At 69.6% G+C, this 55229-nt stretch carries 55 protein-coding genes (2 of these 55 only partly in view); 23 read left to right on the forward strand and 32 right to left on the reverse strand.

Going from position 1 to position 55229, the window contains the following annotated elements:
- On the forward strand, positions 1-812 hold the 3' portion of the coding sequence (locus ACYQZ5_RS10565) for an alkaline phosphatase family protein (RefSeq protein ID WP_379732000.1). It extends 535 nt beyond the left edge of the window; the window shows 812 of its 1347 coding nt (coding positions 536-1347); its start codon lies off the left edge, out of view; the stop codon is at positions 810-812.
- Between the two features lie 662 nt (positions 813-1474).
- Here the strand turns inward: ACYQZ5_RS10565 and ACYQZ5_RS10570 are convergent.
- Together ACYQZ5_RS10570 and ACYQZ5_RS10575 are read right to left on the reverse strand one after the other, a co-directional pair.
- Entirely contained in the window at positions 1475-2137 is a 663-nt protein-coding gene (locus ACYQZ5_RS10570; RefSeq protein ID WP_379732988.1) for an ArsR/SmtB family transcription factor, read from the reverse strand.
- Between the two features lie 105 nt (positions 2138-2242).
- A complete protein-coding gene (locus tag ACYQZ5_RS10575; protein ID WP_459846123.1) occupies positions 2243-4555 on the reverse strand; it encodes a hypothetical protein in 2313 nt (770 codons plus the stop codon).
- A 54-nt stretch (positions 4556-4609) separates the two neighbouring features.
- Here ACYQZ5_RS10575 and gpmI point away from each other — a divergent pair, with 54 nt between their 5' ends.
- Positions 4610-6139 carry a 2,3-bisphosphoglycerate-independent phosphoglycerate mutase gene (gene gpmI / locus ACYQZ5_RS10580; RefSeq protein WP_459846125.1) on the forward strand — a complete coding sequence of 510 codons (1530 nt, stop codon included), beginning with the start codon at positions 4610-4612 and terminating at the stop codon, positions 6137-6139.
- Here gpmI and ACYQZ5_RS10585 read toward each other — a convergent pair whose 3' ends face one another.
- Positions 6140-6778, reverse strand: coding sequence for a TVP38/TMEM64 family protein (locus ACYQZ5_RS10585; RefSeq protein WP_459846127.1), 639 nt, complete (start codon positions 6776-6778; stop codon positions 6140-6142).
- Between the two features lie 102 nt (positions 6779-6880).
- Between ACYQZ5_RS10585 and ACYQZ5_RS10590 the strand changes: the two genes are divergently transcribed.
- Together ACYQZ5_RS10590 and ACYQZ5_RS10595 are read left to right on the forward strand one after the other, a co-directional pair.
- Positions 6881-7774 (forward strand): ABC transporter substrate-binding protein, encoded by an 894-nt coding sequence (locus ACYQZ5_RS10590; protein WP_459846129.1) that lies wholly within the window; start codon positions 6881-6883, stop codon positions 7772-7774.
- Positions 7775-7823: 49 nt separating this feature from the next.
- The gene (locus tag ACYQZ5_RS10595) at positions 7824-8936 is read left to right on the forward strand and encodes an ArsA family ATPase (RefSeq protein ID WP_379732660.1); all 1113 of its coding nucleotides are present in this window, start codon (positions 7824-7826) and stop codon (positions 8934-8936) included.
- Positions 8937-9431: 495 nt separating this feature from the next.
- Here the strand turns inward: ACYQZ5_RS10595 and ACYQZ5_RS10600 are convergent, their stop codons facing one another.
- The 4 genes from ACYQZ5_RS10600 to ACYQZ5_RS10615 form a co-directional block, all read right to left on the reverse strand.
- The gene (locus ACYQZ5_RS10600) at positions 9432-10262 is read right to left on the reverse strand and encodes an SDR family oxidoreductase (RefSeq protein ID WP_379730982.1); all 831 of its coding nucleotides are present in this window, start codon (positions 10260-10262) and stop codon (positions 9432-9434) included.
- Between the two features lie 58 nt (positions 10263-10320).
- Positions 10321-11058 carry an endonuclease V gene (locus ACYQZ5_RS10605; RefSeq protein ID WP_379730991.1) on the reverse strand — a complete coding sequence of 246 codons (738 nt, stop codon included), beginning with the start codon at positions 11056-11058 and terminating at the stop codon, positions 10321-10323.
- A gap of 57 nt (positions 11059-11115) precedes the next feature.
- Complete coding sequence (locus ACYQZ5_RS10610; protein ID WP_379730983.1) at positions 11116-12009, reverse strand: rhomboid family intramembrane serine protease; 894 nt, start codon at positions 12007-12009, stop codon at positions 11116-11118.
- A gap of 139 nt (positions 12010-12148) precedes the next feature.
- Positions 12149-13744 (reverse strand): S8 family peptidase, encoded by a 1596-nt coding sequence (locus ACYQZ5_RS10615; protein ID WP_379730984.1) that lies wholly within the window; start codon positions 13742-13744, stop codon positions 12149-12151.
- A gap of 164 nt (positions 13745-13908) precedes the next feature.
- Here ACYQZ5_RS10615 and ACYQZ5_RS10620 point away from each other — a divergent pair, with 164 nt between their 5' ends.
- The 4 genes from ACYQZ5_RS10620 (at position 13909) to ACYQZ5_RS10635 (ending at position 16981) form a co-directional block, all read left to right on the forward strand.
- Entirely contained in the window at positions 13909-14355 is a 447-nt protein-coding gene (locus ACYQZ5_RS10620) for an NYN domain-containing protein (RefSeq protein WP_379730985.1), read from the forward strand.
- A gap of 372 nt (positions 14356-14727) precedes the next feature.
- Complete coding sequence (locus tag ACYQZ5_RS10625; RefSeq protein ID WP_379730986.1) at positions 14728-15435, forward strand: helix-turn-helix domain-containing protein; 708 nt, start codon at positions 14728-14730, stop codon at positions 15433-15435.
- A 49-nt stretch (positions 15436-15484) separates the two neighbouring features.
- Entirely contained in the window at positions 15485-16144 is a 660-nt protein-coding gene (locus ACYQZ5_RS10630) for an HVO_0476 family zinc finger protein (RefSeq protein WP_379730987.1), read from the forward strand.
- A gap of 39 nt (positions 16145-16183) precedes the next feature.
- The gene (locus ACYQZ5_RS10635) at positions 16184-16981 is read left to right on the forward strand and encodes a class I SAM-dependent methyltransferase (RefSeq protein WP_379730988.1); all 798 of its coding nucleotides are present in this window, start codon (positions 16184-16186) and stop codon (positions 16979-16981) included.
- A gap of 18 nt (positions 16982-16999) precedes the next feature.
- Here the strand turns inward: ACYQZ5_RS10635 and ACYQZ5_RS10640 are convergent, their stop codons facing one another.
- The 3 genes from ACYQZ5_RS10640 to ACYQZ5_RS10650 form a co-directional block, all read right to left on the reverse strand.
- On the reverse strand, positions 17000-17365 hold the full coding sequence (locus tag ACYQZ5_RS10640; protein WP_379730989.1) for a DUF5830 family protein: 366 nt from the start codon (positions 17363-17365) through the stop codon (positions 17000-17002).
- Positions 17366-17519: 154 nt separating this feature from the next.
- Positions 17520-18620 (reverse strand): pyridoxal phosphate-dependent aminotransferase, encoded by a 1101-nt coding sequence (locus ACYQZ5_RS10645; protein ID WP_379818102.1) that lies wholly within the window; start codon positions 18618-18620, stop codon positions 17520-17522.
- A gap of 499 nt (positions 18621-19119) precedes the next feature.
- Positions 19120-19602 (reverse strand): hypothetical protein, encoded by a 483-nt coding sequence (locus ACYQZ5_RS10650; RefSeq protein ID WP_379732385.1) that lies wholly within the window; start codon positions 19600-19602, stop codon positions 19120-19122.
- Positions 19603-19729: 127 nt separating this feature from the next.
- On the opposite strand from ACYQZ5_RS10650, the gene gatD reads away from it, so the two are divergent.
- Positions 19730-21001, forward strand: a complete 1272-nt coding sequence (gatD, locus tag ACYQZ5_RS10655) for a Glu-tRNA(Gln) amidotransferase subunit GatD (protein ID WP_379732386.1) — start codon at positions 19730-19732, stop codon at positions 20999-21001.
- Positions 20992-22017, forward strand: coding sequence for a GNAT family N-acetyltransferase (locus tag ACYQZ5_RS10660; RefSeq protein WP_459846135.1), 1026 nt, complete (start codon positions 20992-20994; stop codon positions 22015-22017). The genes gatD and ACYQZ5_RS10660 overlap by 10 nt, the downstream gene beginning before the upstream one ends.
- A gap of 40 nt (positions 22018-22057) precedes the next feature.
- On the opposite strand, the gene ACYQZ5_RS10665 is transcribed toward ACYQZ5_RS10660, so the two are convergent.
- Both ACYQZ5_RS10665 and ACYQZ5_RS10670 read right to left on the reverse strand, forming a co-directional pair.
- Positions 22058-22483, reverse strand: coding sequence for a DUF7975 family protein (locus tag ACYQZ5_RS10665; protein WP_379733159.1), 426 nt, complete (start codon positions 22481-22483; stop codon positions 22058-22060).
- 27 nt (positions 22484-22510) lie between these two features.
- The gene (locus ACYQZ5_RS10670) at positions 22511-23152 is read right to left on the reverse strand and encodes a class I SAM-dependent methyltransferase (protein WP_459846137.1); all 642 of its coding nucleotides are present in this window, start codon (positions 23150-23152) and stop codon (positions 22511-22513) included.
- A gap of 88 nt (positions 23153-23240) precedes the next feature.
- On the opposite strand from ACYQZ5_RS10670, the gene ACYQZ5_RS10675 reads away from it, so the two are divergent.
- From ACYQZ5_RS10675 to ACYQZ5_RS10695, 5 genes are all read left to right on the forward strand, one after another.
- The gene (locus tag ACYQZ5_RS10675; RefSeq protein ID WP_379731267.1) at positions 23241-23873 is read left to right on the forward strand and encodes an adenylate kinase; all 633 of its coding nucleotides are present in this window, start codon (positions 23241-23243) and stop codon (positions 23871-23873) included.
- A gap of 93 nt (positions 23874-23966) precedes the next feature.
- Positions 23967-24872: a DUF106 domain-containing protein gene (locus ACYQZ5_RS10680; protein WP_379731268.1), complete on the forward strand. Its 906-nt coding sequence runs from the start codon at positions 23967-23969 to the stop codon at positions 24870-24872.
- Between the two features lie 473 nt (positions 24873-25345).
- On the forward strand, positions 25346-25699 hold the full coding sequence (locus ACYQZ5_RS10685; RefSeq protein ID WP_379731269.1) for an Hsp20/alpha crystallin family protein: 354 nt from the start codon (positions 25346-25348) through the stop codon (positions 25697-25699).
- A gap of 56 nt (positions 25700-25755) precedes the next feature.
- Positions 25756-27423, forward strand: coding sequence for an AarF/UbiB family protein (locus tag ACYQZ5_RS10690; protein ID WP_379731275.1), 1668 nt, complete (start codon positions 25756-25758; stop codon positions 27421-27423).
- Positions 27424-27472: 49 nt separating this feature from the next.
- Positions 27473-28549, forward strand: a complete 1077-nt coding sequence (locus ACYQZ5_RS10695) for an aminotransferase class I/II-fold pyridoxal phosphate-dependent enzyme (protein ID WP_379731270.1) — start codon at positions 27473-27475, stop codon at positions 28547-28549.
- 309 nt (positions 28550-28858) lie between these two features.
- Here ACYQZ5_RS10695 and ACYQZ5_RS10700 read toward each other — a convergent pair whose 3' ends face one another.
- Entirely contained in the window at positions 28859-29389 is a 531-nt protein-coding gene (locus ACYQZ5_RS10700) for an inorganic diphosphatase (RefSeq protein ID WP_379731271.1), read from the reverse strand.
- A gap of 205 nt (positions 29390-29594) precedes the next feature.
- On the opposite strand from ACYQZ5_RS10700, the gene ACYQZ5_RS10705 reads away from it, so the two are divergent.
- Positions 29595-29957, forward strand: a complete 363-nt coding sequence (locus tag ACYQZ5_RS10705; RefSeq protein WP_379731272.1) for a PadR family transcriptional regulator — start codon at positions 29595-29597, stop codon at positions 29955-29957.
- A 6-nt stretch (positions 29958-29963) separates the two neighbouring features.
- Here the strand turns inward: ACYQZ5_RS10705 and ACYQZ5_RS10710 are convergent, their stop codons facing one another.
- Both ACYQZ5_RS10710 and rnhA read right to left on the reverse strand, forming a co-directional pair.
- On the reverse strand, positions 29964-30593 hold the full coding sequence (locus ACYQZ5_RS10710; RefSeq protein ID WP_379731273.1) for a DUF7108 family protein: 630 nt from the start codon (positions 30591-30593) through the stop codon (positions 29964-29966).
- Positions 30583-31176 carry a ribonuclease HI gene (rnhA, locus tag ACYQZ5_RS10715; protein WP_459846141.1) on the reverse strand — a complete coding sequence of 198 codons (594 nt, stop codon included), beginning with the start codon at positions 31174-31176 and terminating at the stop codon, positions 30583-30585. Before rnhA ends, ACYQZ5_RS10710 begins: the two co-directional genes overlap by 11 nt.
- 234 nt (positions 31177-31410) lie before the next feature.
- Here rnhA and nreA point away from each other — a divergent pair, with 234 nt between their 5' ends.
- Positions 31411-32670 carry a DNA repair protein NreA gene (gene nreA / locus ACYQZ5_RS10720; protein WP_379731588.1) on the forward strand — a complete coding sequence of 420 codons (1260 nt, stop codon included), beginning with the start codon at positions 31411-31413 and terminating at the stop codon, positions 32668-32670.
- On the opposite strand, the gene ACYQZ5_RS10725 is transcribed toward nreA, so the two are convergent.
- Positions 32671-32964 carry a DUF5789 family protein gene (locus ACYQZ5_RS10725; RefSeq protein WP_379731589.1) on the reverse strand — a complete coding sequence of 98 codons (294 nt, stop codon included), beginning with the start codon at positions 32962-32964 and terminating at the stop codon, positions 32671-32673.
- A gap of 121 nt (positions 32965-33085) precedes the next feature.
- On the opposite strand from ACYQZ5_RS10725, the gene ACYQZ5_RS10730 reads away from it, so the two are divergent.
- Positions 33086-34186, forward strand: coding sequence for a cell division protein CdpA domain-containing protein (locus ACYQZ5_RS10730; RefSeq protein WP_379731590.1), 1101 nt, complete (start codon positions 33086-33088; stop codon positions 34184-34186).
- 1 nt (position 34187) lies between these two features.
- Here the strand turns inward: ACYQZ5_RS10730 and ACYQZ5_RS10735 are convergent, their stop codons facing one another.
- The 5 genes from ACYQZ5_RS10735 to ACYQZ5_RS10755 form a co-directional block, all read right to left on the reverse strand.
- Positions 34188-34655, reverse strand: a complete 468-nt coding sequence (locus tag ACYQZ5_RS10735; protein WP_379731591.1) for a Mut7-C RNAse domain-containing protein — start codon at positions 34653-34655, stop codon at positions 34188-34190.
- Positions 34652-36421, reverse strand: coding sequence for a DNA polymerase/3'-5' exonuclease PolX (gene polX, locus ACYQZ5_RS10740; protein WP_379731592.1), 1770 nt, complete (start codon positions 36419-36421; stop codon positions 34652-34654). The genes ACYQZ5_RS10735 and polX overlap by 4 nt, the downstream gene beginning before the upstream one ends.
- Positions 36422-36476: 55 nt before the next feature.
- On the reverse strand, positions 36477-36920 hold the full coding sequence (locus ACYQZ5_RS10745; RefSeq protein ID WP_379731593.1) for a DUF5788 family protein: 444 nt from the start codon (positions 36918-36920) through the stop codon (positions 36477-36479).
- 592 nt (positions 36921-37512) lie between these two features.
- Entirely contained in the window at positions 37513-39033 is a 1521-nt protein-coding gene (locus tag ACYQZ5_RS10750; RefSeq protein WP_379732253.1) for a carboxypeptidase M32, read from the reverse strand.
- 64 nt (positions 39034-39097) lie between these two features.
- Positions 39098-39808, reverse strand: a complete 711-nt coding sequence (locus ACYQZ5_RS10755; protein WP_379732252.1) for a DUF1028 domain-containing protein — start codon at positions 39806-39808, stop codon at positions 39098-39100.
- Positions 39809-39926: 118 nt separating this feature from the next.
- On the opposite strand from ACYQZ5_RS10755, the gene ACYQZ5_RS10760 reads away from it, so the two are divergent.
- Positions 39927-40283: a cell division protein SepF gene (locus tag ACYQZ5_RS10760; RefSeq protein WP_379732251.1), complete on the forward strand. Its 357-nt coding sequence runs from the start codon at positions 39927-39929 to the stop codon at positions 40281-40283.
- A gap of 122 nt (positions 40284-40405) precedes the next feature.
- Positions 40406-41839, forward strand: a complete 1434-nt coding sequence (locus tag ACYQZ5_RS10765) for a ribonuclease FAU-1 family protein (protein WP_459846145.1) — start codon at positions 40406-40408, stop codon at positions 41837-41839.
- On the opposite strand, the gene ACYQZ5_RS10770 is transcribed toward ACYQZ5_RS10765, so the two are convergent.
- From ACYQZ5_RS10770 to ACYQZ5_RS10780, 3 genes are all read right to left on the reverse strand, one after another.
- Positions 41840-42373, reverse strand: a complete 534-nt coding sequence (locus tag ACYQZ5_RS10770) for a hypothetical protein (RefSeq protein ID WP_379732729.1) — start codon at positions 42371-42373, stop codon at positions 41840-41842.
- 60 nt (positions 42374-42433) lie between these two features.
- The gene (locus tag ACYQZ5_RS10775; RefSeq protein WP_379732728.1) at positions 42434-42760 is read right to left on the reverse strand and encodes a NifU family protein; all 327 of its coding nucleotides are present in this window, start codon (positions 42758-42760) and stop codon (positions 42434-42436) included.
- Positions 42761-42852: 92 nt separating this feature from the next.
- The gene (locus ACYQZ5_RS10780) at positions 42853-44280 is read right to left on the reverse strand and encodes an LVIVD repeat-containing protein (RefSeq protein ID WP_459846148.1); all 1428 of its coding nucleotides are present in this window, start codon (positions 44278-44280) and stop codon (positions 42853-42855) included.
- Between the two features lie 90 nt (positions 44281-44370).
- Here ACYQZ5_RS10780 and ACYQZ5_RS10785 point away from each other — a divergent pair, with 90 nt between their 5' ends.
- A complete protein-coding gene (locus ACYQZ5_RS10785; RefSeq protein WP_379818107.1) occupies positions 44371-45108 on the forward strand; it encodes an SDR family NAD(P)-dependent oxidoreductase in 738 nt (245 codons plus the stop codon).
- Here the strand turns inward: ACYQZ5_RS10785 and ACYQZ5_RS10790 are convergent.
- The gene (locus tag ACYQZ5_RS10790; protein WP_379731512.1) at positions 45105-45485 is read right to left on the reverse strand and encodes a DUF5611 family protein; all 381 of its coding nucleotides are present in this window, start codon (positions 45483-45485) and stop codon (positions 45105-45107) included. The genes ACYQZ5_RS10785 and ACYQZ5_RS10790 overlap by 4 nt on opposite strands.
- A gap of 42 nt (positions 45486-45527) precedes the next feature.
- Complete coding sequence (locus ACYQZ5_RS10795; protein ID WP_379731511.1) at positions 45528-46826, reverse strand: DUF7093 family protein; 1299 nt, start codon at positions 46824-46826, stop codon at positions 45528-45530.
- Positions 46827-46959: 133 nt separating this feature from the next.
- Here ACYQZ5_RS10795 and ACYQZ5_RS10800 point away from each other — a divergent pair, with 133 nt between their 5' ends.
- Positions 46960-47259, forward strand: a complete 300-nt coding sequence (locus ACYQZ5_RS10800) for a DUF6432 family protein (RefSeq protein WP_379731510.1) — start codon at positions 46960-46962, stop codon at positions 47257-47259.
- Positions 47260-47306: 47 nt separating this feature from the next.
- Positions 47307-48350, forward strand: a complete 1044-nt coding sequence (locus ACYQZ5_RS10805) for a glycine cleavage T C-terminal barrel domain-containing protein (protein WP_379731509.1) — start codon at positions 47307-47309, stop codon at positions 48348-48350.
- Positions 48351-48369: 19 nt separating this feature from the next.
- Here the strand turns inward: ACYQZ5_RS10805 and ACYQZ5_RS10810 are convergent, their stop codons facing one another.
- The 6 genes from ACYQZ5_RS10810 to ACYQZ5_RS10835 all read right to left on the reverse strand — a co-directional run.
- Complete coding sequence (locus tag ACYQZ5_RS10810; RefSeq protein ID WP_379731508.1) at positions 48370-49458, reverse strand: geranylgeranyl reductase family protein; 1089 nt, start codon at positions 49456-49458, stop codon at positions 48370-48372.
- Between the two features lie 165 nt (positions 49459-49623).
- Positions 49624-50628 carry a WD40/YVTN/BNR-like repeat-containing protein gene (locus ACYQZ5_RS10815; RefSeq protein WP_379731507.1) on the reverse strand — a complete coding sequence of 335 codons (1005 nt, stop codon included), beginning with the start codon at positions 50626-50628 and terminating at the stop codon, positions 49624-49626.
- Positions 50629-50669: 41 nt separating this feature from the next.
- Positions 50670-51137, reverse strand: coding sequence for a hypothetical protein (locus ACYQZ5_RS10820; protein ID WP_459846152.1), 468 nt, complete (start codon positions 51135-51137; stop codon positions 50670-50672).
- Entirely contained in the window at positions 51137-54130 is a 2994-nt protein-coding gene (gene uvrA / locus ACYQZ5_RS10825) for an excinuclease ABC subunit UvrA (protein WP_379731729.1), read from the reverse strand. Before uvrA ends, ACYQZ5_RS10820 begins: the two co-directional genes overlap by 1 nt.
- 88 nt (positions 54131-54218) lie before the next feature.
- Positions 54219-54422, reverse strand: a complete 204-nt coding sequence (locus ACYQZ5_RS10830; RefSeq protein ID WP_379731730.1) for an HVO_0649 family zinc finger protein — start codon at positions 54420-54422, stop codon at positions 54219-54221.
- 146 nt (positions 54423-54568) lie between these two features.
- Positions 54569-55229 carry the 3' portion of a PINc/VapC family ATPase gene (locus ACYQZ5_RS10835; protein WP_379818109.1) on the reverse strand. It continues 1205 nt past the right edge of the window, so only the last 661 of its 1866 coding nucleotides appear in the window; its start codon lies off the right edge, out of view; the stop codon is at positions 54569-54571.

Below are 55229 nucleotides of genomic sequence, written 5' to 3' on the forward strand. Positions count from 1 at the left end.
ACGCGACGCTCGACAAGCGCTACGAGGCGTTCAAACACTACCTCGATCAGGACGACTGGGACCTCTTCTTCGGCGTGTTCATGACGACCGATCGGGTGAACCACTTCCTGTTCGAGGACTACGAGCGCGACGGTCCCGAGAAGGAGGCGTTCATGAAGTTCTACCGGCAGGTCGACGAGTACATCGGGAAGATCCGCGAGGACCTCCCCGACGACGCCACGCTGATCGTCGCCTCCGACCACGGGTTCACCAGCCTCGACTACGAAGTCCACCTCAACGAGTGGCTGGAGCAGGAGGGCTGGCTCTCCTACCAGGAGGAGGGCCACGAGGAACTCGGGGACATCGCCGACGACACGCGGGCGTACTCGCTGATCCCCGGGCGGTTCTACATCAACCTCGAGAACCGCGAGCCCCGCGGGAGCGTCCCCGAGGGGAAGTACGACGAGGTCCGCGACGAGCTCAAGGCGGAGCTCGAAGCGCTCGAAGGTCCCGACGGGCGGAAGGTCTGCGAGCGCGTCGTCGAGAAGGAGCAGGCGTTCCGCGGCGACCACGACGACATCGCGCCGGACCTGGTGGCGATCCCCAACCACGGGTTCGACCTCAAGGCCGGCTTCACCGGCGGCACCGACGTGTTCGCCGAAGGCCCGCGGAACGGGATGCACAGCTTCGACAACGCCTCGCTGTTCATCGACACCCCCGACGCGAACATCGAGGACAGCGACCTGCTCGACATCGCGCCGACGATCCTCGACATGATGCAGGTCGACTTCAGCCGAACCGAGTTCGACGGCGCGAGCCTCGTTCGGAACTGACTCTCAGGTCGTCGTACTCTGTGTTTTCCCCCTGAATTGAGGGTGTTTCGTATCGACGCCCGGTCGTGAGGGGGAGGGTAGCTCGATTCGGTGACTTCTGGAACGGTGACTGAGACAGCAGCTCGATCGTCGGCTTCAGCAATGGCGACCGCGACAACAGCTCGACCGGCGACTTCTGGAACGGCGACCGCGACAGCAACAGCACCTCGATCGTTGGCACCTTGTGACCGCACCGCCCCGCACAGCCCACAGACCTCCCCAGCCGACTCGCTCCCTACGGTCGCTCGTCCTCCGAGGGAGCAAAGCTCCCTCGTGCCCTCGCTCGTTTCACTCGCGAGGACCTCGCGCGCTCGTTCGCACACAGAGGCGTCGTGCGGGCGACCCACGCGTCGCCCGCACGGCCAGCGAGACCGTCGGTCTCGCCCTGCTCACGTCGCGCGCCGGCAGCGACCGCGGTGCGGCCGCGGTGGACGCCTCGCGGCCGGCAGTCGTCGCCGGCCGCGGGGGGAGGGGTGGGGACTCCGCGCTGTGCCGGACCCTGTGTCCGGCACACTGCGGTCGCAAGTAGTCAAGCATCGAGCTGCTGTTGCTGTCGGTAGCATCCTCTACACAAAACACCTCGAACTACTGTTGCTGTCGGACTCCTCGTCGACGGAAATCCGCTAAGCCAACTCCCACTCGCCCGCTTCGTCGACCTCGCGCAGCAGCCCGCGTTCGGTCAACTGCTCCAGCGCGTCCTCGACGGCGGCCGCGTCGGCGTCGACTGCCTCCGTGATCGCCCGGAGCGAGCCGTCGGTCGTGACGACCGCCGACAGCACCGCGGCGTAGAACCGCGAGTCGGCCTCGGCGCCGATGTGGCCGTTGAGCCGGTCGAGCACCTCGTTCAACCGACCGTCGACCCAGCGCTGAGCCAGCGAGAGCTCGCGTTCGAGGCTCTGAAGCCGGTCGAACTCCTTGGCCAGCCCCTCCAGCCCGTCGCCCTCGGGTCGGTCGTCGATGTCGATGTCCAGATGCGAGCAGCGACCGGTCATGTCGAGGCCGCGGCTGGCGGGGTAGGCGCTCTTGGCGCCGAAGCTGTGCGGCGAGACGCTCACCTCCAGCCGGACCGCGCGGGCGATGTGGAAGTACTTCCGCCGCTGGTCGTCGGTGTGGCTCTCGACCAGCCCGGCCTCCTCCAGCTTCCGCAGGTGGTCGATGACGGCCTTCGGGCTCACGCCGAGGTACTCGCTGATCTCCGTGACGTAACAGGACTTATGCGAGAGTAACCGCAGGATGCGCCGGCGGTTCTCGTTGCCCAGGAGGTTCAGCAGTACCGCCGAGTCCATACTCGGGCTTGGCGGCAGGGAGCAAAAAGGCTGTCTCACTCGGGGACGGGGACGATCCCGGCGACGGCGCCCGTTTTCCGCCCCGACGTGCCCCGAGCCTCCGAGCTACGACGCCGTCTCCACGTCCGCCTCGACCGCCGCGTCGATCCGCGACCGGATCCCCGCCGTTCGGCGCGTCACGAACGACGCCAGTTCGCCGGGGAGTCCCTCCCCCTCGACGGAGTCGTCGACGGTCGAGAGTCGCGTCCGGAGCGACTCCAGCCAACGGTCGGCGTCGTCCGCACGGCCGTCGCGGGCGGCCGCCCGAGCGGCGACGGCGACCAACAGCGCGGCGTCGACGCGCCGAACGACGCCGGCGACGCCACCCCCACCGTTCCCCCTGTTCCCGTCGTCGTCCTCCTCGTCCGCCTCCTCGAGCAGGCTCTCGACCGCGTCGTCCACCCCGTCGACGAGGTCGCCGGCGTTCTCGTACGCGGCCGCGACGACGCTTGCCACCCGCTCGTCGTCGATGTTCTGCCCGGTGGGGACGTCGTCGATATCCTCGTCGTCCCGCAGTGCTGCGGTCTGTAGCCGGGTCTCCACGAGGAACCGGAGCAGGAAGTCAGTCAGCGCGACCTTCCCCGTCTCGATCCCGGCGAGATCGATCGCGTCGTCGTCGGGGTTCGGGTTGACCCGGCGCGCCCCCTGTGCCCCCGACTCGTCGCGGATCGCCGCGGTGTAGGCGCCCTCCCGGTGGACGTAGATCCCGAACCGCCCGTCCTCCCCCGGCGGGCGGCCGTCGTACACCTGTCCGGCGAAGTCGTCCTCGAACGCAACCGACTCGAGCGTCCCCGGCGCCTCCCCGCGAACCTTAACGGCGTCCTCGTTGGCACTCATCGGGATCTCTCCCTCGACCCCGGCGCGGGTCGTGCCGCCCTCGTGGGTCAGTTTCTCGCTGTAGGGCGCCATCCCCGCGCCGTTGACGGTGAGCTGGTGCTCACCCGCCTCGGGGTTCTCGACGGCGAGCACGCCCGAGAACGAGGGGACCGCCTCCGGATCGCTCTCAAGCAGCGCGACGGTCTCGATCGAGGGCGCGAGCAGCGCGACGCCGTTGCTCCCCGGGGCGTCGTCGGCGCCGGTGGCCTCCCGGACGGCCCCGAGGATACGGCTCACGTCGCCGCCGGCCTCGATCGGCTCGTAGCGGTCGGCCAGCGCCGCCCGGTGTTGGGGGTCGCTGATGTCGGTCGCCGGGTTCTCGAACCGGGGCTGGCTCCACGGCACGCCGACGGTGGTGAGGTGGCCCGAGACGGCGTCCTCGACGAACTTCGGGACGGTGAAGCTGAAGCTCAACTGCGGGCCGGTGAACGCGTCGATCTGCCGGAGTTCCTCGGTATCGATCAGCTCGTATCGGGCGTCCGCGTCGGCGGCCGTGTCAGCACGGGCGTCCGGGACGAACGCCACGTCGCCCTCGCGCTTGGGGATGTCCTCGGGCGGGCTCGCCAGTTCGCCGTACGAGTCGACGGTGAGCTCGTCCGGGACCAGATCCCCGGGGCTGACGTTCGGCAGTCGGTCGTGTTCGGGGAGTCGATCGCCGTCGTACTCCGGGATCGCGTAGGGGAGCACCAGTCCCTCGTCCCGCGGGAGCCCGTACGCGAGCGGGAGCGACGCCTCGCCGGAGATCACCTCGACCGGATCGTTGCTGATGTCGGGCGCGAGCCCGTCGACGGCGGTGCGCTGGAACGTCGTCGGCCGGGCGTTCACCCCGAGCGTGCTGGAGTGGGAGCCGACCTCACTGATGATCGACGCCCGCGCCACGTCGGGGTCGAGGTGCTCGTTGTTCGGCACCTTCCGGGAGTGGGCTGAGGCGACGAACAGCACCGGCTCGCCCGTGTCGGACACCGACTGGTCGGTGCCGGAGGTCGTCGACTCGGTTCCCGAGGCTGTCGCCGTGCCGTCCGCCGACCGGTCGACGAACACGTGTAACACCTCCCAGTCGTGCCAGTGGAAGTTCGTCGAGAACTGATCGAACGCGGAGTAGACCCAGAACTGCACGCAGGACAGCGACGAGTCCGGGTAGTCGACGGCGTGGTAGAACACCGTCGGGTTAGGGTAGTCCGTCTCGCGGCCGTCCGCGGTGTAGCCGTCGAGCGCGTCGAACCCGTCGACGATCGTCTCGCCGTCGCGCTCGGTCGTGTACTCACGGGGGTCCGTCGCGGGCCACTGCTCGCGCGCGCCGTAGTACAGCGTCGGCGCGTGAGCCTCGGCCAGCCGGCGGGACTCCTCGGGACCGATCGCGTCGGTGTCGGCTGGCTGGCCGCCGGTGAACAGGTACGCGCCCCCGGCCGCCGCACCGCTGCCGGCGAGGAGGGCGAGCAGGCGGCGTCTGCCGAGGCTGTCGAGATCCACGGTCGTTGGCTCCGGTTCCGCGCGGACGGGCATGTGTCTTTGGCTGCCACCGAAGGCGTGATACGCCGGCCAGCCCACCGCTTCCGCATGGACGCAGCACTCGTGGTTCTCGACGGCTGGGGGCTCGCGCCCGACGATCAGGCCGGCCGGGACGCCGTCGGCGCGGCGGCGACGCCGAACTTCGACGCGCTCCGCGAGGCGGGGGCGTTCGGGACGATGACCGCCCACGGGCGCCGGGTCGGCCTGCCCGAGGGACAGATGGGCAACAGCGAGGTCGGCCACACCCACCTCGGCGCCGGCCGCGTGGTCAAGCAGCCCTACACCCGGATCAACGACGCCATCGCGGCGGACGAACTGGGCGAGATCGACGCGATCAGCGACGCGTTCGAGTACGCTGCCGACCACGACGGCCGAGTCCACTTTGCGGGGCTGGTCAGCGACGGCGGCGTCCACTCGGATCAAGCCCACCTCCACGCGCTGATCGAACTCGCGGCCGAACGCGGCGTCGACGCCGTCACCCACGCGTTCACCGACGGGCGGGACACGCCGCCGAAAAGCGGCGTCGAGTACCTCACCGAACTTCAGCGGGTGATCGACGAGCACGGAACCGGCCACGTCGCCACCGTCACGGGCCGGTACTACGCGATGGACCGTGACCACAACTGGGAGCGGACCCGGGAGACGTACGACGCGATCGTAAATCGGAAAGCGCGATACGAAACTGGGTCCGCGGTCGCCGCAGTCGAGGAAAGCTACGAGCGCGGCGAGACAGACGAGTTCGTCGAGCCGACGCTGGTTTCGGAAGGACCAGCGCTGGAGGACGGCGATTCGGTGATCGCGTTCAACTTCCGGGCCGACCGCACCCGACAGCTCTGTCGGCTTCTCGGCGGCGTGAACACCGACGGCTGGCCGTTCGAGCTCGACCGCCCGGAGACCCGGCTGACGACGATGACGCGCTACGAGGAGACGTACCCGTTCCCCGTGGCGTTCCCGCCGAACGACCCCGATCGGACGCTCGGGGAGCTGTGGGCCGAGAGCGGGCGGACGCAGCTGCGGGTCGCCGAGAGCGAGAAGGAGCCTCACGTCACCTACTTCTTCAACGGCGGGCGGGAGTCGCCGTTCGACGGGGAGCGGCGCCGCATCGTCGCCTCGCCGGACGTGGCGACGTACGATCTCCAGCCCGAGATGTCCGCGGCGGAGGTGACCGACGCGGCGGTCGCGGCGATCGCCGACGACGAGCGCCACCCCGACGCGCTGGTGCTCAACTACGCCAACCCGGACATGGTGGGCCACACTGGCGACTTCGACGCCGCTGTCGAGGCCGTCGAGGCGGTGGACCGGGAACTCGGTCGGCTCGCCGACGCGGTCGCCGAGGCGGGCGCGCACCTGCTCGTGACCGCCGACCACGGCAACGCCGACGACATGGGGACGCCGGAGTCGCCCCACACCGCCCACACGTTCAACCCCGTCCCGCTGATCTACGTCTCGCCCGACGGCGACGCCGACGGGCGATCGATCCGCGACGGCGGCTCGCTGCCCGACGTGGCGCCGACGATCCTCTCGCTGTTGGGGAGGGAGCAGCCCGAGGAGATGACCGGCGAGTCGCTGTTCGAGTAGTTAGCGCGCGTCCGCATCTGCGAGGTGGCGGTACGCCGGCCCGGCGAGCAGGAGGACGGCGGCGGCGCCGGCCGCGAGGATCAGTGGCAGGTCGATCACGGCGCCCAGCCCCTCCCGGAGCACGCGCTCGATCGACCGCCCGGCGACGATGCCGGCGACGGCCCACGGGAGTTCGCCGATCGCGGTCCCGACGAGGAACGCCCGCAGGGGGACGCCCGAGAGCCCGACGCCGACCGAGACGGCGTCCGACGGCGCCGGGAGCAGGCGGCTGACGATCACGCCGCGCAGGTCGCCCGTGGCGTCCATCGCTCGCGCGCCGGCGGTCGCGAACCGGCCGCCGTCGGCGGATCGGCGGGCGAACAGGAACGGCGGGACGCTGGTGAGCGCGATCAGCGCCAGCGCGATCGGGAGGCCCCGGAGTCCCCAGCCGTAGCCGACGACGACGGCGATCAGCGTGGTCGGCCACGCGAGCAGGGGGCGGATCAGCGCCAGCACGACCAGCGCGGCCGTGAAGCGTAGGGGGTCCGCGGCCAGCCAGTCCAGTCGGGTGAGCACCCACCGCGGCGAGGTGAGCGCGGCGCCGAGGCCGACGACGAGGAGGACCGCGAACCCCAGCACCGCACGAGTGCGTCGCTGCACGGCCGTCCTCCTCGCCGGAGGGCGATGGGGCTTGTGGTCGCGAGTGAGAACCACTTTCAGTTACTTCAGTAGCTATTTGAAACTTCAAACAGTTGTTCCAGCATGGACAGGCGGCGCTACCTGCAGGCCGTCGGCGTCGGCGGTACGCTGGCGCTCGCCGGCTGTACCGCCGGATCGAGCGAGGGCAATGCTGCCGGGTTCGACGGCGCGGGGACGCTCAGCCTCGCGACGGCGACGACGGCGTACGACAGCGGCCTGCTCGACGCCGTCGTGCCGGGGTTCGAGGAGGCGTTCGGCGCCTCGGTCCGGACGCTGCCACGCGGCACCGGCGGCTCGCTGGAGACCGCCCGCAACGGCGACTGCGACCTCGTGATAGTCCACGCTCGCCCGCTGGAGGATCGCTTCCTCCGGTCGGGCCACGGTCTCAACCGTCGCGGGCTGATGGTCAACGACTTCCTGCTCGTCGGCCCGACCGACGACCCCGCGGGGATCGCGGGGAGCGGTCCACGCGCTGCCTTCCGCGCGATCGCCGAGGCCGAAGCGGCGTTCGTCTCCCGGGGCGACCGCTCGGGGACGCACATCCGCGAGCAGCGCATCTGGGAGGCGGCGGGCGTCGACCCCGGCGGCGACTGGTACCGCGAGACCGGGCAGGGGATGGGCGACACGCTCGCCGTCGCCGAGGGGCTGGGCGCGTACACGCTGACCGACCGCGGCACGTTTCTCACGGTTCGCGAGGGGTCGCTGACGCCCCACGTCGATCGGGGGATCGACGACCCGCCGGCCCTGCTGCGCAACGAGTACGCCGCCATCCCCACGAACCCGGCCCGCCACGACGTTGCGTACCCGCTCGCGATGGCGTTCGTCGGCCACCTGACCGGTCCTGCGCGCTCGACGATCGCCGAGTTCCGCGTCGACGGCGAGCGGGCGTTCCGGCCGCTGGGCGCGCGGGAGGATCCGAACTTCGAACAGTACGTCCCGAGCGACTGGGAGCGCTGACCGTCCCCGGACCGAGAGACACACAAGGCCTCGCCGCCCAGCACCGCCAATGAGCGAGATCGACGTGGAGCCGGTCGACGCCGTCGAGGACGAGGAGTCCGTCGACGTGGCGTCGGCCGGCCACGACGCCCCCGAGACGCTCGACGCGGAAACCGCCCTCCCCGAGACCGTCGACGCGCCGGAGTACGTCCTCTACGGCGGGAAGGGTGGCGTCGGGAAGACCACCTGCGCCGCGGCGACGGCGCTGGCCTCCGCCGCGGCCGGGACGAAGACGCTCGTGGTCTCGACCGACCCCGCGCACTCGCTGTCGGACACGCTCGACACCGACATCCCGGCCCACCCGAGTCGGCTCCGGGAGGACGTGCCGCTGTGGGGCGTCGAGATCGACCCCGACGCCGCGATGGAGGAGGGCTTCTTCGCCGCCCAACAGGAGGAAGGCCCTGTCGGCGACCTCGCGGGGATGCTCGGCGACGGCGCGGGGATGGAGTCGCTGCTCGGCGGCACGATGCCCGGCGCGGACGAGGCCGCGGCGATGCAGAAGCTGATCGAGCACATGGACGACCCGCGGTTCGACCGCGTCGTCGTCGACACGGCGCCGACGGGGCACACGCTGCGCCTGCTCCAGCTACCCGAGATGCTCGACACGATGGTCGGCCGGATGGTGAAGCTCCGCCAGCAGTTCTCCGGGATGATGGACGGCATCAAGGGCGTCTTCGGCGGCGACGACGACGAGGAGGCGGCGGGCAGGCAGGACCTCGACGAACTCAAGGAGCGCATCGAGCGCCTGCGAACGCTGCTTCGGGACCCCGATCGAACGGACTTCCGGGTGGTGATGGTGCCCGAGACGATGAGCGTCACCGAGTCCGAACGCCTCGTCGAGCGACTGGACGAGTTCGACATCCCGGTCAGCACGCTCGTCGTCAACCGCGTGATGGAGGACCCCGCCGACGTGGCGGATCTCGACGACGTCGACGACGACTGGATCGTCACGCCGAATCTCGAGGAGTGTGAGTTCTGCCAGCGGCGCTGGTCGGTGCAGCAGGACGCGCTCGGCCGGGCGAGCGACCTGTACCGCGGCCGGGACGTGAAGCGCGTGCCGCTGCTGGCCGACGACGTACGTGGGGAAGCTGCGTTGCGGGTCGTGGCGGCCTGTCTGGACTGATTCGTGGGTGGTGAGTGGGGTTTCTGGCTTGTCGATAACTGAGTCGTTGGCTGCTACCGCGACGGCGACAGCATCTGGATCGCTGGCAACTGGAACAGCGACGGCAACCGCAACAGCGTCTCGATGCTTGGCAACTTGTGACCGCAGTGCGCCGAGCACGAGGCTCGGCGCAGCGCCGAGTCCCCACTCCTCCCCCGCGGGCCGGCGACTGCTGCCGGCCCGCGGCGTCCACCGCCACCGCACCGCGGTCGCTGTCGGCGCGAAGCGTTCGCGTCGACGGACGCGAACCGAGCGCGAGGGACGACCGACTGAGCGAAGCGAAGGAGGGAGTCGGCTGGGGAGGTTCGAGGGCTGTGCGGGGCGGTGCGGTTACAAGGTGCCAACGATCGAGCTGCTGTTGCTGTTCGCGGCTACTTCCAAGAGAGCCACGGCGAGAACGATCCACTACATCACACGCGCTACGAAAACCGAGAGAACTCCGCACCCAAACTCCGTTCAATCCATCCGCTTCCGCGCGAACCGCATCGCCAGATCCACCACGGAGTCCGGCAGGAACCGGCTCTTCACCAGCAGCTTCGCGACCGTCCCCACGGGCATCCGCGCGGGCGGGTCGGTGAGGTTCGCGGCGTCGACGATCGCCGTCGCGACTTCCTCGGGTTCGACCGCGCCGGGACCGTCGCCGCCGAGCACCTGCGTGTCCTCGAACGCCGACCAGAACCACTCGTAGGCGTCGGTGCGCTCGGCGGCGTCGCTCTCCTCGGTCGCGCGGTCGTTGAACTTCGTCCGGACCGGACCCGGCTCGATCAGCACCGCGTCGATGCCGTGGCCGTCGACCTCCCAGCGCAGCGAGTCGGTCATCGCCTCCAGCGCGAACTTCGATCCCGAGTAGGCGCCGCCGCCGGGCATCGACACCCGGCCGGCGACCGAGGAGAGGTTCACGATCGTCCCCTCCCCGGCCTCGCGCATGTGCGGGAGCACCGCCCGCGTGAGCCGGTGCGGGCCGTAGACGTTCACTTCGAACTGGTCCTCGACGGCCTCGACGGGCACCTCCTCGGTCGGGCCGAACTGGGCGTAGCCGGCGTTGTTGACCAGACAGTCGATCCGGTCCTCGTTCCGGAGCATCCGGTTCACGACGTTTCGCACGTCGCTGTCGTCGGTCACGTCGAGTTCGTCGGTGACGCAGTTCTCGTGGGCCTCAAGGTCGGCGATGTCGTCGGGGTCCCGCGCGGTCGCGTACACCGTCCACCCGTCGTCGAGGAACGCCTCGGCGGTGGCGCGGCCGATACCGGACGAACAGCCAGTGATCAGCACCGTCTCCGGTCGCATGAGTACGTGCTCGACCGGGCGAGGGTTAAGTGTGAGCAAACAGGGCCGAGAGCGCGAGCTACTCGGACGCCGCCTTCACGTCGTCGGCGTAGCGATCCGCCAGCCGGGTCGGCTCGGGGAGCTTGTACCCCGCACACAGCGCGTCCACCAGATCGACCGTCGTCGACGCCGAGACGCGGTGGCCCGGCGAGACGTAGAGGGGGTTGATCGACTGGGCGCGGTCCCACTGCCGGGACTGGTAGGCGTGGCCGATGGTGGTGCCCGCGGGCGCCTCGACGCTGTCGTCGGCCTCGATCGGCGTCGACCAGCCCGCAGGCCGATCGTCGACGGGTTCGGCGGGCGTCCCACAGAGGAGGCTCTTCGCGACGCCGATACTGGGCAGGTCGAGCGCGACGCCGACGTGGGTCGCGATGCCGGCCTGCCGGAAGTGGATCCGGCCGGAGCCGTCGAACACCGCCAGATCGGGATCGACCGACAGTTCCTCGAACGCCGCGAGGATCGGCCCGCCCTCGCGGAACGCGAGCAGGCCCGGGATGTAGGGGATCGACAGCGGCGTCACCGCGTGGGTGCGCTCGATCACGGCGCCGTCCTGGATCGCCACGATCGCCGAGACCGCGCGCTCGTCGAGGAACGCCTGATCGACGCCAACGATCACCGGCGCGTCGCTGGTCCCCAGTCGTTCGTTGCCGGTGCTGTCGGCCTCGACTGGCCCGTCCACACCGACAGTCGCCGGATCGAACGGCAGGTCGTCAGTGAAGGTGGCGGCGTCGGCGATCTCGCGCTGGAGATCCTCCATCTCCTCGCGGGAGAGCGCCGGGTCGGGACGGAACTCGGGGCGGTCGAGCGCCACGGCTCAGAACCGTCCCCCGCCGCGGCCGGGACCGCCCGGTCCCCCGCCGCCGAACTGGAGCTGTTGGGGTGGTTCGACCTGCCCCTGTACGTAGGTGCCGTAGAGGAGGCCGATCCCCAGCCCCGCGAGGTGAGCCCAGTGGGCGACGTTCCCGCCGCCCTGGAACGCGCCGAACCCCTGCAGCAGGCTGAAGCCGGCGAAGCCGATCGTGAGCAGCCAGATCGGCACCGGGATGAAGAAGTAGAGGTACACCGTCAGCCCGGGGTTCAGGATGGTGAGCACGCCCATGATCGCCAGCAGCGCGCCGCTGGCCCCGAGGACGCCCACCGAGACGGTCGGGCCGACCAGCGCCACCGTCGCGCCGATCTGGGCGAGGCCGGCGACCGCGCCCGAGACGAGGAACAGCCCGACGAAGCGCTTGGTGCCGATGCGGCGCTCGACCACCTGTCCGAAGAAGAAGATCCCGATGCTGTTGGCCGCGATGTGGACGATGCCGCCGTGGGCGAACACCGAGGTGAACCACGTCCAGACGTACTCGGGGTGGCTCGACCGCAGCACGAACAGCGCGTCCTCGATCCCCCGCATCTCGAACGCTCGGAGTCCGAGTTGGACGATCCACGTCACCCACATCAACAGCAGGAGCACGAACGTCGCGTTGTTCCGGACGTAGCTCCGCCAGAGCGATCGGGCGCGCTCACGGACGCCGAGTCGGCTCCCGCCAGTCGAGCCGGCGTCGCGCTCCTCGGCCTGATCGAAGACGCCGACGGGGTCGTCCCACTCCAGCCCGGGACAGTCGTGGTTCTCCGGGAGTCGATGCTCCGCACAGAACGAGCCGCCACACCGGCGACACTCGTAGGGCATGTTCTCTTGCTTCCCACACTCGTCACACGTCGCCATTGGGCCGAGGTTGGCGGGCGCGGCTAATAGGTCTGGGGCTCTCGGCGACGAGACAGACCGGAGAAGCGAGGCGGCGGACGGCGTTCGGTCGTCGGGTCGCACGGTCGCCGCCGTGGTCGGACCGTGCGACCCCGCGCCGTTACTGGTACTCGGTGACCGTCACCGTGTAGCTCCCCGAGCCGCTGTAGGAGTCCACGTCGATCTGGAGATCCGTGGAGTCGTCGGGGGCGTCGATCACGACCGTCTCCTGACTGTCGGCGGTGTAGGAGGCGTAGTCGTAGTCGCTGGGCGTCGCGTTCGCGGTGGTGCCCGTGTTGACGTAGAGGTCGAAGTCCGCGTCCGCGGGACCGTCGAGCTCGATCACGACCTGCGACGGGCTGCTGTAGCTCCAGCCGTAGCTGTAGTCGTCGTAGTCCCAGTAGCCCGAGAGGCTGCCGCTGACCGACGACGACGTGGAGTCGCCGCTGCCGCCGTCGTCGCCCCCGCCACCGCCGCCACCGCCGCCGCTACCGGGTTCGGTGGTGACCGCCGCCGCGGCGTCGACCTGTCCGCTCCCCTGCTCGTCGCTGGAGAGGCCGATGTCGGCGGCCGTGTTCTTGAGGTGGCTCCGGAGGTCGCTGTTCGAGAGCGAGCTCCACTGGGCGAGGGTGAGGCCGGCGACGCCGGAGACGACCGGCGTCGCCATCGAGGTGCCCGAGAGCTGCTCGTACCCCCCGCGGGTCTGCGTCGTCGTCGAGAGCACGTCGACGCCCGGCGCGGCGAGTTCGACCGAGCTGCCGTACTGGGAGAACGACGCGAGGTTCTCGCTGTCGTCGACCGCCGAGACCGCGAGACATTCGGAGTACGCTGCGGGGTAGGAGACCGACGAAGAGCCGTCGTTGCCCGCCGCCGCGATCACGAGCGCGCCGTTGTTCGTCGCGTAGCTCACCGCGTTCTTCATCGTCTCCGTGTAGCCGCCACCGCCGAGGCTGAGGTTGATCACGTCGGCGCCCTGATCGGCGGCCCACTGGATCGCGTCGGCGATGTCGGCGGTGGAGCCGCTGCCGTTCTCGTCCAGCGCGCGGCCGTTGATCAGCGTGGAGTTCCCCTGCCCGGCGACGCCGGTGCCGTTGTCGACGACCGCCGCGGCGCAGCCGGAGACGTGGGTCGCGTGGTACTCGCTCTGCGCGTCGTCCGGCGCCGGGTCGCCGTCGCTGTCGACGAAGTCCTGGCCCGGGTCGCTGGCGTAGTTGCCCGCGAGGTCCGGGTGGTCGTACTGCGCGCCGGTATCGACGACGGCGATGGTCACGTCCGAACTCCCGAACGTCGTGTCCCACGCCGTCGGCGCGTTCACCTGCTGGGGCGCGTACTGGTCGCCGAACTGCGGGTCGTTCGGCGTCGCCAGCGCCTGATGCGTGGCGTTCTTCTCGGCGTACTTGATGTGGTCTTTCTTCGTGATCGCCTCGATGAAGTTCTCCCGGGCCTCGTCGGCGGCCGTGCTCGGGAACTTCACCGCGACGTAGTGCAGCGTCTCGTTGCTGTGGACGACCTCGGCGTTGCCCGGGACGTAGTTCGCGACGGTGCTCGTAATGTCGTCCGCCGTCGCGGAGACGCCGACGAGGATCTCCTCCTTCTTCGGGCCGGCGCCGCGGCCCGGCGTCGCGGTGCTCACGCCCGCGAAGGCCGCGGCGGCGCCCAGCGCGCCGATACCCTTCAGAACGCTCCGTCGACCGTGGCCGCTGTCACCGTCTGACATGGTGTGCCATCACAACCGCGGATCGGACGTATATTTCTGTCGAAATAGACTGAATATTTCTTGTTAGCTCGTAAATGATTCTCTCTTTCGACGTTCTATCATCAATTCGAGAGCCGATCGGCGAGTCCCGGAAGCGATATGCCGGGGCGGACGCAGGCAGGTGTATGGACTGGGTGCGGCGGCTGTTCGGCGAGCGGCGCGAGGGGGTCGCGCTGTTCGTCGACGGGCCGAACGTGTTACGCGACGAGTTCGACGTGGATCTGGACGACGTGCGTGCGGCCGCGGCCGCCTCGGGTCGGGTCGTGTCGGCGCGGCTCTACCTGAACGAGCAGGCGCCGGGCAGCCTGATCCGGGCGGCGGAGGCCCACGGGTTCGAGGTGATCACCACCAGCGGCGACGTCGACGTGAAACTCGCCGTCGACGTGGCCGAGTTCGTCCTCCGGAACGGCGTCCGGACGGTCGCGATCGCCTCGCGAGACACCGACTTCAAGCCCGCGCTGGAGCTGGCGGGGCGGGAGGGCGTGCGGACGCTGGCGATCGCGCCGGGGAGCTACGGCCGCTCGGACGCGCTGCGAAGTGCCGCCGACGAGAGCGTCACGCTGGAGGAGTAGGCTGATTCTCTGCCGATTGCCGTACTGGTGAGCGGTGGCGCGAAGCGGTCGCGCCTCCGTGCGCGACCCGAGCGCGAGGGACGACCGACTGAGCGAAGCGAAGGAGGGAGTCGGCTGGGGAGGTCTGTGGGCTGTGCGGGTGGGTGGGACTGAAAGGGGCTGTCGGCTCGACGAACCCGGACGACGCAAGCACCGCAGGCGAGCAACGCGAGCCGAGGAGCGCAGCGAGTCCCGGGAGTCGAGCCGACAGGGGCTTTCGGGGTGTTGCTGATCCAGCTAGTAGATCACGAGAGAGTAAGACAACTCGAAGATATGTTGCCGAAGCGGAATCGCTCCGATACGCCTTTCTCAGTGCCCCACCCACCCCAAGCCGTGACCGAGAACGCAGAGCGCCGACTCGCCCGCCGGATCGCCGGCGAAGTGGTCATCTCCGACGATCCCGGCGCGACGCTGCGGAAGTGGCGCACCGACTTCGAGGTGTCCCAGACGGCGCTGGCCGAGGAACTCGGCGTCTCCTCGTCGGTCGTCTCGGACTACGAGAGCGGCCGCCGGGAGAGCCCGGGGATCGGCGTCGTCCGGCGGCTCGTGGAGGGGCTGCTCGCGATCGACGCCGCCCGCGGCGGCGCGCACATCCGCCAGTACGCGCGGGTGGTGACCGCGGGGTTCGAGAGCGACATCGTGCTCGACCTCCGGGAGTACACCCGCGCGGTGCCGATGGCCGAGTTCTACGAGGCCACCGGCGCGACCGAACTCGCCGACGGCGGCGCCGAGCACGTCAACGGCCACACCGTAATCGACAGCATCGAGGCGATCACCCGCCTCTCCAGCGAGGAGTTCTACCGGCTCTACGGCGAATCGACCGACCGCGCGCTCGTGTTCACCGAGGTGACGCGCGGCGAGTCGCCGCTGGTGGCGCTGCGCGTGCTCACGCCGACGCCGAACGCGGTCGTGCTCCACGGAATCGAGCCTGAGGACGTGTGGGACCACGCGCCAGCGCTCGCGAAGCGGGACGGCTTCTCGCTCGCGGCGTCGACGAAGGATCTCGACGAGATGCTGGCGGACCTGCGGGCGCTGCCCTGATCGACCCGCGAAAACGCGGGCTTAAACCGCTCGAACGGGAACCACGGGTATGAGCGATTCAGCCGAGCGCGTCCCCCTCACCTGCCCGTCCTGCTCGCCCCACGAGCGGACGGTCCACGAGGTGCTGTCGCCGGGCGGGCAGTCGACGGTTCGCTGTACGGAGTGTGGCCACGTCCACAAGGAGACGATCGAGACGCCCGAGGAGGTCACTGTCGACGTGGTGGTCTCACAGGACGGCGACTCGTACAAGACTACCCTCGACGCCGAGAGCGAGCAGGAGATCGAGACCGGCGACGAGTTCGTCGTCGAGACCGAGGCGGCGATCCAGCAGGTCGAGGTCACGAGCATCGAGGTCGGCCCCGAGCGCCGCACCGAACACGCCGAGATGGACGAGGTCGAGACCGTCTGGACCCGCGTCGTCGACAACGTCGGCGTCAACGTCACCATCCACCCCAAGGAGGGCGACGGGCGCAACGAGCAGTCCCGCAGCACCAAGGTGTTCCTCCCGGGTGACTTCGAGTTCGTCGTCGGCGAGAGCTACGAGTTCGGCGACGACGAGTTCACGGTCGACAGCCTCCAGCTCCGTGACGCCGTCGCCGACGACTACCGCCACAAGAAGCTCGACCACGAGGGCGACCTCGCGTTCGCGAAGGACATCAAGCGGGTGTTCGGCCGCGACGAGCGGACCAGCGCCTGGTCGGCCTGGTAGCGGAAGCGATTTCTCCGACCCGTTCGGTCGTTCGTCCCCATGAGCGACGACGCCACCGACGACCCGGCGGCACGCTTCGAGACGACCGCCGAGCAGTACGCCGTCTACCGCCCGGAGTACGACGATCTGGCGATCGACCCCCTGCGCGAGCGGTTCCTCGACGGCACCGGCCGGCTGCTCGACCTCGGCTGTGGCACCGGCCGCCTCGGCGTCGCGCTGGCCCCACACGTCGCGGAGGTCGTCGGCGTCGATCCCAACGACGCGATGATCGAGCACGCTCGCGAGCGCGCGACCATCGTGGGTGCTGAGAACACCGAGTGGCGCGTCGGCAGCGATGCCGACCTGCCCACAATGGCCGACGAACTCGACCCGCTCCGGCTGACCGTGATGGGTCGATCGTTCCACTGGATGGATCAGGACCGGACGCTCGACACGCTGTACGACATCACCGAAGACGGTGGCGGCGTGGCTCTCCTGAGCGACACCGAGTGGCTGGCCCGCGGCACCGCCGACTGGCAGGATGCGGTGTACGAGGCCGTCACCGAGTTCCTCGACGATCCGCCCGAACGCACGGGACCCGTGGAGTACGAGGAGTCGTGGGGCGACCTGCTCAACGAACACGGGTTCGACGACGTCGAGGAGCACGTCGTCGAGGTCGAGCGCGAGTGGGACGCCGACGGCGTGGTCGGCTACCTGCTCTCGCTCTCGTTCTGCTCGCCCGCCGTGCTCGGCGACGACCGCGAGGCGTTCGAGAGCGCGGTTTGCGAGCGACTGAGCGAGTTCGACGAACCGTACGAGGAGGCGGCGACCGTCGACGTGATCGCCGGCGAACGGTAGCGTCGAACGGCGCCACGGCTACTCCCGGCCGAGCACTTTCCGCACGCAGGAGGGACCGAACGGTCCCAACTCCCCGCTCTCGAACTGGACGAAGTGACCCGTCGAGATGCTCGCGCCGCAGCGCCGGCAGTCGTAGTCGCCCTCGCGTTCGACCACCTCGCTCTCGAACCGGACGAACGTGCCGCCCGTCCGGGTGTGCAGCCGGCCGTCCTCGCGTTCGATCAGCCCGCGCTTCTCGGCGTCGTCGAGGATCTCCCGAGTGAGCGCGGGGCTGGTGGTGATCGCTTCCAGCCGGTCAATCGTCTCCGCCAGCGAGAGCTCCTCGTCCTCCAAGTGAGCGAGCAGTTCGAGGCCCAACTCCCGTTTCTCCTCGCGGGTCGACACGGGCGGGCGTTCTCGCCGGGGGCGCTTGAGCGTTGTGTGGCGGCGCCGACCCGTATTCGGTATCTCGAAATGCGGTTTATCGCCCGGTCTCGACGGTCGATCGGCCCGGAGAGCGCTATTGGCGAGACCGAAACCAAAGGCAGCGAGAAGGACGTTACGCGAAGAACTCCGCCAAGCGCTCGGCGGCCTCCTCGACACGCGGGGTCACGAGCGCGAAGCGGAGCCAGTCGTCGTACGCCTCGCCGAACCCCTCGCCGGGCATCCCGGCGACGCCGGCCTCGTCGATGAGTCGCTCGACGTTCGCCATCGTGCCCGGGTAGCCGTCGAAGCGGGCCATCACGTAGAACGCGCCGTCGGGCCGGGTGTACTCCGCGCCGGCGGCGTCGAGCGCGTCGGTGAACGTGTCGACGCGCTCGCGGATCAGTTCGCGGGCCGCCTCGTAGTAGGCGGCGTCGGCGCCCTCCAACCCACGGAGGACGGCGTGCTGCCCCGGCCGCGTGGTCGCGACGTTGACCAGCATGTGGCGGGCCTTCGCGTTCTCGGCGAGCCACTCCGGGAAGATCGCGTAGCCGACGCGGAAGCCCGTGATCGCGAGCGACTTCGAGAAGCCGGAGGTGACGATGCGGTTCTCGGAGTCGATCGTCAGCGCGGACTCGAAGGTGCCCGAGAGGTCGAAGTGGTCGTACACCTCGTCGACGACCGCGAGCGCGTCGTGCTCCTCACAGAGTCGGACGACCTCCTCGACGTTCGCGTGGTCGTACACCGCGCCGGTGGGGTTGTTCGGCGTGTTGAGCACCACGAGCGCGGTGTCGTCGCTGATCGCCTCGCGGTAGGCGTCGACGTCGAGGCTGCCGTCGCGGTTGGCGGGGACGAACGTCGGGTCGCCGCCGAGCATCCGCGCCTTCCCGGGGTAGTAGGGGTACACCGGATCGGTCAGCAGCACCTCGTCGCCGAGGTCGCGTTCGAGCGCGGCGGCCATCCCGAGGTAGTTCGCCTCGCCGGTGCCGTTGGTGATCACGACCCGCTCGGGGTCGACGCCCCGGCGGTCGGCGATCTCGGCTTTGAGCTCGGCGGTCCCGTCGCTTGGCGGGTACTGGAAGCGGTCGGGCTCGAACTCGGCGTACTCCCGCAGCCCCTCCCGGAGCGCCTCGGGCGGCTCCCAGTCGGGGTTGCCGCTGACCATGTCGACCACGTCGTGCTCGGCCTCGCCGACGTAGCCCATCACCTGGAAGAACTTCGGCTCCTCGTACTCCATGGGGGGTGGTGCGGGTGGCGGGGGTATGCCGTTTTCGGAGCAGGTAGTCGGTTTTTGGCTGGGTGGGTTTTGGGTCGGTGGCGAGGATGCCGGACCGGAGGGAGACACTGAGAGGCGGACGTTACCGCGGGGTTCGGTGTCCTGACCGCGAACAGGACCGCGGAGTGAGCATGGGCACTTGTGACTACACCGCCCCGCACAGCCCACACACCTCCCCAGCCGACTCGCGCTGACTCGCCCACGGAGGGGCTCGCGCTTCGCGCCGACAGCGACTGCAGTGCGGTAGCGGTGGACGCCGCGGGCCGGCAGCGGTCGCCGGCCCGCGGGGAGGGGTGGGGCTCGGTGCTGCGCCGGACCTCGTGTCCGGCGCACTGCGGTCACAAGGAGCCAACGATCGAACTGCTGTTGTAGTCGCTGTCCTGATACTCGCAGACCAAACAGTCGTCACCTACCCGAGAAACGGCCACTGCGCCGAAGATCACGTCCCGCCCACAACCGCCTACTCCTCGATCGACTTCGTCAGCCCGTCGCGGAGGTCCCGGCCGAAGTAGTACCCCAACACCGACCCGATCGCCCCGCTGCCGGCGCCGATCGCGCCCAGCGCCAGCCCGTACTGCTGGAGCCAGTCGACGCCGATCGGGAGGAACACGCCGCTGAACACCTGCGTCACCGCCAGCACCGCCGCGACGGCCGCGCCAGCGACGGCGACTTCGAGGTACTGTCGGTGGGAGCGAACCGCACCGAGGAGGAACGTCGCCGCGAACACGCCGACGATCCGGCCGATCGTCCCCAAGAACGGGACGAACCCGCCGATCGCGCCGCCGACGGCGACGCCCGCGACGACGACCGCGAGCGCGAGCAGGAACCCGCGGATCGAGAAGACGCGACCGACGCGCCGCCGGACGCCGGCGATCCGACCGCCGTCGCTCGACGACTCCGCTTCGGCGGTCGTCTCGTCGTCGCGTTCGAGGGAGCGCTGCATGGGTCGACGTGAGGCGCCCGAGGCCATGGTTCTTGCGCCGCCTCGGCGCCGCGTCCGACCGGGAGCCGGCGGGCCGTCCACCGCCCGAAAAGGCAGTTTGAAGTCCGGCCGTCGGAAAGTTTCGCCCATGAACCCAGGGGACCGCGTCCGCGTCGATCACGACGGCGCGACCGACGAGGGCGTGCTGATGCCCACGACCGACGAGGAGCATCTCGTACTCAAACTCGACGGCGGCTACAACGTCGGCATCGCCCGGGAGGACGCCGACGTCGAGGTGGTCGAGTCCGACGTGTACGACATCGAGGAGAGCGAGGCCGGGGGCGGCGAGGCCTCCGAGATCGAGTTCGACGACGACCTGCCGACGGTCGCGCTCGTCTCGACCGGCGGCACCATCGCCTCCACCGTCGACTACCGCACCGGCGCCGTCACCGCACGCTTCGACGCCGAGGACGTGCTGCGGGCCGTCCCCGAACTCGCGGGGCGGGCGAACTACCGCGGCCGGGTCGTCGCCGACATCCTGAGCGAGAACATGGAGCCGAGCATCTGGCAGGATCTCGCCGACGCCGTGAAGGAGGAGATCGAGGCCGGTGCCGACGGCGTGGTCGTGATGCACGGCACCGACACGATGCAGTTCTCCGCGGCCGCGCTCTCCTACATGCTCGATACGCCGGTCCCGATCGTGTTCACGGGCAGCCAGCGCTCGGCGGACCGCCCCTCCTCGGACAACGTGATGAACGCGGTCTGTGCCGTCGAGGCGGCGACCGCCGACGCCGCCGAGGTGATGGTCTGCATGCACGCCACCCCCTCCGACGACGACTGCGCGCTCCACCGCGGCACGCGCGTCCGGAAGAACCACACCTCCCGGCGCGACGCCTTCGAGACTGTCGGCGGCGAGCCGATGGGAACCGTCGACTACGAGGCAGCGAAAGACGGTCAGGGCGACGCCGCGGGCGTCTCCTTCCACGACGACCACACCGAGCGCGGCGAGGACGAACTCGCGATCCACCCCGACCTCGCGACCGACGTGGAACTGGTGAAGCCGACGCCGGGGATGGACCCGGCCGCGTGGGACTACCTCGACGGGAAGGACGGCGTGATCGTCGAGGGCACCGGGCTGGGCCACGTCCACACCGACCTCATCCCGCGTCTCGAAGAGTTGGTCGAGGACGGCACCGTCGTCGCGATGACGTCCCAGTGTATCGAGGGGCGTGTCTGTGACCGCGTGTACGACACCGGGCGGGACCTGCTCGACGCCGGCGTCGTGGAGTCGGGCGACACGCTCCCCGGCACCGCGAAGGTGAAGCTGATGTGGGCGCTCGCGAACACCGAGAACCCCGCGGACGCGATGGGCCGGGATCTGGAAGGCGAACTCACCGAAGAGTCCCAGCCATGGACGTGACCGCCGGAAGCGAGTACGCCGACGACGACGAGATCGTGGTCCGGGAGGCCGTCCCCGGCGACTACCCCGCGGTCGCCGCGTTCACCGCGAACACCTGGGAGAGCGGCGACTACATCCCCGACGCGTTCCCGCGGTGGATGGAGTCCGACGACCCAGACACCCGGACGTTCGTCGCGGTCGATACGACCGACTCGCCGCCGGCACCCGAGGACGTTGATGCCGTCGATCCTGACGACGTGGCTGAACTGGCCGACGACCGCGCAGTGGGCATCTGTCAGGCGGTCGGCCTCAGCGAGCACGAGGGGTGGATGCAGGCGATGCGGGTCGACCCCGAGTACCGCGGCCGGGGGCTATCGCGGGCGCTGAACGACGCCGGCTTCCACTGGCTCCACGAGACGGGCCGGCGCGTGGCGCGGAACATGGTGTTCTCGTGGAACACCGGCGGCCTCGGCGCTTCGCGGTTCAACGGCTTCGACCCCGGCACCGAGTTCCGGTGGGTCCAGCCCGACCCGGACCCGGAAGCGACCGCACGGACCGACGCCGCCGAGGAGATCGACGCCGACCCCGACACCGCGTGGGCGTTCTGGACCGACGCGGCCGCCCGCGACGCGCTCGGCGGGCTCGCGCTCGACGACTCGGAGTCGTGGGCGCTGTCGGAACTGACTCGGGACCGGCTACGGCGTGCCGCCGCGGACGACCGACTGCTCGTCGTGTCGGCGCCGGACGGCGGAGTCGGCGGTTTCGCGTTCCGTGCCCGGACCAGCGAGCGCGAGGACGACGGCGAAACCACGGTCCGTGCGGAGTACGGCGTCGCCGCGTGGGACGGGGCCGAGTCCTGCGACGCGCTGCTGGCGGCGATCGCTCGGGACGCGGCCGCCGCCGGCGCCGACACGACGCGGGTGCTGATTCCCGAGTCGGTCGAGTGGGTCAGCGACACGGCACTTGCGGGCGCCGACGTGGGTGACGAGCCCGACTTCGTGATGCGCGCGGACCTGACCGAGCGCCACTGGGAGTAACAGTCGCTTCAGTTGACGGGCGTCCGGATCGGGACGCCGTTCAGACCGCCACGACCCACGCGCGGTACTCCTCCTCGCGCTCGTACACCTCCCGGAACACTCGATCCGCGAAGTCCGCGAGGCGGTTGGCGTCCGAGCGGGCGGTGATCCGGACGTTCGTCCCCTCCGCGGTGTCGGGCGACTCGAGTTCGTCGATTCGGAACTCCGGGAACTCGTCGACCAGCGACTTCACGCGGTCGAGCTCCGCGTCGGTCACGTCGAGGTTGAACGTCTTCTCCGCGAACTGGAGCCACGGCTGCGGTTCCTCTTCTTCCTCCTCGTCGTCACCGTCGGGGTCGAACGCGGGCGATTCCGGCGGCGCGGCCTCAATGGTGAGGAAGGCGCTCCCGCGGGTGCGGTGGGCCGTGACGGCGTCGGCGAACAGCTTCCGGCGATCGGTCGGCGTGTCGGCGTCGAACCTGGTCATACCGGCTCTCGGGCGGCCGGCGACTAATCAGTCCCGGACTGCGAGCAGCGCGTGCCAGTCCGCCTCGTCGCCCAGCGCGTCGATCTCGGCGAACCCCGCCTCGCGGAGGTGGTCCCGGATCGGACCCTCACGCCAGAAGGTGAACCGACGGCCATCCGCGACTTCCACCGCCGCCGCGTCGCGCGTCTCGCGCGCCATCACCGAGAGCAGCAGGGCGCCGCCGGGGGCGAGCACGCGGTGGAACTCCTCGAGCGTGGGTCGCGCCGCCGAGCGCGGGAGGTGGAGGAACGCGGCGCTGCTCCAGAGACCCTCGAACGCGCCCGCGTCGAGCGGGAGCGCCCGCATGTCACCGCGGACGAACCGCGCGCCGGGGGCCTGCTCGCGGGCCTCGTACAGGAACGCCGCCGTCAGGTCGAGGCCGACCGCGTCGAGGCCGGCGTCGGCCATCGGCGCGGTGTCAGCGCCGGGGCCACAGCCCACGTCGAGGACTCGCGGCGGGCGATTTTCGGGGTCGGGGAGCGCGTCGCGGAAGGCGGCGCCGTGGCGCTCGAACAGCGAGAAGTCGAGGTACTTCTCGACGAGCTCGGGGGCGTTCTCGGCGTACGTCGTCGCCGTCGCGTGCACGTCGACGGCGTCGTCGTTGACGGGCGTCGCGGGGGGATCAGACACGGGCAGACATCTTCATGAGCCGACAAAAACGTGGCGGGGTCCGACCGCTTTCTTCAAGCCTTTATGCGCGGCCCCAGTCTCCTCCGATATGGCCGATCACCACATTCTGCTGCTGGGGCCGCCGGGCGCCGGCAAGGGAACGCAGGCGACGAAGCTGTGTGAGACGTACGATCTCGACCACGTCTCGACGGGCGACGCTCTGCGGGCGAACAAGGACATGGAGACCGAGTACGGCACGCCCCGCAGCTTCATGGAGGCGGGCGAACTGGTCCCCGACGAGGTCGTCAACGAGGTTCTGGAGGCCGCGCTGACGGAGGCCGACGGCTACGTGCTCGACGGCTACCCGCGCAACCTCGAGCAGGTGGAGTTCCTCGACGACGCGACCGATCTCGACTACGTGTTCTTCCTCGACGTGGACCGGGAGACGCTGGTCGAGCGCCTGACGGGCCGGCGGGTCTGTACCGAGTGCGGCGAGAACTACCACGTCGAGTTCGCCCCGCCGGAGGAGGCGGGCGTCTGTGACGCCTGCGGCGGCGACCTCCACCAGCGTGACGACGACGAGGAGGACGTGGTCCGCGAGCGGCTCGAGGTGTACGAGGAGAACACCGAGCCGGTGATCGAGCACTACCGCGAGACCGGCGACCTCGTCGATATCGACGGCGAGGGCGCGCCCGAGGACGTGTTCGAGCGGCTGTCCGACGCGATCGAAAGCGACGACTGAGCCGGCGATCCGGATTCTTCTCGCCGCCGCGTCGCCGACGCTGCGTAGCGACAAGTAAAAGGTTCATAACGCCCGGTTGTGAACGTACAGTCAATGGTACGGACCGAGAAACGCGTCCGCGAACTCGTCTCCGAGGACCCCGAGATGCGGGACGTCCTCGAGACGGTGCTCGACCGCGCCGACGACGGCGAGGTGGGCTGGACGGACGTGAAAGGCGAGATCGAGAGCGGGCAGTGGGGCCGGCTGATCGAGAAGGAGGTGCTCGTCGAGGGCGACACCGGGTTCCGGATCGACGACCCCGACGCCGTCCGGGAGGCGCTCGAGGGGGGCGACGACGACCTCACCAGCTCCTCAGTCGACCTCGACGACGTCGAGAGCACGTCCTGGTCGAAGTGGGACAAGCTGGCCGGGGTCGGCACGCTGCTGTTCATGGTCGGCTACGCGTACACCCCGATCCGGAACACGGTCGGGGAGGCGCTGGACCTCGGTCTCGGCCCGCTGCTCGACGTGCTGCCGTTCTACGCGGTCGTGCTGCTGCTGGCGATGACCACCGGCCTCTACTCCACGGTGCTGCGCGCGCTGCTGATGGACATGGACAAGATGAGCGCGTACCAGGACCGGATGAAGGACATCCAGGAGCGCCGGAAGGAAGCGAAGGAGCGCGGCGACGACGCCGCGATGCAGAAGATCCAGGAAGAGCAGATGGAGGCGATGGGCGACCAGCTCGGCATGTTCAAAGAGCAGTTCCGCCCGATGGCGTGGATCATGTTCCTCACCATCCCGGTGTTCCTGTGGATGTACTGGGCGATCGGCGCCCGGGGCGCGAGCAGCCACCACGTCCTCACCGACGTGGTGTTCCCGATCTGGGGCACCCTCGAGTGGACCGAGCCGATGCTCGGGCCGATCCGGCCGTGGATCTTCTGGTACTTCCTCTGCTCGACGGCGTCGATCCAGATCATCCAGAAGGCGCTGAACATCGAGATGACGCCGTCGACCTGACGCGGTTCCGCCACTTTCTCGCTGTCCGTCGCTGTTCCGTCGAGTCATCGTCGCGGCTGTCAGTCGTCGCTTCGTTGGGCCACCTTCGCGGCTGACAGTCGCCGCTTCGTCGGGCCACCTTCGCGGCTGACAGTCGCCGCTTCGTCGGGCCACCTTCGCGGCTGCCCGTCGCCGCTTCGTCGGGCCACCTTCGCGGCTGCCCGTCGCCGCTTCGTCGGGCCACCTTCGCGGCTGCCCGTCGCCGCTTCGTCGGGCCACCTTCGCGGCTGCCCGTCGCCGCTTCGTCGGGCCACCTTCGCGGCTGCCCGTCGCCGCTTCGTCGGGCCACCTTCGCGGCTGCCCGTCGCCGCTTCGTCGGGCCACCTTCGCGGCTGCCCGTCGCCGCTTCGTCGGGCCACCTTCGCGGCTGCCCGTCGCCGCTCCGTCAAGCCACCACCGCCGGCTTTTTCGACACTCCGCCCCATGCTCCGAACATGGACACAGTTCGCGAGGCGCTGCAGGAGCTCCCGGATGCGGTGTTCGCCGACCTGCTCGAGAGCGAGTCCGCCTACCGACTCGTGATCGATCTGCCGGGAGCGACCGCCGACACCACCGAGCTACGGAGCGAGGGCGGTCGGCTCCACATCGAGGCGCGCCGCGAGAAGTCGTTCGGCGGCGAGTTCGACTACGTCCGGGAGGACCGGCCGCTCTTTCTCGACGCCGAGATCCCGCTGCCGCCCGACGCCGGCACGGACGCCGAGGCGTCGATGAGCCGGGGCGTGCTCACCGTCACCGTCCCCAAGCGCTCGGCCGGTCCCGCCGAGTCGATCGAGATCGACGACGCCTGATGCTCGGACCGACTGCCAGCCCGGAACCGACGCGCCCGAGGGCGGGGTGATCTAAGCTGGTCTCTCTCCGTGCCTACTGGCGATTCCTCGTCGTCTTCAAGGGCTTCTTCCCCCTGCTGTTCGCGTGGGCGAGAGACCGCAAGCGGTTCCTGCTGTTCGGGCGGAGCCGCAGCGTCGACAGCGAGACGCGAATCCGGCGGGCCGAGGCGCTGCTCGAGACGCTGCTGACGCTCGGGCCGACGTTCATCAAGCTCGGCCAACTGCTCTCGACCCGACCGGACATCCTCCCGCCGGAGTACGTCGACGTGCTCGCGAGCCTGCAGGACGAGGTGCCGCCCGCCGACTGGGACGAAGCGAAGGAGGTGCTGGAGGACGAACTCGGCCCCGTCGAGGAGACGTTCGACGAGTTCGACAGCGAGGCGATCAGCGGCGCCAGCCTCGGGCAGGTGTACCGCGCGGTCCACGACGGCGAGCAGGTGGCCGTGAAGGTGCGCCGGCCGGGGATCGTCCCGCTGGTCAACGCCGACCTCAAAGTGCTGCGCTGGTCGCTGCCCGTGATCGTGTTCCTCGTCGACGAGTCGAGTTCGTTCTCGCTGTCGAACCTCGCCGAGGAGTTCTCGAAGACGATCCGACAGGAGATGGACTACGGCCGGGAGCGCGTGATGCTCGAGGAGATCAGCGAGAACTTCGCGGGCAACGAGGAGATCCGCATCCCCGACACCCACGAGGCGGCCTCCGGCGAGTCGGTGCTGACGATGGAGTACCTCCCGGGGACGAAGATCAACGATCTCGACGAACTCGACGCGAAGGGGATCGACCGCACCGAACTCGCGACACGGCTCCAGCGCATCTACCTGCAGATGATCATCGACGACGGCGTGTTCCACGCCGACCCCCACCCGGGGAACCTCGCGGTCGACGACGAGGGGGCGGTGATCTTCTACGACTTCGGGATGAGCGGCCGCGTCGACCCGTACATCCAGGAGAAGATCGTGGAGTTCTACGTCGCGATCGCCGAGCAGGACACCGACGCGATCCTCGACGCCCTCGTGGAGATGGGGACGCTCTCGCCGGAGGCCGACCGCGAGGTGATGGGCCGGGTGATGGAGCTCGCGATCCAGGACGCCCGCGGCGAGGACATCGAGCAGTACCGCGTCCAGCAGATCATCGAGCAGGTCGAGGGGACGATCTACGAGTTCCCGCTGCGGCTGCCCCGGAACCTCGCGTTGGTGCTCCGGGTCGCGACCGTCGTCGAGGGGGTGTGTGTGACGCTCGACCCCGAGTTCGACTTCATCAGCGTCGCGACCGACTACCTCACCGAGCAGGGGTACCGCGAGCAGACCGCCCGCCGGATCGCGAACGACGCCGCCGAGCAGGCACAGGAGACCGCGGGCGCGCTGGTGTCGGTGCCGCCGAAGCTCGACCGCGTGCTCGACGGGATCGAGGAGGAGAGCCTCACGATCAACATCAACGTCGAGGACGGCGAAGACGTGTTCCGGGACCTCGCGAAGCGGCTGATCCTGGGAATCTTCGTCGCCGCGGGCGTGCTCTCGGCGGCGCTGATCTACGCGTTCGGGCAGGACTGGCGGGTCTCCGCGGGCATCCTCGCGGTGACGGCGCCGCTGGTGCTCGCGCTGTGGCGCTCGTTCCGGCGCAAGCAGCGGTCGATCCGGGCGACGCCGCAGTTCACCCGCCAGAACATGCGGGAGCGCGAGCGGAAGTAACGGTCGCCGGCAGCAGGTGGTTTTTGCCGGCCGGCGACACAGGACCCGTATGGACGTCTCGCCGTTCGGACTCGAACGCTGGTTCGCGGAGTACGAACACGACGCCGACATCATGCTCGCCGAGAGCGGGATCCGGTCGCTGCCGGCCGACCGCTTCGATCTCGACCCCGGGAAGCTGGGGTACGTGATCCCGACCAACGGCGATCCCGAGTTCCGCGCCGACGTGGGCGACCGCTACGGGCGGAGCGCCGACGAGGTGCTGTTCACCGTCGGCACGCAGGAGGCGAACTTCCTCACGTTCCTCTCGCTACTCAACTCCGAGCACGGCGACCACGCGGTCGTCGTCACGCCGACGTACCAAGCGCTCCACGCCGTCCCCGAGGCGTTCGGCGAGGTGACCCGCGTCCCGCTGAACCGCGAGGACTGGAGCGTCGACGTGGCCGGGGTTCGGGAGGCGATCCGCGACGACACCGCGGTCGTAGTGCTCAACAACCCCAACAACCCCACCGGGAACTACCACGACGAGGAGACCGTCCGGGAGCTGTACGACCTCGCGGCGGAGCACGACGCGTACCTGCTCTGTGACGAGGTGTACCGGCTGCTCGCCGAGGAGCCGATCACCCCGGCGGCCGCGATGGGGGAGTACGGCATCTCCACGACCAGCCTCACGAAGGCGTACGGGCTGGCGGGGCTGCGGTTCGGCTGGGTCGTCGGCGACGAGGACGTGGTCGAGCGCGCGTGGCGCTGGAAGGACTACACCACCATCTCGCCGACGCTGTTCGGCCAGCACGTCGCGAAGCAGGCGCTGGGCGAGCAGGAGGAGGACATCCTCCGGGAGAACCGCGACCTCGCGACGAAACATCGCGAGATCGTCGCGGACTGGATCGACGAGCAGGATCTCGACTGGCACGAGCCGGTCGGTGTCAACGGGTTTGTCACAGTGCCTGACGGCTTCGAGGACGCCGAGGAGTTCTGTCGCGTCGTGGTCGAGGAGGCGTCGGTGGTGCTGGCGCCGGGGCACCTGTTCGGTCCCTACGAGGACCGCTTCCGGATCGGGTTCGGCCTCCCGACCCCGGAGCTCCGGGAGGGGCTGGAGCGGGTCGGCGACGTGATCGAGAGCCGCTAATCCTCGTCGTCGCCGTCGTCGTCGGCCGTCGCCGCCGGCTCGGGCACGACAGTTACGTGGTCGATACCGACGGAGTGCTGTTTCGTGGCCATATCCGTAGGGTCGGCTTCCGGCCTCAAGAGATTACCCATACGCATAACGTATCGCCGCGCGCCGAGCGATACCTCCGGGACATATCCATGTCTGTCGGGTATCGCTCGCTCGGCGACGACAACTGGAACGCATCGGCGCCAGCTACGAGATCGAATAGCGGCGGCGTGGAAACGCGCGCCGGTGTGATCCGTTACTACTGTCCGAAAACGGGGCCGCTCAGAAGTTCTCGTCGTACAGCTCCTGTGCGTGCTCGATGGCGTCGAGCGCCGCGTCCTTGTCCTCCCAGCCGAGGGTAGTGACCTCCTTGCCCTCCTCGAGGTTCTTGTACGTCTCGAAGAACTCGTCGATCTCGTCGAGCGTCTGCTGGGGGATGTCGTCGAGGTCGTCGATGTGGTCGAAGCGGGGGTCCTCGCTGGGGACGGCGATCACCTTGTCGTCCTGCTCGCCGTCGTCGTCCATCTTCATCAGCGCGACGGGGCGGGCCTCGATCACGCAGCCCGGGAACGTGGCGTCCTCGACCATCACCATCACGTCGAAGGGGTCCTCGTCGTCGTAGTAGGTCTGCGGGATGAAGCCGTAGTCGAAGGGGTAGTGAACGTTCGAGTGCAGCACGCGGTCGAGAACGACGCCCGGCACGTCCTTGTCGTACTCGTACTTGTTGCGCTCGCCTTTGAGACACTCCACGATCGCGTAGATCTGCTCGGGCGCGTCCGGCCCCGTCTCGAGGTCTTCCCAGAGGTTCGTCATGCCTTCGGAGGTTCCGGCAAGCCGGGCAAATGCTTTTCGGGACGTTCCTGTCCGGGCGAAAACGCTTTTAGGTTGGGACGACTATCTCCTGTCACGAGCACTGGACGAACACCCCGAACTGTCCGGCTCCGAGGTAGAACCCCGGGAAGGGGGGTCTACTACGGCCACAGTGGTGGGGGGGAACGGACAGTGCCACACCCTAACAATGTCAGAGGCAGAAGCAGTTACCGACGAAGAGCCGGGTATCGCACGTGATCTTACAGCGTTCCAGCAGAACATCCTCGTCATCCTCTCCGAGGAGGCGATGTACGGGCTCGCGATCAAACGCGAGCTCGAGGAGTTCTACGGGACGGAAGTCAACCACGGTCGACTCTACCCCAACCTCGACGATCTGGTGGAGCTCGGTCTGGTGGAGAAGAGCGAGCTCGACAAGCGAACCAACCAGTACGCGCTGACCGAGAAGGGCCACGAGGCCGTCCTCGACACGCTCGAGTGGACGCTCTCCCGATACGTCACCGACGAGAGCCGCGCGGACGAGGTCCGCGAGATCGTCGACGAGCAGAACTGACGGCGGCTACTCCTCGCTGACCGGCGCCGGCGGCTCGCTGTCGGCCGCCGCGAACAGTTTTCTGACGGAGTCCTCGACCAGCGACGCGTCCGTCTCGCTGGGCCAGGCGTTGCGCGGGTAGTACTCGTCGAGGAACAGTTCGACCTCCTCGGCGGTCAGCTTCTCGATGGGTTTGGCGTAGTGGTTGCTGGCGAAGTCCGCGAGCGCCCGGGCGTTGGCCTCGTGATCCGGGTACTCCTCGGCGACATCCTCGACCAGCTCGTCGTTGTGGTCGGCGATCTCCTCCCAGTGCTCGGGGTCGCCCGGGCCGGAGAGGGAGATCTCGACGGCGCGGTCGGTCTCCTCGATGCGGTCCAGTTGGACGACGCCGTCCTCGATCCACTCCTCGGGGTAGAGCACCAGCGTGTCGTCCTCGTCGCGGAGCCGCGTCTCGTAGTCGTGCTTCTCGACCAGCTCCTCGCGTCGATCTCGGTACACCGACGCCTCCTCGGCCGCGGCGTCGTCCTCCCGGCGTTCGGCCGCACGCGCCAGTCGGGTCAGCCGTTCGGTCTCGTCGACGGCGTCAGCCGGGATGTCCGGCACGCGCTCCTCCTCCCCCTCGGTTCGGTCGACTGTCTCGGGCTCGCTATCGGTCATCGAGTGCCTCGTTCGCCAGATCGTCGGCGCGTTCGTTTATCTCCCGTGGAACGTGCTCGACGTCCCAGCGGTCGAACTCGCGGAGCAGCTCCCGGGCGGTCACGCGCAGCTCCTTGAGTTCGGGATCGTTGGTGTTCCACTCCCCCCGGAGCTGCTTGACGACCAGTTGTGAGTCCCCCCGAACGTCGATCTCGTCGAGGCCGAGATCCCGCGCGGCCCGGAGCGCCCGCAGCAGCGCCTCGTACTCCGCCTGGTTGTTTGTCCGGTGGCCGATCTCCTCGCCCCCCTCGGCGACGACGCCGTCGCTGCTGACGATCGCCCAGCCGACGGCCGCCGGCCCGGGATTCCCCCGGCTGGCGCCGTCGAAGTAGACGTGGGCGCGCCCGCCGCCGTCCTCCAGCAGGAGCGTGAGGTCCGTGGGCGATCCGCCCTGCACGACGACCTTGTCGTCGTAGGCGACGGCGACGGCGTCGCCGCGTTCGGCCCGCCAGCGCTCGTGCTCGGTGTTCCCCTCCCGGATCTCGACGCCGGCCTCGCGGAGGCGCTCGCGCGCGTCCGCGGGGTCGACAGTGACCGTCGGCATGGGTAGGCTACCTCCCGGGCGCGTAAAGACGCCTCCGTTCTGCGTCACCCCGACACTCAAGTAGCGGAACGGGACCACCGACGGTATGCGCTGAGAGTGGTCCCGGTTCGGCCGAGGCGGGAGCGTGACACACCGGCCGGGAGGCGTTCGTGACACCTGTTCGCTACCTGAACACGGCAGTCCGGAGTGCCGCGCACAGAACTTTCAAGCCGACGCAGCGCCGAGTTCGAGGTGATGCGACTGGACGAGTATCTCGAGTACGAGGCGGACGAGGCGGCCGAACGCCGCCGTCTCGCCGAGGAGAAGAACTACGAGATACTCGACCACCTCGAGCAGTTCGAGAGCCGCTTCGAGGAGCACGTCACCGACGACGCGCTCGTCGGCAGCGTCTCCCCCTCCATCTTCGTCGGCCGGTCGGACTACCCGAAAGTGTCGACCGGGATCCTCTCGCCGGTTGGCCACGAGGACGACGCCGGGCGCTTCGAGACCAGCGGCGAGTGGTACGACGAGGGCGTCGGGATCGCGGACGTGTTCGAGCGCCGGACCAGCCTGCTGAACTCGAACCGTACCGGCGTGGGCGTCGACGTCCACGACGCGTGGGACGGGTTCACCGGCGTCCAGCGCGAGATCGCGATCGCCGACCGGCCCGTCGGCGTCGAGGTCGGGCTCGACGGCCGGCCGGACGTGGACTACGACGTGTCCCGCGACGACGTGGCGACGCCAGTGGGACCACGAGCCACTGCCCAGTCCGCTGACCTCACGGAGAACCCCCACGTCCCCCGCCCCGTCGAGAAGACGCTGGAGGACGACGACTGGCAGGCCCAAGGCGCGATCAACTACCTCTACCGCCGCGGGTTCGACGTGTACGACATCAACACGATCCTCTCGGCGGGTGCGCTCGGGCAGGCGGAGAACCGCAAGCTCGTCCCCACACGGTGGTCGATCACGGCCGTCGACGACACCGTCGGGCAGTACCTCCGCGGGACGCTCCGCGGGAACCAGAGCGTCGACAGCGTACAGGTCCACCACAATGAGTACCTCGGCAACAGCTTCTGGGTGATCCTCGCGCCGGGGAACTGGGAGTACGAGCTCGTCGAGATGAAGGCCCCGGGCAGCATCTGGAACCCCGACCCCGAGGCGGGCACGTATCTCGCGAGCGCCCACGAGGAGTTCGAGGGGCGGACGGGTTACGTCGACGAGACCGCGGGCGCGTACTACGCCGCCCGCCTCGGCGTGCTCGAACACCTCTCGGATATCGGCCGGCAGGCGAAGGCGCTCGTTTTGCGGCACGTCTCCGACGACTACTGGGGGCCGGTCGGCGTCTGGCAGGTCCGGGAGGCCGTCCGCCACGCCTTCGAGGGCGAGTACGGCACCGCGGAGACGCTGTCGGGCGCGATCAGCGAAGTCGGGACCCACCTGCCGGTCTCGGAAGCACGCCTGCGAAGAAAGTCGACGATGGCGGCGGGACTGCAGTCGAGCCTGCTCGAGTTCTGACTACTCCGCGTCGGTCTCGACGGGCCCGTGCCCGACGACCTCCTTCACCGCCTCGACGAATGACTGCCGAGTGTCGAAGTACGTCGTGTCGGTCTCCTCCAACACGTCTCCGAGAACTCGCCCGCCCTGGGGCGTTCGGATGGTCGCGTCACCCTCCTTCTCGACGATGCGGCTGCGCTCCTGTGGCCACGTGAGTCGTGCGGCCACCCGGGCGACGGGGGCACCCTCCACGTCGGGCCCTTCCCCGAGTTCGACAGCCGGTTCGTCCTCCTCCTCGGTCTCCTCTTCGCTCATACCCGGCACATCGCCCGTCCGGACGGTAACGCTTTCGATGGCGTCGACGGCGGGGACTTCTCCGTTCGCGAACAGATGTCTGACGTACGGCTTTTAGTCCGTGGGCTCTGTTACACACAGTATGACCAGCCTCTCGGAGGTGTACAAGCCCGACGCGGAGTTCCAGACCAGCCTCCGACGACTGTACGCGGGGCTGGGGCTGTTCGCGCTTGGCGGCCTCCTCGCGATCGCCGGGGTCGTCGTGGGAGCGACGACGCCGCTGCGCTCGCTCACCGCCTCGTGGGAGTGGGCCGGAATCCTCGCCGGACTCGGCGTTCCTGCGGCGATCCTCGGCGTGTTCATCGTACTCCCCTCGGGCCGGCGGACCCGGGTCGCGGCCGTGATCGGCGCCGCGCTCTCCATCCTCGGCGTCGCGCTGTTCGCCCACGCCTACCCCTGCCAGTGGGTGGGGACCAACTGTCTCGGGGACCGATCGCTGCTCACCCTCCCCGTCGCGCTGCTGTACTCCGCGGGGATCATTACGACGCTCTGGTGTCTGTTCACCGGGATCGTCAACTTCGAGTCCCGGAACAGCCCCGGCGGCACCGCCCGCGTCGAGGTGACCACACAGGGCGAGACGAAGGTGATCGAGGTGCCGACCTCGGAGCTCTCGAAGTTCTCCGGCAGCATGGGCGTCCTCGGCGGGACCCCCGACGTCGACTCCCCGGACCGCCCGGGCGCCGGCGGGGGAAGCGACAGTAGCGTCGCCAGCGACGGCGGGGCGTCGACGAACACGATCGACGACGTTGGCACCGGCGGCGCGTTCGTCGACGAGTCCGAGATCGCCGACGTGGGGCCGAGCAACCCCACCAGCGGGAGTTCATCGCGGAACCGTGGACCGAGTGACCCGTCGACGACCGACCCGCGCTCCGACGACGACTCCGTCGGCTCCAAACCGCCGCGGCGGGAGAACCGCGACGACGCCGCCGGCCGATCGGGAAGCAACACGGGCGAGGTGAAAGACGTCGGAACCGGGAGCTCCGCCCGGCGTGAAGACGACTGGACGCCGACTGGATCGACCCCCGAGAACGCCGCGGGCGGTCCCGACCGGGATAGCTACTGTGGCTCCTGTGCACAGTTCGAGTACGTCCAGACCGACCAGGGGATGCAGCCCTACTGTGGCCTCCACGACGAGATCATGGACGACATGGACGCCTGCAACGAGTACACCCCGCGGAAGTAGCTCACAGCGCGGCGAGCGTCTCGGCGACGTCGTCCCAGTGTGATCCTCTCCAGAACCACTGTCCACAGTCCCGACAGCGGTACGGCTCCACGTCGTCGGGGACGTGTTCGGGCGGGTCGTCCGTGTCCGCAGGCTCGACTTCGCCGTTGCAGGCGCTACAGCGCCGCGGTCGGTCGGGTAAGGAGAGGTGGACGCCAGCCGCGCGGAGCTCCCGGAGCTGCGCTTCGATCTCGCGCTCGGTGAGGAGGATGGCGTCGTCCGCCGCCGCCGCGAGTGCCTCGTCCCGGGTGAGCAGTATCCGGTCCTCAGCCGCGGCGAGGGTCCGGATCGCGTCGTCGCCCTCGATCCCCCGATCCAGCGCGTACGCGGCGTCGTAGCCACACATCCGGAGGTACGTCGCGAGCTTGCCGAGCATCACGTCGAGCAGGAACCGGTCCTCGTCGTTGGGGTCGTCCGTGGGGCCGGTCACTGGTCGAGGAACGCCCGCACGCCCTCGGCGTCGCGTGCCGTGAGCACGTCGTCGGTTTCGGCCCAGCCCCGGCGCGCGGTGTGGACGCCGAATCGCGCCTCCGAGAACGCGCCGGGGCGGTGGGCGTCGGTGTCGATCACGATCGTGGCGCCGGCCTCGACCGCCACCCGGACCGCCGAGTCGGGGAGATCGAGCCGGCTGGGGTTGGCGTTGAGCTCCAGCGCCGTCCCCGCGTCGGCCGCGGCCTCTGCCAGCCGCTCGAAATCCGGGGAGAGGCCGGGACGTTCGTTGATCAGCCGGCCCGTCGGGTGCCCGAGGATATCCGTCTCGGAGTGTTCGACCGCGGCGATCAGCCGTTCGGTCGCCTCGCCCCGGTCCTGTCCCAGCGCGGCGTGGGGCGAGACGACGACAACGTCGAGTTCCGCGAGCAGATCGTCCGGGGTCGAGAGCTCGCCCTCGGCGTCGACGTTCGTCTCGACGCCGTGGAGCAGTTCGAGGTCGTGCCCTTCGTCGGCGAGCGCGTCGCGAGCCGCCTCGATCTCGTCAGCCTGCTCGCGGACCTCCTCGGGGGAGAGTCCGGTGTTTCCGAACACGCCGGGACCCTCGGCGTGATCGGTGATCGCGAGGTAGTCGTGGCCGAACTCGGCCGCGCCGAACGCCATCTCCTCGACGGTCGCGTCGCCGTCGGACCACTCGGTGTGGGCGTGGAGGTCGCCGCGGATCTCCGATTCCTCGACGAGATTCGGTAGCTCGCCATCGCGAGCGGCCTCGATCTCGCCGGCGTTCTCGCGGAGTTCCGGCGGGATCAGGGGAAGGTCGAGCGCCTCGTACATCCCCGCCTCCGTCTCGCCGGCGACGCGGTCGCCGACACGCTGGCCCGAATCGGGATCGTCGACCGCCGAAACGTCGAAGCAGCCGTACTCGTTGAGCTTCAGGTCGCGGTCGATCGCGACGTTGCGCAGGTGGATGTTGTGGTCGCGGCTGCCGGTGAAGTACTGCAGGGCCGCGCCGAACTCCGAGGGGTCGACGACCCGGAGGTCGACGCGTACGCCGTCGCCGGTCCGGAGGCTCGCCTTCGTGGGGCCGGACTCGATCGTCTCGGTGGAGTTCTCCCACTCGAGGAATGCGTCGACGACCGCCTCGCCGTCGGTGCTGGCCGCGAGCACGTCCACGTCGCCAATCGTCTCCTTCCAGCGCCGGTTCGAGCCGGCGAGTTCGGCGGCCTCGACGGCGTCGATGCCCGCGAGGAAGTCCCGCGCGGCCTCACCAAGCGGGCGCCCGGTGCCGAGGAGGGTTCGCTGGTGGGCCTGCCGGGCGAAGTCGATCCCGTCGAGGATGTTCTGTTCCGTCTTGGGACCGAACCCCTTGATCTCCCGTATCTCGCCGTTCCGGGCGGCGTCCTCGAGCTCGTCGAGGTCGGTCACGCCGAGTTCATCGTACAGCGTGCCGACCGTTTTCGGGCCGACGCCCTCGACGCTCGTGAGCGCGGCCATGTTCACCGGGAGCTCCTCGCGGAGTGCTTCGAGCTCCTCGATCTCGCCGGTCTCGACGTACTCCACCAGTTTGGCGGCGATGGCGTCGCCGACGCGGTTGATCTCCGCGACGGCGTCCTCGCCGTCGTCGGCCAGTTCCTCGACCGGCTCGGGGTACTCCCGGACGTTCTCGGCGGCGCGCCGGTAGGCCGTGGGTTTGTACTCCACGTCCCGGGCGTCCAGCAGGTCGGCCATCTCTTCGAGCAGTGTCGCGAGTTCGTCGTTCGTGGGCATAAGGTGGGTCTCCGGAGTGATCTGGGTCGTCGCGTCTCGATGGGGCCGACGTGGGTCAGAGCGATCCGCGACGCCGGCTGCCGTCGTCGTCGTGGCCCAGCGCCTGCTGGAGGAAGTTCATCCAGCGCTTCTGGTCGACGGCCTCCTTTCGGGCGGCCTCCTGTTCGATACTGACCGGTTCGAGCTGTTCGAGCGCGTCGAGCGCGCGGTCGATCCCGATGATGCTGGCGGCGAGGCGTTCGCCTTCCGCGTAGCTGATCTCGCCCTCTTCGATCCGTTCGAGGCGCTCGTTGCGCTCCCGGCGGAGGTTCTTCTTGGCCTCGGCGACGCGCTCGCGCTCCTCGGCGGGGACGGTGTCGCGGCGCTTGATCTCGAAGACGAACTGCCGGAGTTCGAGGGTCTCGCCCTGCACCTCGATCTCCTCGGGGATGTCGGCGCCGATGGTGGCGGCTTCGCGGCCGACCCGTTCGAGCAGTTGTTTGCGCTCGTACTCCCTCACGGGCCGTGGTTGGGCGGGGCGACTCTTTGCTTCTTCGCCCATTGGTTGGTGGTGGTCGAGTTGCGGTGACGACGGGGACGGCGACCACAACAGCGTCTCGATCGTTGGCACCTTGTGACCGCGCCGCCCCGCACAGCCCTCACTGCTCGCGGCTCACTCCGTTCGCCGCTCGCTTCGAGGCGGTTTGCCTCGCCTTCGGCGAGTTTTCCCGCCTCGCTTCCTGCCCAGCCGACTCGCTTCCTACGGTCGCTCGTCCTCCGAGGGAGCAAAGCTCCCTCGTGCCCTCGCTCGTTTCACTCGCGAGGACCTCGCGCTCGGCTCGCCCACGGAGGCGCTCGCGCTTCGCGCCGACCGCGACCGCGGTGCGGTAGCGGGGCGGTGGACGCCGCGGGCCGGCAGCGGTCGCCGGCCCGCGGGGGAGGGGTGGGGACTCGGCGCTGTGCCGGGCCTCGTGCCCGGCACCCTGCGGTCACAAGTGGTCTAGCGTCGAGACGCTGTTGCGGTCGCCGCCCCACACCGAACCGTCGCTATCGCGTCGAGACGGGGGATTCACACACCAAATGAAAAAGAACCAAAACGTGGATACGTCGACTTACAGCCCGTACAGATCCGTGAACTTCTCGTTCACGTAGTCGAGGAAGTAGTCGGCCGTCAGCGGCTCGCCCGTCGCCTCCTCGATCAGATCGTCGGACGTGTACGCGCGGCCGTGGCTGTGGACGTTCTCGTTCATCCACTCAAGCATCGGCTCGAAGTTCCCGTTGCGGATCTTGCCGTCGACGTCCGAGATGTCGTCGCGCATCGCCGCATCGAGCTGCGCTGCGAGCACGCTGCCGATCGTGTACCCCTGGAACCCCGCGAACCGCGAGGACCAGTGGATGTCCTGCAGGCAGCCCTCGCCGACGCCGTCCGGCGTGACGCCGAGGTACTCCTCCATCTTCTCGTTCCAGAGCTCGGGGATCTCCTCCACGTCGATCTCCCCCGCCACGAACGCGCTGTCTATCTCACACCGGAGGATGATGTGGAGGTGGTAGGTGAGCTCGTCCGCCTCCACCCGGATGAGGTTGTTCGGATAGATGCGGTTGACCGCCTCGTAGGCCTCCTGTGCGGTGAGGTCGTCGACGCCGTCGAGGTGTTCCTTCACCTCGGGGAGGAAGAACTCCCAGAACGGCTTCGTACGGCCGACGTGGTTCTCCCAGAAGCGGCTCTGGGACTCGTGGACACCCGAGGAGAGCGACTGGCCCAGCGGCGTGCCGTAGTGCTCCTCGGGCAGGCCAAGCATGTAGCTCGCGTGGCCGTACTCGTGGATCGTCGCCGTCAGCGCGTCCATCGGGTTGCCGGGCTTGTACCGCGTGGTCACGCGGGCGTCGAACTGGTTGCCCGACGTGAACGGGTGGGCGGAGATGTCCAGCCGCCCGTGATCGCGGTCGTAGCCGATCGCGTCGAGCGCGGCCTCCGAGAGCGCCCGCTGGTTCTCCTCGGCGTACTCCCCGCCCTCGTACGGGGAGGCGAGCTCGTCGCCGTGCTGCTCGATCTCCTCGATCAGCGGCACCAGCTCCGACTTCAGCCGGTCGAAGATCTCCTGAATCCGCTCCCGGGAGATGTACGGGAGACCGTCCTCGTACAGCACCTCGTAGGGCGCCTGATCCGGGCTGATGTGCTCGGCGCGCCGGATCGAGAGGTCACGCAGCTTCTCCAGCCGCGGCGCGAACAGCTCGAAGTCGTCCTCGGCCTTCGCCTCCTGCCAGATCTGTTGGTTCTCGCTCTGGACCTCGGAGAGCTCCTCGACGAGGTCGCCGGGCACGTCAGCGGTCCGGTCGTAGTTGCGCCGGATCTCGCGGACGTTGGCCCGCTGGCGCCAGTCGAGCTCGTCAGCGGCGTCCTCGGCGCCGGAAAGCGCTTCCTCGAACTCGTCGTCGGTCATCAGGTCGTGGGTGACCGAGGAGAGCGCCGAGAGCTGTTTCGCCCGGGCGGGGGCGCCGCCCTCGGGCATGGTCACCTGCTGATCCCAGCCCAGCACGCCGCTGGCGTCGCCGAGGTAGGAGATGCGTCGGTTCTGCTCGATGAGGTCGCGGTACGCGTCGGGGGCGTCCTCGGAGGGTTCCTCGATAGACACAGGCTGGCATAGCCCCGAGCGCCTATCAAACCCCGGGAGCCGGCAGTCGACGGTCGCGGGTCGACTACTCCTCGTCGGCGGCGTCGAGGTCGTCGGCCTCCATCGCCTCCTCGTAGCGCGCCATCGCCTGCTCGAACCCGTCGCTGGCCAGTCGGTACGTCTCCCGGAGCTCCTGAATCGGCGTCTCGGTCGCGTCCACGCGCAGGTCGTTGTAGTACGGCTCGTCGCCGTCCTCGGTGCTTCTGACTTTCAGCGCGGCGCTCTGGACGTGAAGCTCCTCGCGCTTGTCGCCGCCCTCGGCGTAGCCCGCGCCGAGCGCATCGATCAGTCGCTGGGCCAGCGGCGCGTCGCGATCCGACTCCGCGTACGTCTCGGCGACGCTCTCGATCACCGCCTCGCCGGTGAGGAGGTTGCCCGCGACGGTGTAGTTCTCCCCCTCGCGGTGGCCGTACCAGCCGTGACACTCCTCGCCGGAGAACGTGAACGCACCGTCGGCGTCGACGCCGTGGAGCTGGCGGTTCTCGGCGCCGTCGTCGGCGTTCAGCAGCGACCGGAGCGCGTCCTCGACCGCGAGCCCGTCGTCGATGTACTCGATCCCGCGCTCGCCGAGTTCGACGTTCACCAGACTCTGTGTCGCGACCGCGCCGTTCTCGGAGACGAACGGGCAGAGCGTCCCCACCGCGGGCAGCCGGGTCGTGACGGCGACGCCGAACCGCCGCTGTTCGTTGCCGTCCTCGTCCTCGTACTCCTCGCGCACGCAGATGCTGAACGTCACGGGCGTCGCTGTGGACGGAGCGGGGAAAAGTCGTCCTCCCCCGGCGAGATGGGCGGCCGTCGCCCGGTCGCGAGCGGACGGCGCAAGAACTAATGCCGCAGCCCCGGAGTTTTCGGGCATGGGAATCATGAGTAAGATCCTCGGCGGCGGCGGCGACCGAAGCACCGAGGACTACGCCACGCTCGACCTCGAGGAGGACTTCGAGAGCCCCGGCGCCGCCGGGACGATGAGCGTCCACTTCGCCGAGATCGGCGGCCAGCAGGACGTGATCGCGATCAAGGACGCGGTCTACGACGGCGACCTCGTCGTCGCGGACATCACCCGCCACTCCACGACCGACACCGCCAGCGATCGCATCGTCGAGGAGCTGCGACAGGTCGCCGACGAGGTCGACGGCGACATCGTCAAGAAGGGCGACGACCAGATCGTCGTCACCCCCACCGGCGTCGGGATCGCCCGCGAGAAGCTGAACTAACGCCGGCTGCTTCTCCTGCCGACCGCGAACCACGCCGAGCGGCGGCGCTCCGCCGACGCCGACGGACCGCCGCGTCGCCGGAGACCGTCACCTACCTGTTCCCCCCGATCGAACTCCGGTCTATGACCGAGGAGACGGCCGACAGCGCGTCGAACGTCCGGGTCCGGGGGATCTACGCCACCGCGCTCACCCGGGCGCTGCTCGACGCCGGCCACCGTGTCGTACAGGCTTCGCCGCCGATCGAGCGGCGCTTCGACGCTGACCTCCCCGCCGCCGACCACGACGCCGCGATCGAGACCGGACCGGACCGGCAGGGCGTGAACGTCGCCGGCGAGCCCGACGCCGTCGAGTCGGTTCGGGAGCTACTCGCCGACACCGGGATCGACACGCTGGCGTGGACCGACCCCGCCCCCGTCGGCGCGGTGTTCGACGGCCGCGTCACCGAGACGCTCGGCAGCGGCGCGGTCGTCGAACTGGGTGAGACCGCGGGGTTCCTCCCGTACCGTAACGTCGACGGGACGGTCGACGACGGCGAGACGGTCCGGGTACAGGTCGTCGAGGCGGCGGCGCCGTGGGACGACGACCGCGCGGTGCTCGACACCGGCCTCCGAGTCGAGGCGGGGCTCGCGACGCTCGTCCGCGGGCGCGAGGGCGTCCGCGTCGCCGGCCGCGACGACGCCGCCGGCCGCGAACTCGCGGGCCTCACCGACCTGCTCGACACCGAACCCCCAGAGGGCTGGGGGCTGGAGTGGGCACGCGACGCCCGCGACGCCGAGATGGGAACGCTGGGCGACGCGCTCGAACGGGCGAACGAACGCGCCGGGGAACTGGAGCGGGCCGTCGACGACGCCGGCGACCCCGAACCGGTCCGTGAGGTCGCCAGCCCGACGGCGGGCGCGTGGCTCTGGTTCGGCCGCGAGTCGCGGTTCGCGCTGGACGGGATCAGGCGCGAGGTGACGGCGACGATGCCGGGCCACCACCGGACCAAGGCCGGCACCGAGGCCGCCAGCGCGGGCGTCGACTTCGCGGAGGCGCTGTGCGGCGACGATCTCGGCGGGGAGTTCCCGTTCGCGGTCGTCGCCGACCAGTTCGGGCCGCACGAGGGGGATTACGTCCGGATCGACCACGGGAAGCCGGCGGGGCGGCGGATCGTCCTCGGCGAGGGCGAGGTGGTCGAGCGCGACGACGACGGCACGCTCGCAGTCGAGCGGGAGATGACCGGCGGCGGGACGTACGACGCGCTCGGCACCCGCCGGGAGTCCGGCGACACCGCGCTCACGAAGTTCCGCGAGGGGCGCTGGTGGTACCCGACCACCTACCGGAGCGCCGACGGCGAGCACAAGGGGACGTACGTCAACGTCTGCACTCCCGTCGAGTTGTTCCCCGACTCAGTGTGCTACGTCGACCTCCACGTCGACGTGATCAAACAGCCCGACGGCACGGTCGAGCGCGTCGACGACGACGAACTCGATGCGGCGGTCGAAGCGGGCGAGCTATCTGAGGAACTGGCGGAGAAGGCCCGGAGCGTCGCTTCGAGCATCGAGCGCGCGATCTGACTACGCCGAGGGCGTGTCCGTACAGGTCGTCGACCGGTGGACGATCCCCGCGGCGTCGACGGCGACCTCGAAGCTGGCTTCCTTGACGGCACCACAGGTGCCGGAACCGATGCTCCACATCGGCGACTCGGCGATGGGATCGGCGACCGCGGTGACGACGGTGCTGCCGTACGGCATCGGCTCGAACTCGATCCCCGTGCCCGAGCCGGCCGTCGAGCGGAACTGCCGGCGCTGGGCGTCGCCCAGCGGCGTGAACGTCACGGCCTGCTCCCACGCCTGCGTCGGCACGTCGTCGACGGTCTCGGCGTCGGGGAACGTCTCCGTCTCGCTGTCGGCGTAGGTGAGTTCGACCCCGCCGAAGCCCGCAGCAATCGCGGCGGCGGTGAACACGAGCGCCCGATCGCTGTCGTTGCTGAAGCTCACCGTCACGCGCTGGGGTGCCGGCGTCTCGGTGGCGTTTCCGGGGGCGGTACAGCCCGCGGTCGGGACGGCGAGTGAGAGCCCCGCGGCGGCGAGGAACTGGCGTCTCTCCATATCTTCCCGTCGATTGGGCCGATAATCAAACCACCGCGAAGCGTGGGGGCCGCCGGCCGCTCAGAAGTGGTTGGGGTGTTCGGTGCCGTACTGGAGCTCGCCGCCCCGGCCGCCCTCGACGGTCGCGTCGCCCTGCTCGCCGGTCGAGGGGACCAGCACGTGGACCTCGTCGACCTCGTCGAACGCCACGATCATGTCGCGTTTGATGTTCTGTGCGGTGAGGTCGCTGATCCCACAGCCCGCACAGGACCCCCCGAGCTCGACGGTGACGGTGCCCGTCTCCGGGTCGGCCTCCCGGACGACGCTCCGCCCGCCGTGCATCTGGATGATGGGCATCTGCCCGGTCATCCAGTCCTCGACGCGCTGTTTCAGACTCTCCTCGCTCATTGCTTCCCCTTCGGGCCAGGGACACTGGTAGCTTGCGGTTTTCCTGCACGCCGACGGGCGAGAAAAAACTGTGTCACGATCGTTCCTGCCGCTCACTCCGGGTCCCGCCCGCGCAGCCACGCGAGCGTGCCGGCGCCGACGCCCGCGAGTGCCGCCAGCGCGCCGAGGCCCGGGGACTCGACGCGCGGGGCAGCATCGGTCGACGTTGGCGTCTCGGCGCTCGTCGGCGTCGCGGTCAGAGTCACGAGGTCGTCGTACCCCCACAGGGTCCGCCCGTCCGCGTCGGGGAAGACGTACAGCGCGGCGGGCGAGTCGAGCGTCGCCCGCGAGGCGGCGACGAACGTCGACCCGGGGACGGCGACGCGGGCGGTCCAGAACTCCGCGTGGGGGCGGTCCGCCCACCACGTCAGCTCCCGCGGCTCGGTCGGATCGCCCACGTCGTGGCGCTTCACGCCGCCGCGGTACCACGAACTGTAGAGGATCCCGTCCCGGAAGTCGAAGTTGTGGGCGGTCGTCCACGTCCCGTCCTGCGTGGGATCGGGGGTGGGTGGCGGATCGATCGTCGAGCGGTGGACCGGCTCCGAGGGGGTGGAGACGTCGTACATGTCGATCCCGCCCGGCCCGCCGTCGGGTCGGTCCTCGGTCGCCCACGCCTCGCGGCCGACCGCGAGCAGGTCGCCGGCCTCGTCGACCGCGGCGTAGTGTGAATTTCCGGGCAGCCCGTCGTAGCCGTCCGCGTCGGACTCGTACTCGTCGGCGACCGTCTCCGCACCGCGGCCGATGTGGGCGATCACCGTCGGCGCGGTCGGGTCGCTCACGTCCAGCAGCCACGTCCCGGCGTCCCAGTGGGCGAGGTAGGCGATCCCGTCCTGTACGAACACGTCGTGGAGCGTACGCGGGAGCGGCGGGACGTCGGTCCAGCGCTCGTCGTACTCGGTGAGCGACCAGCCGCCGATACGGCTCGGCTCGCCGGCTGCGTCGACGATCGTGAGCTCGCGGTCGGCCCCGTCGTTGGCGGTGAGGTACGCCCGCTCGCCCTCGAGGTAGGCGTTGTGGATCGGGTAGTCTGTGGGGTAGAACGCCCGCTCCCGGGGCGAGGCGGGGTCGGAGACGTCGACGAACAACGCGCCCGAGAGCTCGCTCGTCCCGGGGTTGGCGGGGCCGACGACCAGCAGCGTCTCCCCGGCGAGCTTCACGTCGTAGATTCCGTCGAGCGGCCCGTCCTCGCGGTCGGCCAGCGGGTCGCGGCGCTCGGCGAGCACGCGCGGCTCGTCGGGGTCGGAGACGTCGACGACGGCGTACCCCGTCGTCGCGGCGACGTAGGCGGTCGTCCCGTCGTCGGAGACGACAGCCTCGGTGGCGCCCTCGATCGGGAGCCGGGCGAGCGGGGCGTACCCCGTGTCGGTCCGCGTCGGCGGCGTTCCGTCGGGGTCGCTCTCCGGCGGCGTCGGGTGACCCGCGACCCGGCCGGAGAGGAGGGCGGCGCCGCCGAGCAGCGACAGCGCCTCGCGCCTGCGCATAGCTTCGGGGAGGCGACGTGTCCCCATAAGGAGCGGGGTCGGGTGAGGGGCGGGCGAAACCCGCTTGGGGGTCGCGACGAACGGTGGGCCATGGAGGACGCTGATCTCGACGGGCGGGTCGCGCTGGTGACCGGGAGCGCCACGGGGCTGGGTCGCGGGCTGGCGCTCGCGCTGGCCGACGTCGGCGCCGACGTAGCGGTCCACTACTACAAAAGCGACGACGAGGCGGCGACGACGGCAGCCGACGCGCGGGCGTTCGGCGCCGACGCGACGGCCGTGCAGGGCGACGTGACCGATCCCGAGAGCGTCGACGCGCTGTTCGACCAGGTGGAGGCCGAACTGGGGACCGTCGACGTACTCGTGAACAACGTCGGCGACTTCGCGCCGAAACACTGGGAAGAGATCGACCTCGACACGTGGAACCGCGTGCTGGAGACGAACCTGAACGGGACGATGCTCTGCTCGCGCCGGGCGCTGCCGGCGATGCGCGAGCGGGAGTGGGGCCGGATCGTCAACGTCGGCTACGCGAGCAGCGAGAAGGCGCTCGTCGGCGCGACGAACTTCCCGTACTTCGTCGCGAAGACGGGCGTGCTGATGTTCACCAGAATGCTCGCGGCCGACACGCAGGAGGACGGGATCACCGTCAACGCGGTGTCCCCCTACGTGGTCGAGACCAGCGACGCGTTCCCCGACGAGGCCCCGCGGGGGCGCTGGGCGACCGTCGAGGACGTGGCGAACGCGGCGCTCTTTTTCTGTCGGTCCGACAGCGACTACGTTTCGGGTGAGAACGTGGAGATCGACGGCGGCTGGCTGCCGGAATCGATCTAGTAGTCCGGCGCGTCGTCCTCGACTTCGCGCTTCAGCGAGTCGCGGCGGGACTTGGCGTCACGCCCCGTGGCTTCGAGCAGGAACTCGTTTTTCGTGTCGACGGCGTCGCCGGCGGCCTCGAGCTCGTCGGGACCGAGCTCGGTGGGGTCGCGCTCCTCGAACTCCACGCCGAGCCAGTCCTTCTTGCCCGAGTACTTCACCGCGCCGGCGACGACGCGCTCGAATACGGGGTTGTCCGGATCTTCGACGACGTAGAGGTCGCTCCCCTTGTACTCCTCGGTGCCGGTGATCTCGCCGAAGTACTCCTCGACGGTCGCCTCCATGTCCGGGATGCGCTCCTCGAGCGTCTCGCCGCGGCGCATCTTGTACTCCTTCATGCCCGCCCGTTTGCGAGCGGTCGGTTTACGAGTTGTGGGTCGCTACTCCGCCTTCTGCTGTTCAGATATATACCCGATGTGACACTCGGGGCAGATGTCGCCGGCCCGCATCGAGGAGGTGCCGACGTCGCGGGTCAGCCCGCACTCGGGACAGAAGTACTCGAGTTCGGCGTCCCGGCTCGACCGCTCGAGGTCGACGTTCGCGGTCGGCGCCGTCGACCGCTCGCTGGACTCGCCCTCGTCGGTTCGGTGGCCGTTCGCGCGGTCGGCCTCGGGGTCGCTCGACTGCTCCTCGGTCGGGACGAAGTCGCCGAAGTCCACGTCCGCGGGCTCGCCCTCCGGCGGCGTCGCGTCGTGGCCCTCATCCTCGCCGGGACCCTCCGGCCACGGCATGTGCCCCTCGTCGGTCTCCTCGCGCTCGGTCGGGGCCGGCTCGGACTGGCTCTCGCTGGGCTCGCTCCCGCTTGGCTCGGGGTCTGCGTCCACGATCTCGGCGTCCTCGGACTCGACCGCCGAGGGCGTCGAGGACCCCTGGGGTTCGTCCTCCGGCGTCGACGGCTCCGATTCCGGTTCGGCGGGCGAGGACTCCGAGGGCGAGCTACTGGCGTCGATAATCTCGGCGTCGTTCTCGTCCGGCTCCTCGGGCGTCGAGGCGTCGCCGACGCTCAGCTCGTCGCCGGGGACCTCCTCGGGGCTGGCCTCCTCCTCCCACTGGTGGCGACCCTCCTCGGGCGGGGACGCCGCGTCGTCGTCGAGGATCACGCCGTCGTCCTCCGCCGGATCGGGGGCGTCGGACTCCTCGGCCGCCGCCGAGCGCTGGCCGGGGTGGACCGGGGCATCGTCCGACTCGTCTTCCGGTTCGTCGCCGGCGGCCTCCTCGGCCGTCGGCTCGGACGCCGAATCCGGCTCCTCGGGCGACTGTTCCAGCATGTCGTCGTCCTTCTCGGCCTGTTCGATGATGTCGGCGACGCCGCGCTCGATCGGGTCCTCGTCGGGTTCGACCGTGGCCGACTCCTCGCCGGACTGTTCCGGCTCCGTCTCGGCCGTCGCGGGTTCGGTCTGCCCGGTCGTGAGGTCGTCGTCACCCCACTCCTCCTCAGCGTCGGTTCCGATCCCGACTTTCGGGGCCGAATCCTCCTGTGGCTGCTCGCCGGCAGCCGACTCCCGGAGCTGATCGATCGACGTGATCTCCTTGTTCTCGCTGACTACCTGCTTCTCCCCGCAGCGTTCGCAGGTCTTGACCTCCCGGACGGTAACGACGACCTCGTTACCCTCCTCGTTGCGTTCACGCTCGGTCTCCGGCTCGCCGAAGTCGTGTCCGAGCAGACACCTGAGTCCCATTACCCGTGTTAGACGGGCGGAAGGCTAAAAATACCCCGCCACCCGCCGTGGCGTCCCCGCCACTCGTCGGTCGCGAGCCGTCCGTCCTCGCGTCGCCGGTAGAGGTAAGCCGCTTGCACTCCCACGGGCGGGTATGGCCGTCAGTCCGGAGCATCGCGACAGGGACGAAGTGGAGTTCGAGGTGCTCGCGGCGCTGGCTGACCGCGCCGAGGAGGGGATGAGCGTGCTCGAACTGCGCGCGGCGGTCGACGCCGACATCGACCGGCTCGAACCCGCGCTCGGCGATCTCAAGGACGCGGGACTGATCGAGGTCGAGAGCAACGGGGACGGGGTGGTTCTCTACCCGGCGGATGGCGTCGTCGCCGATCCTGAGGATCTCGACGACGAGGGGCCGAGCGTGCTGGAGATCATCCGGGACCGGTTCGGGTTCTGAGCCGCGGAACCGGCGGAGTTTTTCCCGCGGGCACCGAACCCGGGGTAATGACGCTAGTCGGCGGGAGCCACGCCGATCACGGCGCGACGTTCGGCGAGCGCGGCGGCCGCGAGGTGGTCGAGGAGTACGGACGGCCCGAGCGGACGGTCCGGGCGGTCCGCAACGGCGTCGGCGCCATCGAGATGGGGTACGGCGTCGTCGTCGTGACCGGCGACGACCGCCGCGCGGTCGTCGGGGAGGCAGTCACCAACGAGCTACCCGGCGCCGACGGCGAGGGGTGCTACGCGCTGGTACTCGACGACGGAACGATCGAGACCGAACTATTCGTCTACGACGCTGGGGAGCGTCTACTGCTGTTCACGCCGCCAGGGCGTGCCGATCCGCTGGCCCATCGCCTCGCCGCCGCTGACCGTGACGCGACCGTGCGCGAAGCGACGAGCGAGTTCGGCGTGTTCGGCGTCCACGGCCCGATGGCGACCGAGAAGATCGCGTCGGTGCTGCACAACGCCGGCGCGCCGACGGGAGCGTACTCGTTCGTCCGGGGGTCGATGGGCGACGCCGGCGTCTCCGTCGTCGCCGGCGACGCGCCGGGCGGCGAGGAGAGCTACGAGGTGATCTGTGCGGCCGACGACGCCGAGGAGGTGTGGATGACGCTGCTCTCGCGGGGCAACGGCGCCGCACCGTTCGGCTACCGGACGTACGAGACGCTCACCCTCGAAGCGGGGACGCCGCTGTTCGAGCCGGACATCCGGGGCGAGTCCCCCGAATCGATCGGATTAGCTGGCGTCGCCGGTGTCGAGGAAACCACCAACGAACCGAGCCACCGGCTCGTCGGCCTCCGGATCGACGTTACGGACGACGACCCGACGCCAGAGAGCGGGGCCGCCGTGCTCGGTCCGGACGGCCCGATCGGTCGCGTGACGCGGGCGCGGTGGAGCCCGTCGCTGTCGGCGTCGATCGCGTTCGCGCAGGTCGAACGGGGCGCGTCAGTCCGTGCTGTCCGGACCGATCGTGGGGAGATCCAAGCGACACGGTCGTCGCTCCCGTTCGTCGAGGGCGGTGAACAGTCCGGGCGGCTCCCGTCGTACTGAGCGGTACGCAGTCGGGCAGTCAGGGGAGGTAGCTCCGCAGGTGGTCCCGGGAGAACAGCGTGGTCGGGCGATCCATGTGGACCCCGATCTCCCCCGACGTGAGTCGGAGGCCGAGTCGCTGGATCGGCTCCGGGAGCGAGTACGCACGGCGCAGCCAGTGGCCGAGCCGGATCTCCGTCGCGAGCTCGTCGCGCCACGCCGCCTCGTACGCCGACAGCGTGGCAGGATCGTCGGGGTCGATCGCCCGGACCGCGTGGTCTGCCGAGCGCATCCCGTAGAGGATACCGCCGCCGGTGAACGGCTTCGTCTGTGCGGCCGCGTCGCCGACCAGAAACACGCGGTGGGAGGTAACGGAATCCGGCGGGCCGATCGGGATCGCACCCGAGCAGAAGCGGTCGATCTCGGCGCCGTAGGCGTCGACGAGGCGGTCGAACCGGGCGCGGGCGTCGCTCTCGGCGTCCGGCCGGACCGCGAGCCCGTACTCGACGCCGGCCTCGCCCCGCGGGATGCGCCACGCGAAGAAGCTCGGGACCGTGAGGTGGACGTCGACGAAGTCGCCGTGGTCCGGCTCGGGGTCGAATCCCAGCACGCCGTGGAGTGTCTCGTCGGGTTCGGGGAGGTCGACCGCGCGCCTGGTCCGAGAGACGGGGCCGTCACAGCCGGCGACTATCCGCGCCTCGACCGCGAACGTGTCGCCGTCGTCCGGCGAAACTGTGAGTTCGACGCGGTCGGACCGCTCGTCGACGCCCGTGACGGTGTGGCCGTCGTGGATCTCGGCGCCGGCGTCGCTGGCCGCGTCAGCGAGGGTTCGGTCCAACTCCTCGCGGTCGATCACGTTCGAGACGGGCTCGTCCTTGTAGAAGGGGTAGGCGTCGCTCTCGGGGCCGCCGACGTGGAAGTCGGCGCCGTACACCTCGTTCTGGAGCAGTTCCTCGCGGGCGCCCTCCGGCGTGTACTCCCAGATGTCCCTCGAGACGTGTCCCGAACAGGCAAGCGGCGTGCCGATCTCCCCCTGCTCGAAGGCGACCACGTCGTAGCCCGCCTCGGCCGCGCGGCGGGCGACGCGCGCGCCGGCGGGCCCGACGCCGACGACGGCGAAGTCGTACATACCCCTGACTATCCGGGCTCCGGACATATGCCTCGCGGTTGGGGCTGACAGCCGACGCGCTTCCCTATCGCGGGCCGGTGCGTCGGACTCCGGCCGTGTTCGACCCGCGCGGTGGGTTACTGCATCGACGGTGGTGGTCGCGCTCTGGTACTTGAACTCGGGGGGTCAGTCGACGATCGTGAGCCCGCGGCACGTCTGTTCGCTGACGCGGTCGGGCCACGATACGTCGATCTCGGTCCAGGCGTCGCCACCATTGGCGGTACGGTACAGCCCGTGGTTGTTCGCCGCCCAGAACGTCGCTTCGTCCGTGCCGCGTTCGATCACTGCGCGATACACTCCCTCGCCGGTCGGAATCCCGCGACCGTCGAGCCGTTCCCACGTGCCGTCGTCGCGGCGGTAAAGGTAGGACTCGCCGACGCGGTGTGCCTCGCGCGCGCTCGCCGCGGCCGAGAGCAGAACCCGTGGCGGCGAGCGCGCGGTCGATTCAGTGTTCAGTCCCACCGCGACGCTCCAGCAGTAGGTGTGATCGAGGCCGTCCTGTGGGTGCCGCCACGACTCGCCGGCGTCCGTGCTCTCGGCGTAGCCGTCGCCCGCGGCGACCCACGCGTGGTCTGGAATCCCGGGGTGGGTCGCGATCGTGTGCACGTCCCGACGGCCACTGGGCACGCGATCGGTCCAGTCGACGCTCCCGTCCGCGTCGACACGGGCACGCAGGAGCGCGCCGGCTTCGACGGCGACGTGCAGGAGACCCGGATCGTTCGGGTCAGGCTCGATCCAGCGAACGTGGTGGGTGTCGGGCCGGGGCGGGAACGACCACTCGTCGGAGGAGGGAAGATCCGTGAGTCCCGGCAGTCGCTCGAACGTCCGGCCGCCGTCCGTGCTCCGGTAGAGGCGGCTGGGTTCGGTACCGGCGTAGACGGTGGCTGGGTCGTTCGGATCGACCGCGAGCGAGGTGACGGCGTCCTGCTCGATCCCGTCAGCGCGCTCCCACGACGCTCCCGCGTCGGTCGATCGCTGGAGGCCGTGCTCGAACGTCCCGACGAGCACGGCGCCGTCCGCGACGGCGACGCACTCGGGCCGGGAGTCGAACCGCTGCTCGCGGACGATCGTTCCGCGGTCCGCGTCGACGACGAACAGCGCGTCCTCGTAGGCGGCGTAGGCGGTGGACATGGCCGGGTGGAGGGCGCGGAGCGTCGAAAAGGTGAGGTCCGCTACTGCTCGCTCGTTCCGTTCTCCGTCTCCGTGTCGGTCGCGCTCTCGGCCAAGTGCTCGTGGTGGGCCTCGTGGTCCGCCTGATCGCGGTAGGTCAGGCCGATCAGGTAGGCGGCGCCGTCGTAGCGGTAGATCCCGCCCACGTCGCCGTCACACTGGCGGGTGAACAGGTTCGATATCTGCCTCCCCGTCGCAATCGAGAGCCCGCGTTCGACGCGCTCGCCGTCGTCGGCGTCGGCGAGCCCGTCGAGGGGGTTCTGTAGCTCGGGAATCTCGGCGACGGCCTCGGCGTCGAGGCTACAGCGCGTCTCCGTCTCGTCGCCGCTGGCCCGGATGACCGTCATCGACACCGGCGGCTCGGCGAAGGGGTTGAGCCGGGCGCGCTCGGCGGCCGTACAGCCGGCGGTGCCGACGAGCGCCGCCGTCACGCCGGCGGCGAGCAGCCGACGGCGGGAGCGATCGGGCATCAGTCGTCGTCGGCCGCGGGCGCTTCGGCCTCCTCCTTCGCGGGCTTCCGACGGTCCGCGCGTGGCCCCTCCATGTCGACCCGCGGGAGGTAGTCACGGAGGTAGCGCCCGGTGTGGGAGTCGTCGATCCGGGCGACTTCCTCGGGCGTGCCGCTGGCGACGACCTCACCGCCGCCCTCGCCGCCTTCCGGACCGAGGTCAACGACGTTGTCGGCGTTCTTGATCAGGTCCAGTTCGTGCTCGACGACGACGACCGTGTTGCCGTTGTCGGTCAGGCGCTGGAGCACCTCGATCAGCTTGCGCTCGTCCTCCTTGTGGAGGCCGGTCGTCGGCTCGTCGAGCAGGTACAGCGTCTCGCCGGTCTGTTTCTTCCCAAGTTCCTCCGCCAGCTTGACGCGCTGGGCCTCGCCGCCCGAGAGCGTGGTCGAGGGCTGGCCGAGCTTCATGTACCCCAGCCCCACGTCCTTCAGCAGCTTGAGCCGGCGACGGAGCTGGCTGTTGGCCTCGAAGAAGTCGTACGCCTCCGCCACGTCCATGTCGAGCACGTCGGCGATGGTCTTGCCTTTGAACTCCACGTCCAGCGTCTCGTCGTTGTACCGGGCGCCGCCGCACTCCTCGCAGGGGACGTGCACGTCCGAGAGGAAGTTCATCTCGATCTTGACGGTTCCCTGCCCGCCACACTCCTCACAGCGGCCGCCCTTGACGTTGAACGAGAACCGACCCTTGTCGTAGCCACGCTGTTGGGCGAGCTTGGTCTGGGCGAACGCCTCGCGGATGTGGTCGAACACGCCGGTGTACGTCGCGGGGTTCGATCTGGGGGTCCGACCGATCGGCGACTGGTCGATGAGTCGCACCGTCTCGATGTTCTCCGTGCCCTCGATCGCGTCGTGCTCGCCGGGATCGACGCTCGTGTTGTCGTTCATCTTCCGGGCCAGCCCCTTGTACAGCACGTCGTGCATCAGCGTGGACTTGCCCGAGCCGGAGACGCCGGTGATGGCGGTGAACTGCCCGATCGGGAGGTCCACGTCCACGTCCTTGAGGTTGTGCTGGCGGGCGCCGACGATCGTGAGCGCCTCGTCGCTCTCGCGGCGCTCGTCGGGGACGGGCACCTCCTTCCGGCCGGCGAGGTAGTCGCCGGTGATCGACTCTTCGCTGTCGACGATGTCGTCGAAGTCGCCCTGTGCGACGATCTCGCCGCCGCGCTTGCCCGGGCCGGGACCCATGTCGATCACGTGGTCGGCGCGGCGCATCGTCTCCTCGTCGTGCTCGACGACGAGCAGCGTGTTCCCGAGGTCCCGCAGCCCTTCGAGCGTGTTCAGCAGGCGGTCGTTGTCGCGCTGGTGGAGGCCGATCGAGGGCTCGTCGAGCACGTACAGCACGCCGACGAGGCCGGAACCGACCTGCGTCGCGAGGCGGATGCGCTGGCTCTCGCCGCCGGAGAGGGTGGAGGCCTCGCGATCGAGCGTGAGGTAGTCGAGGCCGACCTCCTCCATGAAGCCGAGGCGGGCGCGGATCTCCTTCAGGATCTCCTCGGCGATCGTGCGGTCGCGCTCGGAGAGGTTCGCCTCCATCCCCTCGAAGTGCTCGCGGGCGTCGGCGATGCTCAGCCGGTTCACCTCGGTGATGTCGGTGCCGTCGACGAGCACGGAGCGGGACTGCGGCTTGAGTCGCGTCCCGTCACAGGCCGGGCAGGTGGTGACGGCCATGTACTCCTCGATGTGTTCGCGGGTGGAGTCGCTGTCAGTCTCGACGTGGCGGCGTTCGAGGTTGGGAATGACGCCCTCGAAGCGCTTCTCCTTGCGCCGGGTGCCGTTTTTCGTCTGGCGCTGGAACACCACCTGCTCGTCGGTGCCGTAGAGGAACTGGCGCTGCTGATCCTCGGTGAGTTCGGAGAATGGCGTCGTCACGTCGACGCCGAAGTGGGCGGCGACGCTGTCGATCCGGGTCTGGTAGTACGAGCGGTTGTAGCTCCAGGCCTCGAACACGTCCTTGATCGGCTTGTCGGGGTCGACGACGACGAGGTCCTCGTCGACCTCCTTCGTCTCGCCGATCCCCTCACACTCCGGGCAGGCGCCGTGGGGAGAGTTGAACGAGAACGAGCGCGTCTCGATCTCCGAGAAATCGATGCCGCAGTGCGTGCAGGCCAACTCCTCGGAGAACTCGACGACCAGTCGGTCGTCCTCGTCGTCGGCCTCGTTCCCGGCGTCCGCGAGGTCACCGGTGCTCCGGGAGACGTTGCCGCCGAAGGATTCGGGCAGGTCCTCGGGCGGCGACGGGAGGATCACCTTCAGCACGCCGTCGCCCTCCTCGAGGGCGGTCTCGACGGAGTCGGTGATTCGCGATCGGTCCTCCTCCCGGACTTTCACGCGGTCGACCACCACGTCGATCGTGTGGTCGTAGTTCTCGTCGAGGTCGGGGTCGTCGGTGGTGAGGTCGTAGCGCTCGCCGTCGACCTCGACGCGGGCGTACCCCTCGGAGACCAGTTCCTCGAACAGGTCCTCGAACGCCCCCTTCTGGTCGCGCACGACGGGGGCGGCGATCTTCGCACGCGTGCCTTCGGGCAGTTCGAACACCCGGCGCACCATCTGCTGGGCGCTCTGGGTGCCGACCTCGCGGCCGCACTCCGGGCAGTGGGGCGTGCCGACGCGGGCGTACAGCAGCCGGAGGTAGTCGTGCAGTTCGGTGACGGTGCCGACCGTCGATCGGGGGTTGTTCGCGGCGTTCTTCTGGTCGATCGAGATGGCCGGCGAGAGCCCCTCGACGGACTCCACCTGCGGCTTGTCCATCTGCCCCAGGAAGTTCCGGGCGTACGCCGACAGGCTCTCGATGTAGCGGCGCTGCCCCTCGGCGTAGACGGTGTCGAACGCCAACGAGGACTTCCCCGACCCCGAGAGCCCGGTGACGACGCTGAACTGCTCGCGCGGGATCTCCACGTCGAGATCCGCGAGGTTGTTCTCCTCGGCCCCGCGGACCTCGATGAAGTCCTTACTCATTCAGCGCGGGCTACGGAGTCGGGAGGGTTGAACCCGTCGGTCCCGGGGATGACCCCGCACGCGGGGCCGGGCGCGAGCGCGGGCCGACTCAGCGCCCGATCGTGATCCGGCGGACCGCCACGTGCCCACAGCTCGGGCAGGCGTGTTCGTACCTGACCTCCGCGCCGTCGGTCTCGCCGGTCCACTTCCCGTCGGCGTCGTCGTACCCACACGCCGGACAGACCGTCTCGACGTCGTCGTAGCGGCCTCGAAGCGTGTCGAGGGGGTTCATGCCGCGGTTGCTCGTGGCCATAGAGTGGGAGTTGGACCCCAATCGGCATAAATCCTTGTGCATAGTTTACAACCACCATAGAACGAGCGAAACTTCGACCGCGTCGCTACGAAAGCGTGGAACACGGTGGCAGAACGGGAGTCAGTGGCCGCCGTGGAAGAGGCCGATCAGGCCGGAACGACCGTGATCTGCTGCTTGCGGTCGATGGCGTCCTCGAGCTCCTCGGCGATCGCCGAGCCGCGGGAGACCTGCACGTCGCCGCCGCGGCCGACCGTGGCGGTGAACAGGTAGTCGCCGCCGGCGCGGACCTCGACCGTTTCGCCGACGTGCTCGTCGAGTCGAAGCACGACGTGGCGGGCGGTGATCTCCGGCTCGACGACCTCGCCCTGCGGCGACCCGACGCTCTCCGTGCCGCCGTTGGCGCTCGCCGGCGCGGGGTTCTCCTCGTGGGTCCGCACGTCGATGTCGATGCCGAGGCGGTCCTCGATCTCGCTGATCCGGCCGCCGCCCTTGCCGATCACGTAGGAGATGTCGTCCTCCTCGACGTACACCACTGCGCGGTCCTGCCCCTGGAGTTCGACATCGACGTGGCCGCGGGCGACCGAGTGGATCTCGCGTTCGATCTCCTGTTTCGCGATCTGGTTCACGCCGGAGGTCTCCTCGCCCTCGTCGTCGAGCGGGACGGTGACGACCTGCCGATTGAACGTGTAGATTTCGTACTTCGGCTCGCCCGTCTCGGTGTCCGAGACGAGGATCACCGGGCGTGCGAGGTCCTCCGCCGTCAGGCCGGCCGGCACCTTCACCTCCGTCTCCACGTCGTACACGGTG

Source organism: Halolamina salina, assembly GCF_054653455.1.

Excerpts from the sequence above, each read along its gene's own strand:
- ACYQZ5_RS10630 (WP_379730987.1), top strand. The coding sequence starts at position 15,485 with ATGAGCGATTCAGCCGAGCGCGTCCCCCTCACCTGCCCGTCCTGCTCG.
- ACYQZ5_RS10765 (WP_459846145.1), top strand. The coding sequence starts at position 40,406 with ATGACCGAGGAGACGGCCGACAGCGCGTCGAACGTCCGGGTCCGGGGG.
- ACYQZ5_RS10815 (WP_379731507.1), bottom strand. The coding sequence starts at position 50,628 with ATGTCCACCGCCTACGCCGCCTACGAGGACGCGCTGTTCGTCGTCGAC.
- ACYQZ5_RS10820 (WP_459846152.1), bottom strand. The coding sequence starts at position 51,137 with ATGCCCGATCGCTCCCGCCGTCGGCTGCTCGCCGCCGGCGTGACGGCG.
- ACYQZ5_RS10700 (WP_379731271.1), bottom strand. The coding sequence starts at position 29,389 with ATGACGAACCTCTGGGAAGACCTCGAGACGGGGCCGGACGCGCCCGAG.
- ACYQZ5_RS10705 (WP_379731272.1), top strand. The coding sequence starts at position 29,595 with ATGTCAGAGGCAGAAGCAGTTACCGACGAAGAGCCGGGTATCGCACGT.
- rnhA (WP_459846141.1), bottom strand. The coding sequence starts at position 31,176 with ATGCCGACGGTCACTGTCGACCCCGCGGACGCGCGCGAGCGCCTCCGC.
- ACYQZ5_RS10660 (WP_459846135.1), top strand. The coding sequence starts at position 20,992 with ATGGACGTGACCGCCGGAAGCGAGTACGCCGACGACGACGAGATCGTG.
- ACYQZ5_RS10650 (WP_379732385.1), bottom strand. The coding sequence starts at position 19,602 with ATGCAGCGCTCCCTCGAACGCGACGACGAGACGACCGCCGAAGCGGAG.
- ACYQZ5_RS10570 (WP_379732988.1), bottom strand. The coding sequence starts at position 2,137 with ATGGACTCGGCGGTACTGCTGAACCTCCTGGGCAACGAGAACCGCCGG.
- ACYQZ5_RS10780 (WP_459846148.1), bottom strand. The coding sequence starts at position 44,280 with ATGCGCAGGCGCGAGGCGCTGTCGCTGCTCGGCGGCGCCGCCCTCCTC.
- ACYQZ5_RS10575 (WP_459846123.1), bottom strand. The coding sequence starts at position 4,555 with ATGCCCGTCCGCGCGGAACCGGAGCCAACGACCGTGGATCTCGACAGC.
- polX (WP_379731592.1), bottom strand. The coding sequence starts at position 36,421 with ATGCCCACGAACGACGAACTCGCGACACTGCTCGAAGAGATGGCCGAC.
- ACYQZ5_RS10665 (WP_379733159.1), bottom strand. The coding sequence starts at position 22,483 with ATGACCAGGTTCGACGCCGACACGCCGACCGATCGCCGGAAGCTGTTC.
- uvrA (WP_379731729.1), bottom strand. The coding sequence starts at position 54,130 with ATGAGTAAGGACTTCATCGAGGTCCGCGGGGCCGAGGAGAACAACCTC.
- ACYQZ5_RS10725 (WP_379731589.1), bottom strand. The coding sequence starts at position 32,964 with ATGAGCGAAGAGGAGACCGAGGAGGAGGACGAACCGGCTGTCGAACTC.
- gpmI (WP_459846125.1), top strand. The coding sequence starts at position 4,610 with ATGGACGCAGCACTCGTGGTTCTCGACGGCTGGGGGCTCGCGCCCGAC.
- nreA (WP_379731588.1), top strand. The coding sequence starts at position 31,411 with ATGCGACTGGACGAGTATCTCGAGTACGAGGCGGACGAGGCGGCCGAA.
- ACYQZ5_RS10645 (WP_379818102.1), bottom strand. The coding sequence starts at position 18,620 with ATGGAGTACGAGGAGCCGAAGTTCTTCCAGGTGATGGGCTACGTCGGC.
- ACYQZ5_RS10680 (WP_379731268.1), top strand. The coding sequence starts at position 23,967 with ATGGTACGGACCGAGAAACGCGTCCGCGAACTCGTCTCCGAGGACCCC.
- ACYQZ5_RS10795 (WP_379731511.1), bottom strand. The coding sequence starts at position 46,826 with ATGGGACTCAGGTGTCTGCTCGGACACGACTTCGGCGAGCCGGAGACC.
- ACYQZ5_RS10760 (WP_379732251.1), top strand. The coding sequence starts at position 39,927 with ATGGGAATCATGAGTAAGATCCTCGGCGGCGGCGGCGACCGAAGCACC.
- ACYQZ5_RS10775 (WP_379732728.1), bottom strand. The coding sequence starts at position 42,760 with ATGAGCGAGGAGAGTCTGAAACAGCGCGTCGAGGACTGGATGACCGGG.
- ACYQZ5_RS10595 (WP_379732660.1), top strand. The coding sequence starts at position 7,824 with ATGAGCGAGATCGACGTGGAGCCGGTCGACGCCGTCGAGGACGAGGAG.
- ACYQZ5_RS10790 (WP_379731512.1), bottom strand. The coding sequence starts at position 45,485 with ATGAAGGAGTACAAGATGCGCCGCGGCGAGACGCTCGAGGAGCGCATC.
- ACYQZ5_RS10685 (WP_379731269.1), top strand. The coding sequence starts at position 25,346 with ATGGACACAGTTCGCGAGGCGCTGCAGGAGCTCCCGGATGCGGTGTTC.
- ACYQZ5_RS10600 (WP_379730982.1), bottom strand. The coding sequence starts at position 10,262 with ATGCGACCGGAGACGGTGCTGATCACTGGCTGTTCGTCCGGTATCGGC.
- ACYQZ5_RS10615 (WP_379730984.1), bottom strand. The coding sequence starts at position 13,744 with ATGTCAGACGGTGACAGCGGCCACGGTCGACGGAGCGTTCTGAAGGGT.
- ACYQZ5_RS10805 (WP_379731509.1), top strand. The coding sequence starts at position 47,307 with ATGACGCTAGTCGGCGGGAGCCACGCCGATCACGGCGCGACGTTCGGC.
- ACYQZ5_RS10605 (WP_379730991.1), bottom strand. The coding sequence starts at position 11,058 with ATGGAGGATCTCCAGCGCGAGATCGCCGACGCCGCCACCTTCACTGAC.
- ACYQZ5_RS10635 (WP_379730988.1), top strand. The coding sequence starts at position 16,184 with ATGAGCGACGACGCCACCGACGACCCGGCGGCACGCTTCGAGACGACC.
- ACYQZ5_RS10785 (WP_379818107.1), top strand. The coding sequence starts at position 44,371 with ATGGAGGACGCTGATCTCGACGGGCGGGTCGCGCTGGTGACCGGGAGC.
- ACYQZ5_RS10810 (WP_379731508.1), bottom strand. The coding sequence starts at position 49,458 with ATGTACGACTTCGCCGTCGTCGGCGTCGGGCCCGCCGGCGCGCGCGTC.
- ACYQZ5_RS10590 (WP_459846129.1), top strand. The coding sequence starts at position 6,881 with ATGGACAGGCGGCGCTACCTGCAGGCCGTCGGCGTCGGCGGTACGCTG.
- ACYQZ5_RS10770 (WP_379732729.1), bottom strand. The coding sequence starts at position 42,373 with ATGGAGAGACGCCAGTTCCTCGCCGCCGCGGGGCTCTCACTCGCCGTC.
- ACYQZ5_RS10830 (WP_379731730.1), bottom strand. The coding sequence starts at position 54,422 with ATGGCCACGAGCAACCGCGGCATGAACCCCCTCGACACGCTTCGAGGC.
- ACYQZ5_RS10675 (WP_379731267.1), top strand. The coding sequence starts at position 23,241 with ATGGCCGATCACCACATTCTGCTGCTGGGGCCGCCGGGCGCCGGCAAG.
- ACYQZ5_RS10800 (WP_379731510.1), top strand. The coding sequence starts at position 46,960 with ATGGCCGTCAGTCCGGAGCATCGCGACAGGGACGAAGTGGAGTTCGAG.
- ACYQZ5_RS10710 (WP_379731273.1), bottom strand. The coding sequence starts at position 30,593 with ATGACCGATAGCGAGCCCGAGACAGTCGACCGAACCGAGGGGGAGGAG.
- gatD (WP_379732386.1), top strand. The coding sequence starts at position 19,730 with ATGAACCCAGGGGACCGCGTCCGCGTCGATCACGACGGCGCGACCGAC.
- ACYQZ5_RS10695 (WP_379731270.1), top strand. The coding sequence starts at position 27,473 with ATGGACGTCTCGCCGTTCGGACTCGAACGCTGGTTCGCGGAGTACGAA.
- ACYQZ5_RS10730 (WP_379731590.1), top strand. The coding sequence starts at position 33,086 with ATGACCAGCCTCTCGGAGGTGTACAAGCCCGACGCGGAGTTCCAGACC.
- ACYQZ5_RS10620 (WP_379730985.1), top strand. The coding sequence starts at position 13,909 with ATGGACTGGGTGCGGCGGCTGTTCGGCGAGCGGCGCGAGGGGGTCGCG.
- ACYQZ5_RS10610 (WP_379730983.1), bottom strand. The coding sequence starts at position 12,009 with ATGGCGACGTGTGACGAGTGTGGGAAGCAAGAGAACATGCCCTACGAG.